Raw genomic sequence first — 57,671 nt, forward strand, 5'->3', positions numbered from 1 at the left:
CGCGAGGCCTGGACGTAACGGGCGTAGAGCACCAGCCACACCAACACGATAAACAGCACACACTCCTGCAACAGCGCGAGTGCCGGGTCGGGCAACTGGAAGTGGTAACCCTCCCACAGCGTGATGGCGCTGAAACTGAAGAACACCAGCAACGCGCAACGCACAAAGGCCCGGCGTGACAGATGGAACAGGCCGAACAGCAGGATCAATATGTAGAAGACCAGGAACGCGCCGCGGGCCTCGTCCAGATGAGAGATCAGCCAGGTTTGCCAGCCCAGGCCCAGCAATACTTGCACTTCGGTCAGGCTCGGGTCGCTAAAGCGCAGGTTACAGCCGCTGTAGAACACCGCGAACAGCGCCGCCTGACTGATGACTACCAACGCACTGCCGACGGCAACGCCGGCCAGGGGCACATCGTAGTGACCGGTGAAAAACGCCAGCCACAGCAGCAGCAATGCCAGGGCATAGGTGCCGGCCGCGAGGGCAAAACGTTTGAGCAACAGGCGCTGGATGGCGTTATGGGTCAATCGTTGACTCACCAAAGGAAAAGAGGCTGAAAGAGTGTCCTACTCTACAGGCCGATTGCCACTTTAGTGGCGCGACCGATAAATGACCATTCAATTTTCGGGGCGGAAAACTGGCGTCAAAAGCATGGCCCGCGTTCACCAAACCTGCCGCCCCCGCAACCCTTGTAGCAGCTGGCGAAGCCTGCGTTCGGCGGCGAAGCCGTCGTGAATCCATGCACATCGGTTTACCTTAAAAACCGCGGTGTCTGATTTTACGACTGCTTCGCAGCCGAACGCAGGCTTCGCCAGCTGCTACAGGGATCGTGTGGTATGCGACCAACGTTTGACTGCTGGCGCGTGTACCCGCCAGCGAGCCGAGTTATACTGCCGCGCCTTTTTAGCGTCGCGCCAGCTGCCCCGGCGTGCCACGACTCTTCGAGTCAGCTTCAAGTTGCAAGCTTAAAGCGGCAAGTTCAAAGCAGTACACACACTGCCCCGCTTGCCGCTTGCAGCTCAACGCTTGAAGCTGGCTCGAAGAGCTATTGAATGTTCCCGTCTTTTAGAGGAGCGCGACTCATGACCGTGATCAAGCAAGACGACCTGATTCAGAGCGTTGCCGACGCCCTGCAGTTCATTTCCTATTACCACCCCGTTGATTTCATCCAGGCGATGCACGAAGCCTACCTGCGCGAAGAATCGCCAGCGGCCCGTGATTCGATGGCGCAAATCCTGATCAACTCGCGCATGTGCGCCACCGGCCACCGCCCGATCTGCCAGGACACCGGCATCGTGACTGTGTTTGTCCGCGTGGGCATGGACGTGCGTTGGGATGGCGCCACCATGAGCCTGGACGACATGATCAACCAAGGCGTGCGCCAGGCTTACAACCTGCCGGAAAACGTCCTGCGTGCCTCGATCCTCGCCGACCCGGCGGGCGCTCGTAGAAACACCAAGGACAACACCCCGGCGGTCATCCACTACTCCATCGTCCCGGGTAATACCGTGGAAGTGGACGTGGCGGCCAAGGGCGGCGGTTCCGAGAACAAATCGAAAATGGCCATGCTCAACCCGTCCGACTCGATCGTCGACTGGGTGCTGAAGACTGTGCCAACCATGGGCGCCGGCTGGTGCCCACCGGGCATGCTCGGCATCGGCATCGGCGGCACTGCCGAGAAAGCCGCGGTGATGGCCAAGGAAGTGTTGATGGAATCCATCGACATCCACGAGCTGAAAAAGCGCGGCCCGTCCAGCCGTATCGAAGAGATGCGCCTGGAGCTGTTCGAGAAGGTCAACCAACTGGGCATCGGCGCCCAGGGCCTGGGTGGCCTGACCACCGTGCTCGACGTGAAGATCATGGATTACCCGACCCACGCCGCTTCGTTGCCGGTGTGCATGATCCCGAACTGCGCCGCCACCCGTCACGCGCACTTCGTGCTCGACGGTTCCGGCCCGGCCTCGCTGGAAGCGCCACCGCTGGACGCCTACCCGGAAATCGTCTGGGAAGCTGGCCCGTCGGCTCGTCGCGTCAACCTCGACACCCTGACCCCGGAAGACGTGCAGAGCTGGAAGCCGGGCGAAACCGTCCTGCTCAACGGCAAGATGCTCACCGGTCGCGACGCCGCGCACAAGCGCATGGTCGAGATGCTGAACAAAGGTGAAACCCTGCCGGTGGACCTGAAAGGTCGCTTCATCTACTACGTCGGCCCGGTTGATCCGGTGCGCGAAGAAGTGGTTGGCCCTGCCGGTCCGACCACCGCGACGCGGATGGACAAGTTCACCCGTCAGATCCTCGAGCAAACCGGCCTGTTGGGCATGATCGGCAAATCCGAGCGCGGCCCGACCGCGATCGAAGCGATCAAGGACCACAAAGCCGTTTACCTGATGGCGGTTGGCGGCGCGGCTTACCTGGTGGCGCAAGCGATCAAGAAATCCCGCGTAGTCGCTTTCGCCGAACTGGGGATGGAAGCCATCTACGAGTTCGACGTGAAAGACATGCCGGTGACCGTTGCGGTTGATAGCAAGGGCGAGTCGGTACACATCACCGGTCCTGCCATCTGGCAGAAAAAGATCAGTGAAAGCCTGGCGGTAGAAGTGCAGTAAGCGCTTCACCCTCCAGACACGGCCGGGTCGTCTCTTCAGACGATCCGGCCGTTTTTTTTGCCCAACGTTTAACCGATCGTTATAAACAGCCGCGGCTGGCAATCCATTCGTTCTAGAAAACTCGCCTCCACCTGTCAGATCTGACAGGTTACGCGCAGCCGCCGTCTTGATAGCGTTGATCCACCACGACACCTGTTGCCCGACACGGAGCAGGCTCGAGACAGGATCAGCAAAAATGGAAGATCAAGCGTCGCTGAACATCACCACGCCCTCCATTTCCCGGAGTGCCTCGATTGCCACCGTGGGTAAAAGCTGGGGGCCGGTCGGCTTTACCGGCAGTGCTTCGTTCGAGCTGCCCCTGCCTCTTTCGGCCGGGCGCGGCTTCGACCCTGGCCTGATGCTGCGCTATGACAGCCACACCGGTAACGGTCCCTTCGGTATCGGCTGGGGGGTGAACAACAGCGCCATCTCCCGCCAGACCAGCAAGGGCGTGCCGCGCTACCTCGATGACGATGTGATGATCGGTCACGATGGCCAGCAGTGGCTGGCTGAGCGTGATGCGCAGGGGGCGATCAAGTCCAGGATCGAAATCCAATACCGTGGCTTGCCCATTGGCCCGCACACCGTGGTGCATTATTACCCGCGCGTCGAAACAGCCTTCTCGCTGATCGAATTCTGGCGCTCTGACGTCAACCCTCAAGGATTCTGGCTGGTACACGGTGCCGACGGCAGCCTGCACCTGTTTGGTAAAGCCGACGCCGCACGTGTGGCCGACCCGCAAGACTCGCAACGCGTGGCCTCCTGGCTGCTGCAGGAAAGCCTGAACGCCCACGGCGAGCACATTGGCTACGAGTACAAAGCGGAGGATTCAGCGCAAGCGCCCGGCCAGCCCCACGACTATCGGGCCCAGCGCTACCTGCGCCGCGTGCTTTACGGCAACGTTGAAGCGAGCAGCCATTTGTATGGCTGGAATGTGCTCAAACTGCCGTCGCCTTTGTGGCACTTCCATCTGCTGTTCGACTACGGTGAACGCACCCTGGATCGGGAACAGAAGCCGATCTATGGCGAACCGTTCGACGCACCGGGCGAAGGTTTGGGTGAGTGGAAGGTTCGCAGCGATCCGCTTCATCACTACGGTGATGGGTTCGAAGTGGGCACCCGGCGGCTGTGTCATCAGGTCTTGATGTTCCATCACTTCCCCGAAGAGCTGGGTCCGAAACCAGCGCTGGTTCGACGGCTGTTGCTGGAGTACCGCCCCACTTCGCTGCTCTACAACCAATTGTTCGCCGCACACTACCAGGCCTACGACGCCAGCGGCGCAGTGGAAAACATGCCACCCGTGGAGTTCGACTATTCGGCGTTCGAACTCAATACGCAACCGGCCGTTTTCTTCCCGTTCGAACGCATGCCCGGCCTTGAGGATGGGCAACGCTATCAATGCGTCGATTTGTTTGGCGAAAGCCTGCCGGGTTTTCTCTGTCGCTACGACCAGGGCTGGTATTACCGCGAGCCGTTGCGCGCCGAGTCCGGTGGCGATGACATCGCCTATGGCCCGTGGACAGAACTGAGCCACATACCGCGCGCCGATCGCAATAAGCCGGTGCAACAGTCCCTGACCGACCTGACCGGTGACGGGCGCCTGGACTGGGTCATCGCCCAACCGGGCATGAGCGGTTTTCATACGTTGAACGCGGATCGCTGTTGGTCCGGGTTTATCCCTTTCAGCGCATTCCCGGTGGAGTACTTCCACACTTTTGCGCAACTGGGCGACTTGACCGGCGACGGCCTCAGTTCCCTGGCACTGATCGGCCCCAAGAGCGTGCGCCTGTACGCCAACCGCCGCGAAGACGGGTTTGCCAAGGGCGAGGACGTGCCCCACACACCTGACGACGACCGCTTGCCGCTGTTCAGCAGCTCGCCCAGCGAATTGGTGTTTCTGGGCAATATGCTGGGCAGCGACATGAGCGAGCTGTGCCGCATTCGCCACAATGAAATCAAATGCTGGCCGAACCTCGGTCACGGGCGCTTCGGCCAGGGTTTTGTGATGAGCGCCCTGCCCTTCACCTACGCCGAGTTTGATGCCGGGCGCGTGCGCATCGCCGATCTGGACGGCTCCGGGGCACCGGCGCTGATTTACCTGAACGCCAAGGGTTTCGACATCTACTTCAACCGTGGCGGCAATGGCCTCGAACAAACGCCGCTGCAAGTGGCATGGCCCGAAGGTGTGCGCTACGACAACCTGTGCCAGGTCACCCTCGCCGACCTGCAAGGCCTGGGTTGCAGCAGCCTGATCTTGAGCGTGCCGCACATGACTCCGCGGCACTGGCGTTATGATTTTGTCGGCAACCGGCCCTACCAACTGACCTCTGACAACAACAACATGGGCTGCAGCACCCAAGTGATGTATCGCAGTTCCGCACAGGAGTGGCTGGATGAAAAGCATCAGTTGCTCAAGCGCAAAATGTTCCCCGTGACGTACTTGCCGTTTCCGGTGCAAGTGGTCAAGGAACAATCCCAGCAGGATGAAATCACCGGCAATCGCCTGCTGCAGTCGTTGAGTTATGCCCAAGGCAACTACGACGGCGTCGAGCGCGAGTTCCGCGGCTTTGGCCTGCTCTGCCAGACCGATAGCGAAACCGGCCAGGAGGGGGACGATAGCGGCTTTACGGAACCTGCACTGGTCTGCACCTGGTTCCATACCGGACGGCGAGTGGACATGCCGCGCGAGGGTTATTTCAATCGTGATCCCGAAGCCCGGCCGCTGGGCGATACGGTGTTTTGCCGCTACCACGCCAGCGATGCACTCGATGAACCTGTCACGCCCCCCGACGACGATACCGTCCATGAAATCGCCCGGGCCCTGGCCGGTTCCGTGCTTCGGACGGAAACCTATGCGCTGACCGACAATCGGCCTTATCAGGTGCAAGAGTACCGCTACAAAGTCCGAGAACTGCGGGCCATCGACGAGCACTCGCCCTACGCGATGCTGCTGCCTTCGCTGTTGGAAAAGATCAACTATCAGTACGAACGCTTCATCGATGACCCGCTGTGCCAGCACGACATCACCTTGGCTCTGGATGCGTTTGGTCTGCCGATCCACTCGCTCACTGTTCACTATGCCCGGCGCAAAACCGCACTCGACGCTCCGCCGTTCGATGAGGTGGATGAGCAAGACTGGTGGCGTGATGCTCATGACCCGGCCCAGCAGTCTTACTACCTGAGCGAAGCCCGCGCCGAGTTCATTCACCTCACGGAACCACAGGGCTGGCGACTGGGACTGCCTTATCGGCAACGCGGCAACGCGTTGAAGTTGCCCAAAGGTTCGTTACCCACGGGGCTCACGCCTGAAAAAATCACCTATGAGTTGATGCTCGAACATCGCAACAGCGCTGAATGGAACGGAGGGCGGGAATTGACGATGCAAGCGGTGCAGCGTTACCTCAAAACCGTCGGTCGCACGGTGCTACCCGATGGCACCGCCGACTTCGAGGCACTGGCCGCGCCCCAGGAAATCGCGCAACTGGATGAAACCGCGCTCAACGCCTACAACGTGCTGCCAGCGCCATTCGATATTCGCGCAGAGCTCGAGAAAATCGGCTATGCGCCCATGCCGCGGTTTCTTGAGCCGGACCCAGGCGAAGACCTGAAGAAAAACCTCTGGTCGGCTCTGTACGGTTTTGCCGAGTACGGCGACCCTGCCGGCTTCTACAAGGTGCGCAACTACCACGAGACTCAAAGCCACGGCGTCACTCAGGCCAACCATGACGCGTACAACCTTGCAATTACTGCCGTGATCCTGCCCGATGGCTGTACCACTCGGGCCGAGTATGACTATCACGCACTGCAACCGCTGCGCCTCATCGATGCCAACGAAAACATAGAAGAGGCGATTTACGAACCTTCCGGCCAACCGCTCGCCATCAGTTTCTACGGCACAGAAAATGGCCAACGAGCCGGGTTCAGGCCTTTGGAGGAATACGATCGTCCCGATAATCTGCTCCCCGACCCGGCAATCGATAATCCCTCGGCGGCACTGCAAAAAACCGCCAGCGTCCTGCGCAAGGACTTGTTCAGCTGGATGGGCCAGCTCCCCGAAACCACCCGACAAACGTCCGCCTGGCTGACGGGTTGGATCGCCGATGGTTACCTCCTGCCGAGCCTGCACATTCGCGCCAGCGCCCGTACGCGCCTGACCAGGCTCAAGTCACGGACAGCAGCCGAACAGGCGCTCAAGGAACTGATCGCGACGACGCCCCGTGAACCGGTGCACAGCGTGGTCCTCACTGCCGACCGCTATCACGATGATCCGTTGCAACAGATCCAGATCATCAAGGCCTGCGTGGATGGTTTCGGCCGCGCGTTGCAAACCCAGCAAAAGGTCGAGCCCGGTCTGGCCTACAGCGTCGATGCAAACCTCGAACTGGAGCTGGTAGACGGCAAACCGCTGGAGAAGCCCGCCGACCCGCGCTGGCGTATCAGCGAACGCGTCGAATACAACAACAAGGGCGCGGTGACGCGAGTATTTCGCCCCTACTTCTGCAATACCCATGGCTACATTCGCGACCAGTCCTTTCGCCTGTTCGGCTATCACGATCGACAGTTCTACGACGCGCTGGGTCGCCCGGTCAAAGTGATCAGCGCCAAGGGCTATGAGTCGTTCGACACCCTGCACCCCTGGTATCGCGCCAGTCACGACTTCAACGACACCTACGAACCGCCAGAGACCGAAACACCCAGGGAGCTTGAGTCATGACCCGCACGGTGCACTGGCGTACGCCTTCACTGGCGGTCAATGACAGTCGCGGCCTGCCCGTTCGCCAGGTCGCTTACCTGCGTAAAGTGGCTGGTGCTACTGCGCAAACGCTAATCACCCGGCAGCTCTACGACACTGCGGGCAGGCTAGTGGAGCAATGGGACCCCAGGCTGTTCGATCGCGCGCCAAAACCCAACCTGGCGACGATTTATCGTCTGTCGGGCGAGCCCGTCAATGTGGACAGCGTCGATGCCGGCTGGCGCCTGAGCCTGGCCGGGATGGCCGGTGAAGGGTTGCAACGCTGGGACCCAATGGGCGGCCACTGGCGAATCACCTATGACGAACAACTGCGCGTCATCGCCGTCGAGGAAAATACCCAGCCAAACATCGAGCGCTTCACCTACGCCGACGCCTCGGCCGACGCAGGGTACAACTTGCGCGGTCAGATGATCGAACAGGTCGACCCGTCGGGCAGCCTGACAGTCGACAGCTACAACTTGGACGGCCAGGCATTGAGCGAGACCCGAACATTTGCAGATAACACGTCTTATCAGAGCCGCCGTGGGTTCAGTGCATTGGGTGCCGTGCTGACCCAGACCGATGCGCGAGATCATGAGCAACTGTTTGGCTACGACATCGCAGGGCAGCTCAAGCAAGTGCTGTTGCGGCTCGTCCCTGCCAGCGCGGCTCAGGACATCCAGATCGATGCGCAGTACAACGCCGCCGGCCAACTTATTGAACAGCACGCAGGCAATGGCGTGGTCAGCCTTCGTGAATATGACCCGGCCAACGGTTGGCTGACGGGGCTGCAAGCCAACCCGCCCAACGGGTCATCGTTGCAAAAACTCACCTACGAGTACGACCGGGTCGGCAATGTGCTGAGCATCAATGATCCCACCTTCACACCGGTGTACTTCGCCAATCAGCGCGTCGACGGCCAGCGTGAGTTCACCTATGACTCCTTGTACCAATTAAGCAGTGCCACAGGTTTCGAGGCCGATATTCCAAACCTGCGCCCAGGCTTGCCAACACCGATCGTGCCCATCGACAGCGGGCGCCTTTTCAACTACGTCCAGCGTTACGAATACGATGAGGGCGGCAACCTGGAGACCTTGCGCCATGTGCGCGAGGGTAATCATCACACGCAGACGATGCACCTTGATCCTCATAACAACCGTGGCGTGCGCTGGACCGAAGGCGAGCCTGTGCCGGTATTCGATGAGCACTTCGACGCCCACGGCAATTTACTGTTGCTGCAAAAAGGCCAACCGCTAACCTGGAACCGTCGTGATCAACTGACTGTGACCCGACTGGTGGAACGCAGCGGCGGGCCTGACGATGAAGAAACTTACGTCTACAGCCAGGGCCAGCGCGTGAGCAAACGGCTGGTGACCCAGGCGCAATCGGTGTCCCACGTTCGGCAGGTACGCTACCTGCCGGGGTTGGAAATCCGCACCTTGGACGACACAGAAGAGTTGCACGTCATCACGCTGGGCAATGTGCGGTGCCTGCATTGGGTCAAGGGTCGGCCTGGCGCAATCGATCAGGACCAACTGCGTTATAGCCTCGACGATCATCTGGGTTCCAGCGCCCTGGAGCTGGATAAGGACGGTGCGCTGATCAGCCAGGAAATCTATTACCCCTTCGGCGGTACGGCCTGGTGGGCGGCGGATTCACAGGTGCAGGCCGATTACAAAACCATCCGTTATTCGGGCAAGGAAATGGACGTCAGCGGGCTTTATTACTATGGCGCGCGTTATTACGCGCCGTGGTTGCAGCGCTGGGTGAGTGCCGATCCAGGAGGGGATGTGGATGGGCTGAATTTGTTTGCGTTTGTTGGGAATAACCCACTGCTCTACGTCGACCGCAACGGTGAAAATAGAGAACAGTATTCCGTCTTTAACTATTCAAAATTTATTTCCGTTCTCGCCGACCATGCCGCAACAACGCTCGCACAGGTGGACGACGTCATTCATGGTGTTAACAGGAAAAACGGGGCCATAGAAGAGGCGTTGCTGCTCAACGTCATCGGTGAAAGCATCCTTGGCCTGGTCGGCTACGAGGGTGGTGCCTTGGGAGCCGGCTATGTCGGCAATCTTCTTCCGGAGGACATTCACTATGCGAGTATTTCTCAACAGACAACGGCGCCTTTTGTGGCAGGGTTGATCGGCGGTAACGCAGGAGGCGATACCGCCGGCATGCTATTCGAGCCAACGGCTCGATTGATCCGGCCCCTTATTCCGCAAACATCCTCGATGACCATCAGCGAAATTGACCGTCAGGCCGGCATCACTGACGGTTCATTCAGTTGGAGCGTGACCGACACCATGTCCTTTGCTCTGAATCGAGTGGTCGGGTCAGTGGTGCCCGGGGTCAGTGCAATCCTCAATATGGGTTCCCGGGTGCAGGAGGCGGAGGACATCCAGAATCGACTGGACCCGGTCAAGATCGACAAGATAGAAACCATGCTCAGTAACTGGAGCACCGCGTTGGATGAACGCTACGCCGCCGCTGAAGCGGCGTTTGAAACCTTGGGAAGGGATGTTGTTTCACCCTCCGAAATCTTCCCCAACATTAATGCCAATTCCGAAGATGTCCTGAAGCAGCCTATTCATCGGGCCTACTTGGGAATTCAAACGGCGGTAACTCGGGACTTGATCGGTCGCGCCCAGAGGGGGATGGCCTTTTATAAAGAGATGGGCACTACCGACAATCAATGGATTCTGAAAAATCCGGTAAAAGCCAAAAGACAAGGGTTAAAACTTCCCTCTCTGCGCTGAACGTTAACGTCAAAGCCTCCTGCTCCGAAGTGGAAGTAAGGCGGGACATGCTATGGTGCGCCCCCGTATTGCTGACTGTTTTCGCCGCCATGCTTGCGACTTCCCGTACCCTGCGCCTGACGCTTTATACCCTGCTGATCGTTGCCGGGGCGGTGCTGGCCGCCGCTCTGGCGATCCGTCACGCCGAACGCCAGGCCCTGGAAGACGACGCCGCCCGCGCCAACCAGCAACTGGCGCTGTACGCCAATTCCCTGCACACCTTGATCGACCGCTATCGCGCGCTGCCCGCCGTGCTCGCTCTCGACCCGGAACTGCGCTCGGCCCTCGATGGCGCGGTGAGCCCTGAACAACAGGACTTGCTGAACCGCAAACTGGAAAAAATCAACGGTGCCGCGCAGTCCTCGACCCTGGAATTGCTCGACCACACCGGCCTCGCCGTGGCCGCCAGCAACTGGCGCTTGCCCAGCAGTTACGTTGGCCACAACTATGGTTTTCGTCCCTACTTTAGTCAGACCCGCACCCAAGGCACCGGGCGCTTTTATGCCGTGGGTGTCACCAGCGGCATTCCCGGTTACTTCCTGTCCAGCGCGGTGACCCGCGACAACGGCGAGTTCCTCGGCGCGATGGTGGTCAAGCTCGAATTCCCCGAACTTGAGCGCGAATGGAGCCAGGGCACTGACACCCTGCTGGTCAGCGATGCCCGTGGGATCATCTTCATCGCCAACCAACCGGGCTGGCGCTATCGCCAGTTGAAACCGCTGAGCGACAGCGATCACGCCGAGCTCAAGGTTACCCGCCAATACGACAAGCAACCGCTGACACCGCTGAAGTATCAATCGGTGCGACGTTTCGATGACAACAGCGATTTGGCCAGGGTCGATGGCCCCGACGGCACGGCGAATTACCTGTGGGAATCCCTGCCGCTGCCGGCCGAAGGCTGGACCTTGCACCTGTTGCGTCGCCCGCAAATCGCCTTCGAAGACAGCCGCAATGCCGGCCTCGCCGCTGCCGGCTCATGGCTGGCGCTGGTGTTTCTGTTGCTGTTCCTCAACCAGCGCTGGCGTCTGGCGAAAATGCGTCAGCGCAGCCGCGAAGAGCTCGAACAGTTGGTGGAAGAACGCACCCGCGACCTGCGCACCGCCCAGGATGGCTTGGTGCAATCGGCCAAACTTGCGGCGCTGGGGCAGATGTCCGCAGCGCTGGCCCATGAAATCAATCAGCCGCTGACCGCCCAGCGCATGCAACTTGCTACTTTGAGGCTGCTGCTCGATCACGGCCGGGTCGACGACGCCTACAAGGCGCTGAAACCGGTGGATGACATGCTGACGCGCATGGCGGCGCTGACCGGTCACCTGAAAACCTTCGCCCGTAAAAGCCCCAGCGGCCTGCGCGAACGGCTGGACCTGGCGGCAGTGGTCGATCAATCCTTGCAGTTGCTCGACGCACGCCTGCGCGACGAAAACGTCAGCACCGTGCTGCACCTGACGCGTCCGGCGTGGGTGCGTGGCGATGCAATTCGTCTGGAACAAGTGCTGATCAACCTGCTGCGCAACGCCCTCGACGCGGTGCAGGACAAACCCTGCAAGCGTTTGGAAATCCGCCTCGAAGCCGATGAGCAACTGTGGCGCCTGACCGTCGCCGACAACGGTGGCGGCATTGCTGAAGAACACTTGCCGAACGTCTTCGATCCGTTCTTCACCACCAAACCGGTAGGCGATGGTTTAGGGCTGGGGCTGGCGGTATCGTTCGCCATCGTTCATGAGTCCGGCGGACGCCTGTCGGCCGACAACCACGACAACGGTGCCGTGTTCACCATGACGCTGCCGATCGATCTGGAGGAGCCTGTCTCATGCTGAATTCGGTGATGGTGGTCGACGACGAAAGCAGCATCCGCAGCGCCGTCGAACAATGGCTGAGCCTGTCGGGGTTCGAGGTGCAGCTGTTCAGCCGCGCCGATGAATGCCTGGCGCAACTGCCGGCGCATTTCCCCGGAGTGATCCTCAGCGACGTGCGCATGCCCGGCATGACTGGCATGGAACTGCTGGCCGAAGTGCAACGACGGGATGCCGATTTGCCGGTGACTTTGCTGACCGGTCACGGCGATGTACCGATGGCGGTCGAAGCGATGCGCGATGGCGCCTACGACTTCCTCGAAAAACCTTTCAGTCCGGAAACCCTGCTCGGCAGTCTGCGTCGCGCTTTAGAGAAGCGTCGGTTGGTCTTGGAGAACCGTGCCTTGCACGTCCAGGCCGACAACCGCGCCAAACTCGACGCCACACTGCTGGGGGTGTCCCGTGGCTTGCAGACCTTGCGTCGGCAAGTGCTGGACCTGGCGACGTTACCAGTCAACGTGTTGATCCGGGGCGAAACCGGCAGCGGCAAAGAGTTGGTCGCCCGCTGTCTGCATGATTTCGGTCCACGCGCGGACAAGCCGTTCGTGGCGCTGAACTGCGCGGCGATTCCCGAGCAGTTGTTTGAGGCCGAGTTGTTCGGTCATGAAAGTGGCGCGTTCACCGGCGCCTCGGGTAAGCGTATCGGCAAACTCGAATACGCCGACGGCGGTACGCTGTTTCTTGATGAAATCGAAAGCATGCCGCTGGCGCAGCAGGTCAAGTTGTTGCGGGTGTTGCAGGAGCAGAAGCTTGAGCGACTGGGGTCGAACCAGAGCATTCGCGTGGATTTGCGGATCATCGCCGCGACCAAACCCGACCTGCTGGACGAAGCCCGGGCCGGGAGGTTTCGCGAGGACTTGGCGTATCGCCTGAACGTCGCCGAGTTGCGTCTGCCGCCGTTGCGCGAGCGACGGGAAGACATTCCGTTGTTGTTCGAAACCTTTGCCCAGCAGGCGGCCGAGCGTCTCGGGCGGACCTTTCCGCCCTTGAGCGGCCCGCAATTGAGCCATCTGCTGAGCCACGACTGGCCGGGCAATGTGCGGGAACTGGCGAACGTGGCCGAGCGTCAGGTGTTGGGGCTGGGTGAGCCGGAGCCGGTGGGCATCGACCCTGGCCAATCATTGGCGGCGCAACAGGAAGCGTTTGAAGCCCATTGCTTGCGCGCGGCGTTGACCCGGCACAAGGGCGATGTGAAGGCGGTGCTTGAAGAGCTGCAACTGCCGCGCCGGACCTTTAATGAAAAGTTGCAACGGCATGGACTGACCCGCGAGATGTTCCTCTAACTGATCGTTCCCACGCTCCGCGTGGGAATGCAGCCGTGACGCTCCGCGTCACTACCGCGAGGGGACGCGGGGCGTCCCTTGATGCATTCCCACGCAGAGCGTGGGAACGATCGGTCGGCGGAAATCCGCTCACTCTCATCCCGCCTTGAGCGATTATCCGCTCAACAAAACCTCTCACCCCCTCTAAACCGGCCCTCCTCCCCTTGGCACACCTCCTGCTATAGCCCTTGCAGGCTGCGTTTACACGCGCTCCACAAAAACAATTAAACGAAGGATCCTTCAATGGATAACTCCAACGCCCTGCCTCTTGGGTCGGCCGTCGCGCCTGCCAAAGAAAGAACCACCGCCAGCCGGATCAAATCGATCTTCAGCGGCTCGGTCGGCAACATGGTCGAGTGGTACGACTGGTACGTCTACGCCGCGTTCTCCCTGTACTTCGCCAAGTCCTTCTTCCCCGCCGGCTCCTCCACCGCACAACTGATGAACACCGCTGCGATCTTCGCCGTGGGCTTCCTGATGCGCCCGATCGGTGGCTGGCTGATGGGCCTCTACGCGGACCGCGCCGGTCGTAAACGTGCGTTGATGGCCTCGGTGTACCTGATGTGCTTCGGCTCGCTGCTGATCGCCCTGAGCCCCAATTACGAAACCATCGGTATCGGTGCGCCGATCCTGCTGATCTTCGCCCGTTTGCTACAGGGCCTGTCGGTCGGCGGCGAGTACGGCACCTCGGCGACGTACCTCAGCGAGATGGCGACCAAGGAACGTCGCGGCTTCTATTCCAGCTTCCAGTACGTGACGCTGATTTCCGGCCAGCTCATCGCCCTGGCGGTATTGATCGTGCTGCAACAGACCCTGACCACCGAGCAGCTGTACGCCTGGGGCTGGCGCATCCCGTTCGCCATCGGCGCGCTGTGTGCGGTCGTGGCGCTCTACCTGCGTCGTGGCATGGAAGAGACCGAGTCGTTCAACAAGGTCAAGAAAGAGAAGAAAGAAAGCGCCATGCGCACCTTGATGCGCCACCCGAAGGAACTAATGACCGTGGTCGGCCTGACCATGGGCGGCACCCTGGCGTTCTACACCTACACCACCTACATGCAGAAATACCTGGTGAACACCGTCGGCATGAGCATCACCGACTCCACCAGCATCTCGGCGGCCACGCTGTTTCTGTTCATGTGCCTGCAACCGATCATCGGCGGGTTGTCAGATAAGGTCGGTCGTCGGCCGATCCTGATCGCCTTCGGTGTGCTCGGCACGCTGTTCACCGTACCGATCCTGACCACCCTGCACACCATCCAGACCTGGTGGGGCGCGTTCTTCCTGATCATGGCGGCGCTGATCATCGTCAGCGGCTACACCTCGATCAACGCGGTGGTCAAAGCCGAACTGTTCCCGACCGAGATTCGTGCCCTGGGCGTTGGCTTGCCGTATGCGCTGACGGTGTCGATCTTCGGCGGCACCGCGGAATACATCGCGCTGTGGTTCAAAAGCATCGGCATGGAAACCGGTTACTACTGGTATGTCACGGCATGCATCGCCGTGTCGTTGCTGGTGTACGTGACTATGAAAGACACCCGCAAGCATTCGCGGATCGAAACCGACTAAATCCACACGCCACACAAACCAAGGGCAGACCTGATCAGGGTCTGCCCTTTTTTATTGGCCAACGGTCTGCATGAAAAAACTGTCACCCAGGCCACCGAATCGATTAATCACCGGTTAATGCCCGAAATGCATCCTGCCCCTGTCTGATCGATTCATTGCGATGTGCTCACTCAAACCTTGAAAGCGAGAACGCCTCACGGCCTTAACATCAATTTAATCGATACTTACTAGCATTAATTTGCGCTTTTTAATCAACTTATCGAGCGTAAGATCAATTCCATACCCAAGGCACACAACGCCAACGAACCCGGAGTAACCGCCATGAAAACCCGACTGATCCTCGCCCTGACCCTTTCCGTATTGGCCGGTGGCGCCTTCGCCGCCGATGGTTATGACCGCACCGGCTCTGCTGTTGCTGCTGACGGTTACGACCGTACTGGCTCGGCCACCGTTGCTGCTGATGGCTACGACAAAACCGGTTCCGCCACTTTCGCTGCTGACGGCTACGATCGCACCGGTTCGGCTTCCATCAGCTAACCCCCAAACGCGGCATCACAGCCCGGCTTCGGCCGGGCTTAGTCGTTTCTGGGAGACTGGAAATAAACCGTTCGCCCCAGCACTATGGCGTTCATCCCGAACACCGCCCGCAGGAATCCCCAGCATGCCCGACGACATCCACTACTACGAACCCGCCAACGGCCACGGCCTGCCCCATGACCCGTTCAACGCCATCGTCGGCCCGCGTCCCATTGGCTGGATTTCCTCGCAGGACGCCAACGGCCACTTGAACCTGGCGCCCTACAGCTTCTTCAACGCGTTCAACTACATTCCGCCGATCATTGGTTTTTCCAGCGTCGGGCGCAAAGACAGCCTGAACAACATCGAACAAACCGGCGAGTTCGCCTGGAACCTGGCGACCCGGCCATTGGCTGAACGGATGAACCAGAGCAGCGCGATGGTCGCGCCTGACATCAACGAATTCGAACTGGCCGGGCTAACGCCCGCCGCGTCGAAAATCATTCAGGTGCCACGGGTCGCCGAAAGCCCGGTGTCCTTCGAGTGCAAGGTCACGCAGATCATTCAGTTGCAGCGCGCGGACGGTGATGTAGTGCCGAGCTGGCTGATCCTCGGCGAAGTGGTCGCCGTGCATATCGCCAAGTGGCTGTTGAAGGACGGGGTGTACGACACCGCCGCGGCAGAACCGATTCTGCGCGGCGGCGGACCGGCGGATTACTTTCAGCTGGGGCCAGAGGCATTGTTCAAGATGTATCGCCCAGGGGCGAAAAAATAACTTACCAGAGCAGGTCAGCGTCTTCTTTAACGTCTTTGAGGCGGGTCAGCTCTTTGGCGGCGGCCAGATCGGCTTCGTTGGCCGTCTTGAAGATCTGCCCTTCCAGCACCTTATGAAAGCGTGGTGCACCGGTGCCACCGATGGCTTTGACGGCGATTGCGGCGTGGTAACCACCCTCGCCCGGTACTACAGCGGAAACAGCTTCGAAATGATCAAAGGCTTTGCGTGCCATGTCGCGCATCCTGGCTAATTGAGAATGGAGCCATTAAACCCTCAACCGACCAGTTTGTGTACCTGCGCCGTGGACTGACCGAGGGCCTGGGCCGCCGAAACATCCTTGAAGGTATGAAAATCCAGGCTGTTGACCACCAGGTCCTGCACCAGCTCGGCAAAAACGTCCATGGCCGGGGTGCTGAAGTAAGCAGTCATCGCCTGTTGATGGGTCCAGAAGCCGGACACCAGCCACAGGTCTGGATCGCATTGCGAGTGTTGCAGGGCAAAGCTCAGGCAACCGCTGGCCGAACGGGACGGCTCGATCAACGCGCTCAGGCGTGCACCGAGTTCCGCCGAACGCCCGGCGCGGGCACGAACGAAGGCCATATGGCTGACGGGAATCTGCGTAGACATGTTCAACCCTCCCAGGGAGTTGCGTGGCAGCCAGGGACGGGCTGCGACAGGATCCAAGGTTAGGCGGCGCGAGGGGATTGCCGTTAGTCGATTCCTGCCGGCTTGTTGCACAATCCTGCGAGGATGCCCGGAGAGCTCTGAAACATCGATTTACATATGTCTCACCGATGACACAGCGATTTCAAGCAAGTTTCAGGGCTGCTGCGCCGGTATAGCAATACCGAGAAGCAAGCCAATGCAGAATCAGGCAAGCATCAGGCAGGATATGTCTACCGCTCTGGCTTGCACAAACTTAAGCTCTGCCCATCAACAACGCCTCACCGAGGATGTCCCGCATGTCGTCGTTCGATCACTTTGAAGCCCCGCTGGATGCCGACATGGAGAAACAGCGCGAGGAACTGGCTGCGATCATCCGCCGCAACACCACGGAAGATGGCAATTACGCCACTGCCGTCGATTCGTTGATCATGTCGCGTCACAGCCAGACCCATCAGTTTGCCCCGGTACTGGCGCAACCGGCGCTGTGCATCATGGCCCAGGGACGCAAGGAAGTGCGGCTGGCCGATGAGGTGTTCAATTACGACCCGCTCAATTACCTGGTGGTCTCGGTCTCGATGCCCGTGAGCGGGCGCGTGGTGACCGTCACCTCCGAGGAGCCGATCCTCTCCGTGCGACTGGACATTGACCCGGCGGAAATCACCGCGCTGATCGCCGACGCCGGCCCCATGGGCGTACCGACCCGGCCGACCGGGCGCGGGTTGTATGTCGAACGGCTGGATGCGGCAATGCTCGATGCCGTGTTGCGCCTGACGCGTTTGATCGATACGCCCAAAGACATCGCGATGCTCGCGCCGCTGATTCGCCGGGAGATTCTCTATCGCCTGTTGCGCAGCCAGCAGGGCCATCGCCTGTATGAAATAGCCATCGCCAATAGCCAGAGCCATCGCATCAGCCAGGCGATCAAATGGCTCAACAGCCACTATGAACAACCGTTGCGCATCGATGATCTGGCGAAGGAAGTGAACCTGAGCGTGTCGACCCTGCATCACCGCTTCAAGGCGATGACGGCGATGAGTCCGTTGCAGTATCAGAAGCAGCTGCGCTTGCAGGAAGCGCGGCGCTTGATGCTGGCCGAAGGGCTGGAAGCGTCGGCGGCGGGGTATCGGGTGGGCTATGAAAGCCCGTCGCAGTTCAGCCGGGAGTACAGCCGATTGTTCGGCGCGCCGCCATTGCGGGATTTGGCGCGGATGCGGTTGACGGTTTGAGGTTTTGGGTTGGTCTCGAAGGCCACCCCTCACGGGGTGGATCGAAAGGCAGAAACCGATATCAGGCGCTGAGTACACGGCAAGCTTCTGCCGGCAACGTCACCGACACCGGATTGCCAATGCTCAACCCAAACCCCTGACACGGCGTGCTCAACGCGGTAAACGACACCCCGGAACACTCGACCGTTGTTTCAATCGTCGCGCCGATGTCCCGCACAAACGTCACCTTGCCCAACAACCGATTCCCCGCCGTCGCCTGCGGCTGCGACAGTTGCAGGTCCTCAGGGCGAATCAGCATCTTGATCTTCTCCCCCACCACAATGCTGCTGCAGATCGGCACTTCCAGCGCATCACCACCCGGCAATCCAACCTTGCCATTGCCCAGCGCGGTCGCCGGAAAGATGTTGCCCGAGCCGATAAAGTCCGCGACAAATTCATTCGCCGGGTGCCGGTAGATTTCAATCGGCGTACCCACTTGCTGCACCTTGTGCTCGCCCAATACGACGACGATATCGGCCATGGTCATCGCTTCACGCTGATCGTGGGTGACCAGGATCGTGGTGATGTTCAACCGCTGTTGCAGTTGACGGATTTCCACTTGCATCGATTCGCGCAACTTCGCATCCAGCGCCGACAGCGGTTCATCCAGCAGCAGGATTTTCGGCCGCGCCGCAATCGCCCGGGCAATCGCCACGCGCTGGCGTTGACCACCGGAGAGTTTCGCTACCGGACGATCAATCATTTCCTTCAGCTGAATCAGTTCCAGTAACTCCACCACCCGCGCCTGCTGATCGGCCTTGCTCACGCCGCGCAGCTTCAACGGGTAAGCGATGTTCTCCCCCACCGTCATGTGCGGAAACAGTGCCAGCGACTGAAACACCATGCCGAAGTTACGCAGGTGCGCCGGGGTATGGCCGATGTCCTCGCCGTCCAGGCGAATCTCGCCGCCGCTCAGGGTTTCGAGCCCGGCGATCATCCGCAGCAACGTGGTTTTGCCGCAGCCCGACGGGCCGAGAAAACACACCAGTTTGCCCTCGGGCAAATGCAGGTTGACATCCTTTACCGCGCAGGCCGAGCCGTAGTGTTTCTCGACGTTTTCCAGAATCAGACCAGACATAAATCACCTCAAGAATCAGAACGAAACGCCACCTTCACCGACCAGCTTCTCCAACGCCCAGATCAGGACGAAGTCGATCAGCACGATCAGCACGGCAAACGAGAAAACGGTAGGGTCGAGGGAGGACACGGTGCGGCTGTACATCCAGATCGGCACGGTCATGACATCGATGGTGTAGAGGAAATAGGTCACGGTGAATTCGTTGAACGAGACGATGAACGCCAGCAGCATCCCCGCCAGAATCCCCGATTTCATCAGCGGCACCACCACATCGATAATCGCCCGGGTCGGTGACGCGCCGAGCATCTGCGCGGCCTCTTCGACTTCGCTGCCAATGGAGAGCATCGCTGCGGTGCAGTTTTTCACCACGAACGGTAACGCGAGGATCACGTGGGCGATCACCAGCCGCGAGGTGGTGATCTGGAACGGCAGGCTGTCGAACACCAGCAGCAACGCCAGGCCCAGCACCACCATCGGGAACACCAACGGCAACGACATCAATTGCAGGGCCACGGCTTTGCCACGGAACTCGCAACGGGTCAGCGCGTAAGCAGCCGGCACCGCGATGATCGTGGCGAAGACCATGGTCAGGCACGCCACCATCAGGCTGGTGGTCATGGCTTTGCCCAGGCTCAGCACATCGCTGGCGTCTGGCGAAACGAAGGTGTGCCAAGCCGCGCGATACCACTGCAGGCTGTAGCTGCTGGGCGGGAAGTCGAGGTTCGACGCGCCGCTGAACGACATCACGATCATCGTCAGGATCGGCAGCACCGCCAGCAGCAGGATGAAGCCAGACAGGATGCCGGCAAACTTGCCGGTTTCGCCCGGCAATAGCCCATAGCGTTTCTTGGTCAGGGTGCTCATTGCGAAGCCTCCAGCATGCGCCGACGACGGCCGGTGATGTATTCGGACAAGGTCATGATCGCCAGGGTGGTGACAATCAGCACCACGCCGGCAGCGGACGCAGCGGGCCAGTTCATCAGTGGGGCGATCTGGTCATGCACCATCACCGCCAACATCGGCACCCGACGGCCACCGAGCAGCAACGGCACGACGAAGCTGCTGGCGTTGTAGGCGAACACCAGCGTCGCGCCGGTGATGATCCCCGGCAAACTCATCGGCAACACCACTTGGCGGAACACCTGGAAGCGACTGGCGCCCAGAGTGGCGGCGGCTTCTTCGTAGGTACGAGCGACTCCGCGCATGGCGCTGGCAATCGGCAGCACGGCCAGCGGGAAGGCGGTTTGCACCAGGCCCATCAACACGCCGTTCTGGTTGTAGAGCAGCATGATCGGGCGCTTGATCAAACCGAGGCCCATCAGTGCTTGGTTAAGCATCCCCGCCGGGCCGAGAATCACCAGCCAGCCGTAGCTTTGCAGCAGCAGGTTGACCAGCAACGGCAGCAACACCGCCGCGAGGAAGATCCGCCGCAGAAACGGCGAAGTCAGCCGCGACATGGTGTAGGCCACCGGGATCGCCAGCAGCACCGCGATTACCGCGCTGAACAAGGCCAGGCGCAGGGTCAGCATCAGGGATTTGAGGTAGTACGGCTCCAGCAACTGCGCGTAGCTGGCCAAGCTGAACCCGGTCCATTCCGCGCCCTTGGTGCCGACGCTCATGCGCAGCACCAAGAGGCTGGCGGCAATCAGCACGCCGAGAAACAGCATCGACGGCGACAGGAAGATCCAGGCGCGAGTGGTTGGCGACACACCCCGGCGCGAAAGCGCTGGCGCGACGGCGACCGGGTGAGTCAGAGGTTGGTGTTCCATAGCAAAGGTCTCGTCAATGGAAGATCAGAAATATCCGCGCACCCGGTCCTGTAGGAGCTGCCGAAGGCTGCGATCTTTTGATCTTTTCAGAGCCGCCGAAGAGCAGGATCAAAAGATCGCAGCCTTCGGCAGCTCCTACGATCAGGAAGAAAAGATTTCCGTGTAACGACGAATCCATTGGTCATGCACGGTGGCCAGGAAGGCGTTGTCGTGCATGATCGCCTTGTCGGCAATCTGCTCTGGCGTGAGGATGTACGGGCTCTTGCGCGCTTCGGCGGAGATGATTGCCTTGGCGTTGACCGGGCCGTTGTAGATGTCTTCGGCCATCTTGCCCTGCACCAACGGGTCCAGAGAGTGGTTGATAAAGGCGTAGGCCAGGTCGGTATCGCCCGGGCGATTCTTTGGCATCACCGAGAGCATCAGGTCGGTGTAGAAACCTTCTTTCATGCCGAACGTGGCGCCGAGGCCGTAGTTCGGATCGCGGATCTGTTTCGGGAAAAACGCCGGGGCATACAGACCGCCCATGTCCAGGGAACCGGTGCGGAACAGCTCGGCGATCTGGTTCGGGTTTTCACCCAGGGTCACCACGCGGTCCTTCAACTCAGCGAGTTTCTTGAAGCCCGGTTCGATGTTGTGTTCGTCACCACCGGCCAGTTTGGCGGCGATGATGATCAGGTCCATCGCTTCGGTCCAGTTCGGCGGCGGCAGGAAGATGTTCGGCGCCAACTCGGCATCCCACAGCGCGGCGTAACTGGTCGGCGCTTCGGTCTGGGTGCGGGTGCTGTAGACCAGGCTGTTGCACCACAGCAGGTAACCGATGCCATGACCATTGGCGCCAGTGCGGTATTTCTCCGGCACGTCCACCAGGTTGGGAATGCGATTGAGGTCTGGTTTTTCCAGCAAATCAGCGGCGGCCAGGCCTTCGGCGCCGACGCCGGCCAGGGTGATGATGTCGTACTGCGGACGATCACCGCCGGCCTTGAGTTTGGCGACCATTTCCGAGGTGCTGCCGGTGCGGTCGGCGATGACCTTGCAGCCATACTTGGCTTCGAAAGTCGCCGCGATGTTGCGCAGTGCCGCCAGCCCGGTGTCATCGGACCAGGTCAGCAGGCGCAGGGTCTTGCCCTGGAAACGGGTATCGCTGGCATTGGCACGGATGAAGGGCATGCTCATGGCCGCCGCTGCAACCGAAGCTACGCCCACGGTTTTGATGAATTGACGCCTGTTCAGATCATGCTGGCCCATGAAGGACTCCCTTTGTTTTTTTAAGTATGAGGTTGGTCGCAATCGTTGCATCCGCGCGCTCAGATCAGCTTGAAGCCCCCGGTTTGAAAGGACTTGCGCTGAGCCGACGGGTTCATCCTGAGGTCGTGCAAAACACCTGACTATCGATAAAAACTCATTGAAGCCATGACGCCAGCGCATGCCTCAGAACGAGGCATGCGTACACCTTTTTCGAGCGTTTAGATGGCCCGGATCACGTGTTTGATTTCCTGGAACGCCTGCAAACCCCACGGCCCCAACTCGCGGCCGATGCTGCTCTGTTTGTAGCCACCCCAAGCGGTCTGCGGGAAGATCACTTGCGGTGCGTTGATCCATACAAGACCCGCCTGCAAGGCGTTGGCGACCCGATCCGCGGCTTGCGCATCGCTGCTGACCACACTGGCCACCAAGCCAAACTGGCTGTCGTTGGCCAGGGCAATCGCCTCGGCTTCAGAGGCGAAACTGCGTACGCAAATCACAGGGCCGAAAATCTCTTCACACCACAGCGCACTGTCGAGGGGCACTTCGGTGAAAATCGTCGGCTGCAAAAAATAACCGCGCGGCAGGTCAGCGGGGCGATTGCCACCGCAAATCAGTCTGGCGCCAGCGCTCAAACCGCGATCGATATGGCCAAGTACACGCTGGTATTGCGCCTGATTGACCAGCGCGCCCATTTCCACGTTCGGGTCGAACGGGTCGGCGACGCGAATCGCTTCGGCACGGGCCTGCAAACGGATCAGGAATTCATCGGCCAGTTCATCGGCGACCAGCACGCGGCTGGTGGCGGAGCACATCTGCCCGGCGTTGAAGAAACCGCCGCCACAGGCCACTTCCACGGCCAGTTCGATGTCGGCGTCTTTCAACACCAGCAGCGAAGATTTGCCACCCAGTTCCAGGCTCACGCCCTTCACGGTTTCAGCGGCGCGTTGCATCACTTGGACGCCCACTGCGTTGCTGCCGGTGAAGGAAATCTTGGCGATGCGCGGGTCGGCCGACAGCGGCGCGCCGACCGCGAGACCGGTGCCGCAGACCAGGTTGAACACACCGTTGGGCAAACCGGCTTCGGCGATAATCGCAGCCAGTTCCAGTTCCGGCAGCGGCGTGACTTCCGACGGTTTGAGCACCACGCAGCACCCGGCGGCCAGGGCCGGGGCGAGCTTCCACGCAGTGGTGACCATCGGGAAATTCCACGGCACGATCAGCCCGACCACGCCACACGGTTCACGACGCAGGCGTGCGCTGAAGTCGTCGCTCGGCAGCTCAACGGTGCTGTCCTGCTTGGCATCGAGCCCTTCGGCCAGACCTGCGTAGTACTCGAACGTGGCGATCACGTCGTCGACGTCGATGGCCGCTTCGAACAGCGGCTTGCCGTTGTTGCTCGACTGCAAATGCATCAGTTGTTCGCGACCAGCCTGCACGCCGGCGGCGATGCGACGCAGGATCGCTCCGCGCTCGCTGCCGGTGGTTTTCGACCAGTCCTTGAAGGCGTTGGTCGCGGCGCGGACCGCTTGATCGACGGACTGCTCATCGCCGCCATTCACGGTGGTCAACAGGGCTTCGGTGGCCGGGTTGATCACGCGCAGGTGTTCGCTGCCCGCCGACCATTGGCCGTCGATGTACAGACCGTCCAGCGTCGTTGGAAAACTCATTTCGACACCGCCTTCATCCACTGGGTCTGATCGATTTCAATCAGGGTCGGCCCCTGACGATCAGTGGCGGCGCGCAGGGCGCTGCGCAGTTGCTCGACACCGTTGACCGCTTCAGCCGCACAGCCCAGCGCCTTGGCGACACCGATAAAGTCCGGGGTATAGATGTCCACGCCCACCGGCTCGATGGCACGGTTGACCATGTACTTTTTGATTTCTTCGTAGCCCTGGTTATTCCACAACAGGACGATCACCGGCGTGCGCGCTTCCACGGCGCTGGCCAGTTCCGGCAGGGTGAACTGCAGGCCGCCGTCGCCGATCAGGCACACCACCGGCGGACGCGAACCGCTTTCAACGCTGCCGCCAAGCCAGGCGCCAATCGCTGCCGGCAACGCATAACCCAGGGTGCCGTAACCGGTGGACGAGTTGAACCAGCGGCGCGGGCGCTCCGGGTTGAACGTCAGGTTGCCGGTGTACACCGGTTGGGTCGAATCGCCGACGAACACCGCGTCCGGCAATTCGTGGAGGACGGTTTCAAGGAAGCGAGTCTGGGCCAGGGTTGGCGCATCCCAAGTGGCGGCCAGTTCTTCACGCAAACGCGCGGCACGCACCTGGCCCCAATCGTTGCGGCGCTCGGCCAGCGACTTGTGGGACAACGCGCTGAGCAAGGCTTGCGCGGCGTTGCGCGAGTCGGACACCAGCGCCACGTACGGCGGGTAGTTGCGCACGGTCTGGTCCGGGTCGATGTCCACGCGCAGCAATTTGCCGGGGATTTCGAAGCCGCCGGCGAAGGTCACGTCGTAATCGGTTTCGGCCAGTTCGGTGCCGATGGCCAGGACCACGTCGGCCTCGGCGACCAGGGCGCGGGTGGCGACCAGGCTTTGGGTCGAGCCGATCAGGAGCGGATGGTTGGATTCGAGCATGCCCTTGGCATTGATAGTCAGCGCGACTGGCGCGTCGAGCAACTCAGCCAGTTCCGTCAGCTCGGCAGCGGCTTCGATGGCGCCGCCTCCCGCGAGGATCAGCGGGCGTTTGGCACCCGCCAGCAATTCGGTCATGCGCGATACGGCGCTCGGCGAGGCACCGGCGCGGTCGATATTGACCGGAACGCTGGCGAGCAAGTCATCAGCCTCTTCCACCAACACATCCAACGGAATTTCGATGTGCACCGGGCGCGGACGACCGGCCTGGAACAGCGCAAACGCACGGGCCAACACGTCCGGCAATTCCGACGCCGACATCAGGGTGTGGGAGAACGCCGCCACGCCGCCGACCAGCGCGCTCTGGTTCGGCAGCTCATGCAGCTTGCCGCGACCACCGCCCAACTGGTTGCGGGTCTGCACGCTGGAGATCACCAGCATCGGGATCGAATCGGCGTAAGCCTGGCCCATCGCGGTGGTGATGTTGGTCATGCCCGGGCCGGTGATGATGAAGCACACACCTGGCTTGCCGCTGGTGCGTGCATAGCCGTCGGCCATGAAACCGGCGCCCTGTTCGTGACGCGGAGTGACGTGGTTGATGCTCGAACGGGCCAGCCCGCGATACAGCTCCACGGTATGCACCCCGGGAATGCCGAACACCTGCTCGACCCCGTAGTCTTCGAGTAACTTGACCAATACTTCGCCGCACGTCGCCATGTCTTTGCCCTTCTTGTTCGTTTGAGACGCCGGGCCGGCACAGTGTTTATGATGCGAAGGCAAGCCCAGGGATGGCCTCATTGGAACGGGCGACACGTAGCCGCAACAATGGATAAAAAGTCATACTAGCCATGTCCTCACGTCATACCTTGGGTCCTCATGAAACGACTGCCTCCCCTGCCCGCCCTGCACACTTTTCTGATCACGGCCCAGTGTTGCAACTTCACCCGGGCCGCCGAGCAGTTGCACATCACCCAGGGCGCGGTGAGCCGGCAGATCGCCGGGCTGGAAGATCATTTGGGTTATGAGCTGTTCATTCGCCAGGCCCGCGGCCTCGACCTGACCGCCGAAGGACGGGAGTGGCTGCCGCGTGTGCAGCAGATTTTCGGCTTGATCGACGAGGCGGTGGAACAGATCGGCGCGAAACGCGAAACCCTGCAACTCAAGGCCCCGACCTGCGTGATGCGCTGGTTGTTGCCGCGCCTGATGCAATGGCAAAAGGAACGCCCGGACGTGCCGGTGGAACTGACCACGACCGTCAGGCACGGCGTGGATTTTCATCGTGAACAGTTCGATGCGGCGGTGATCTACGGCGTACCACCGGATACGTCACTGGCGTCCCATCGACTGTTCGACGAACAACTGACACCGGTGTGTTCCAAGCCCTATCTTGAAGGGCCAGTGCCGTTGCAGGCGCCGGAGGATCTGGAACAACACATGCTGCTGCACCCGACCCGCGATGAACGGGACTGGAAGGCGTGGCTGGCCTCGGCGGATGTTTACTTGAGCAATGTCGGCAAGGGTCAGCATTTTGAAACGCTGGATCTGGCGATGTCGATGGCGTCCCAAGGAACAGGCGTAGCGATTGGCGATTGGTCGTTGATCGGCGATGACCTGAGTGCCGGGCGGCTGGTCATGCCATTTGAATTGAAGGTGAAAACCGGGCTGGCGTATTACCTGGTGCTGCCGCAGAAGCCGGCACCTTCGCCGAAGTTGCAGGAATTGTTGGGGTGGTTGGTGGAGCAGGCACAAGCGCGGCAAACCGAATCCCTGTAGCAGCTGGCGAAGCCTGCGTTCGGCTGCGCAGCAGTCGTAAACCCGGTATCCACGGTTGATCGTTCCCACGCTCTGCGTGGGAATGCCTCTAGGGACGCTTCGCGTCCAGTGACGCGGAGCGTCACGGGCTGCATTCCCACGCAGAGCGTGGGAACGATCGGTGACAGGTTAGCGTCGATCAGCCGATCAGTAACCGACGGCAAACCGCTGCCGCGAATGCTTCGGCGCTTCCACTTCATCCAGCAGCGCAATCGCATAATCGGCGAACGTGATCCAGCTCCGGCCCTCGGCACTCACCAGCAAATCATCCTTGCCGATCCGGAACGTGCCCGTGCGTTCACCTTCAACAAACTCCGCTGATGGCGATACGAAGGTCCAGTCCAGTTCCTTCTCCTGACGCAGGTTTTCCAGGAACAACGCCCCGGCACTCGCCTCAGCCTTGTATTCCTCAGGGAAGCCATCGCTGTCGATGACGCGGCCACCCGTTGGTAGCAACAACGAACCAGCCCCACCCACCACCAGCAGACGTTTGACTCCGGCCTTTTTCACCGGCCCGATCACGGCGCTGGCCGGCAGTGTCAAGAAGTGTGCGGCGCTGATGACCACGTCATGCCCGGCAACAGCGGCCTGCAAGGCGCTGGCATCCAGAGCATCGACGTTCTTGCTGACCACACCGTCGCGCTGGCCGATCTTCGACGTATCCCGGGCGATGGCCGTAACACTGTGACCGCGACGCAGGGCTTCTTCCAACAGTTGGCTACCGGCACGACCGGTGGCACCGATGATTGCGATTTTGCTCATGACGTTCTCCAGTTGGGTTGAATGTATTGATCATTCCCACGCTCCGCGTGGGAATGCAGCTCGGGACGCTCCGCGTCCCATCAACAGCCGAACGCGGAGCGTCCGTTGAGGCATTCCCACGCGGAGCGTGGGAACGATCTGGGTCAGCGGGTTACCACTTCATCTCGCCCTTGGCGACTTTGGCGCTCAACTCCAGCGAGCTTTCTTCGCCCAGGGTCGGGTAGCGTTTTTTCATCGCCGTAATCAGCGCGGCGGAGTCTTTGGCCTTGGCGGTTTCTTCGTCGAAGGCCGTGATGTAATCGGCGGTGAACTGCACGGCGGCCAGGGAACGAGCGCTCTCACCCAGGTAATGTCCCGGCACGATGGTTTTCGGCTTCAGGGTTTCGATCGAATGCAGCGTAGTCAACCAATCAGCGTGGGACTGCGGGGTCTGGGTATCAGCCATCCACACATGGATGTTCTCAGCGACGACCACGCCACCGACCACTGCCTTGATCGACGGAATCCACACGAAGCTGCGATCCGGCTGCTTGCCATCCAGGCCCACCACCTGCAATTTCTGCCCTTCAAGCATCAGGCTGTCGCCCTTGAGCACGCCTGGGACAATGGTTTTGGCCGGCACATCGGCGCCCATTTTCGGGCCCCAGAAGGCCAGTTTGCCGTCGACGGTTTGCTTGATGTGATCGACGGTCGGCTGTGAGGCCAGCACTTTGGCGTTCGGGAAGGCTGCGGTCAGGGTGTCGAGGCCGAAGTAGTAATCCGGGTCACCGTCGCTGATGTAGATGGTGGTCAGTTGCTTGCCGCTGGCGCGGATCTTCTGCACCACTTGCTCGGCTTGGGATTTGCCGAACTGCGCGTCCACCAGGATCGCCTCTTTCTCGCCGCTGACCAGCACCGAAGTCACCGGGAAGATTGCCTTGTCGCCCGGGTTGTAGACATCCAGGGTCAGAGTCGAGGCCGCCGCGTGAGCTGCGAAACCGAGGGCGGCGGTTGCCAGGAGAATGCGCTTGATTGCGGTGAAACCGATCATCTGTTGCTCCGTTGTCGATGGCCAGGGCTGGCTGATGTCTATGTCCCTGTAGGCGCTGTCGAGTGCAACGAGGCTGCGATCTTTCCTCGTTCACTTGAGTCGCAAGCGAAAGATCAAAAGATCGCAGCCTCGTTGCACTCGTCAGCGCCTACAGAGCTCCTAACGGGGACAGAGCTTAGTTGCCAATTTCAGTACAAAAAATGCGATGCTTGAACATAGTTTGTTTCTAAAAGTGGGCAAATCATGGATCGTCTACAAGCAATGCAGGTGTTTGTCTCGGTGGTGGACCTGGGCAGCCAGTCGGCGGCTGCCGATCACCTGGACCTGTCGCGGCCAGTGGTATCGCGCTATCTGGCGGAGCTGGAGGACTGGGTCGGCGCCCGGCTGATGCACCGCACCACGCGCAAGTTGAGCCTGACTGCGGCGGGCAGCGAAATCCTGCCACGCTGCCGGCAGATGCTCGACCTGACCACCGACATGCAAGCCGCCATCAGCGAACCGGACGAGGCGCCCCGTGGCCTGCTGCGCATCAGCGTCAGCACCTCGTTCGGCCAGGCACAACTGGCGGACGCCATGGCCGACTACGTCAAGCGTTACCCCGGTGTCAGCATCGACATGCAAATGATCGACCGCACGGTGAACCTGGTGGACGAACGCATCGACCTGGCGATCCGCACCAGCAACGACCTGGACCCGAACCTGATCGCCCGGCGGCTGACGGTGTGCCGCTCGGTGATCTGCGCCTCCCCGGCGTACCTGGAAGAACACCCGACGCCACAACGGGTAGAGGACCTGAGCCAGCACAATTGCCTGACCCACTCCTACTTCGGCAAAAGCCTCTGGCATTTCGAGCAGGACGGCGAGCAGGTCTCGGTGCCGGTGCAAGGCAATATCAGCGCCAACGAGGCCAGCACCCTGTTGCGTGCCACCATGGCCGGCGCCGGGGTGGCGATGCTGCCGAGTTACCAGGCCGGCGTGCATATTCACAGCGGCGAGTTGATCCGCGTGCTGGCGCATGCCGAGCCGCGGCAAATGAACATGTATGCGGTGTACGCCTCACGCAAGCACATGCCGTCGACGATGCGCAGCATGCTGGACTTCCTGGTGCTCAGGTTTCCCGAAGAGCCGGAATGGGATAGAGGCATCTACTAGTTTTAAGCTGCAAGCCGCAAGTTAAAGGGCGCACGGCTTGCAGCTCAAAACTTGCCGCTTGCGGCTGCCCACGTCTGACCTATGCTGAATGTAAGTACCCAAGGGTATTCGTTCAGAGGTCAACGCCATGAACATCAGAACAAGAAGATACCTCGCCATTTTCATCACCTGCGCGGCGACGCTGGCGCTGTATGGCACCGCCGCCTGGCGGGTCGAGCAGTTGCGCAACCTGCCTCGCGAGTTCGCGAGCTGCAATTACGAGCGCTGCATTCCCCACAACGCGACCCTCAACGCCCTTCGCTAGCGAAGAACGTCAGGCCTCGTTGTCCTGATCGGCCTTCAAACGGTCGCGGAAGGCCTTGGGTGAGATCCCCACGCGACGCCGGAACAGGCGCGTGAAGTTGGTGGGATCGGAAAACCCCAACACGTCGGACATTTCATAAATGGTCATGCTGGTGTAAGTCAGCAGGCGCTTGGCTTCCAGCAGCTGTCGTTCGTGCATGATCTGCAACGCCGGTTGCCCCGCCAGCTCACGGCAGGTGCCGTTGAGATGCGACACGGAAATCCCCAGCCGATGGGCCAGGTCCTCGACCTTGACGTGCTGGCGGTAAGTCTCTTCCACCAGTTGAATAAAGCCGTTGAGGTATTCCCGGGCGCGCTGCGGTCGCTGACTGGCGTTACGCCGCTGAATCACCTGACGGCTGACCCAGACCATGATCACGCTGACCAGCGAATGCATGAGCATTTCCCGGGCCGGTTGATGGCTGGTGTATTCGCTTTGCAACGCTGAAAACAGGCTGTTGAGGTACTCGCTGTCCTTGCCCGCCGGGTAGCTTTCGGCCTGGGCCAGGGTGTTCACCGAGTTCCCCAGTTGTGACTGCAAATGGGCGACCAATGGCGCGGCCAGAGTCACGACGAAACCTTCAACGTCTTCGGAAAAGCGATAACCGTGCACCGACAGCGGCGGCAGGATCAGCATCGCCGGATCGGTCAGTTGCGTGCGTTTACCTTCGATTTCAAGCTCTGCCTGACCTTTGAAGACGAAGAGTAACTGGCACAAATCAGCGTGGCGGTGGGGTTTGATTTCCCATTGATGTTCGCGGCTGCGTTTGGAAATGGTTTCACAGTGCAGCAAGTCGGGGGTCGGCCAGTCCAGGCTTTCACCGTAGAGCTTGAACACCGGAATCGAAGGCAGGTCAGGCTTGTTCATCACTTCAATCCAGGCCTCGTAGTAGTCGGGGCGATAATCGCACCGATTGGCAGAATGTACAGGTATCGGCTCAGTTTTCCCCTTCAATTGACAGACTCGCAAGAGAAAAATGCAAGCACTCGATCCATAAAAATTATTCACCGGCCATGGTCGCGTGAAGCTTGCGAGTCATAAAAACAATGAAAACGCTGAAGACCCAAATCGCCATCATTGGTGCCGGCCCATCCGGTCTATTGCTCGGCCAGTTGCTGCACAACGCCGGCATCGACACCCTCATTCTTGAACGTCAGACACCCGATTATGTACTCGGCCGAATCCGCGCCGGGGTCCTCGAACAAGGCATGGTAGAGCTGTTGCGCCAGGCCGGCGTCGGTCAGCGCATGGACGCCGAAGGGCTGGTCCATGGCGGCTTCGACCTGGCCCTCGATGGCCGCCAGGTACACATCGATCTGCACGCCCTGACCGGTGGCAAAACCGTGATGATCTACGGCCAGACCGAAGTCACCCGCGACCTGATGGCCGCCCGTCGGGACGCCGGGGCGCAGACGATTTATCAAGCGAGCAACGTCGTTCCTCACGGGATGAAAACCGATGAAACCTTTGTCACTTTCGAAAAGGATGGCGAGACGTATCGCCTCGATTGCGACTACATCGCCGGGTGCGATGGTTTTCATGGCGTGGCGCGGCAGGCGATTCCCGCCGACTGCCTGAAGGTCTTCGAACGGGTCTATCCATTCGGCTGGCTGGGGATTCTGGCCGACACCCCGCCGGTCCACGAAGAACTGGTGTACGCCCGCCACGAACGTGGGTTTGCGCTGTGCAGCATGCGTTCGGCGACTCGAACGCGTTATTACCTGCAAGTGCCGACCGAGGAGAACGTCGAGGACTGGTCCGATCAACGCTTCTGGGACGAACTCAAATCCCGTCTGCCTCAGACGTTGGCGGACAAACTGGTCACCGGGCCGTCCATCGAGAAAAGCATCGCGCCGCTGCGCAGTTTCGTCGTGGAGCCGATGCAATACGGGCGGATGTTTTTGGTTGGCGACGCCGCGCACATCGTCCCGCCCACCGGCGCCAAGGGCCTGAACCTGGCGGCCAGCGATGTCAGTACGCTGTTCAATATTCTGCTGAAGGTTTACCGCGACGGGCGCGTGGACTTGCTGGAGAAGTACTCGCAAATCTGCCTGCGCCGGGTCTGGAAAGCCGAACGATTTTCCTGGTGGATGACCTCGATGCTGCACCGCTTCGACGAGCACGATGCCTTCAGCCAACGCATCAGCGCCTCGGAGCTGGACTACTTTGTGCACTCCGAGGCCGGCCGAAAAACCATTGCAGAAAATTACGTCGGACTTCCATACGAGGCTATCGAATAGCTTGCTACCGACTTACACTGGCGAGCACTAACCCGCTCGCCTTGCCTCTTGCGGGAAAATCACTGCCCGCAGGTTTTACCCGTGACCAATCTGAACCAGCCTGAGACGCCCAAACCGGCCATCCGCAGCGTGTTGATCGCCCTGATGCTGGCGATCTTTCTCGGCGCGCTGGACCAGACCATCGTCGCCGTGTCGATGCCGGCCATCTCCGCCCAGTTCAAGGATGTGAGCCTGCTGGCCTGGGTGATTGCCGGCTACATGGTCGCGATGACCGTCGCGGTGCCGATCTACGGCAAGCTTGGCGATCTGTACGGCCGACGCAAATTGATGTTGTTCGGCATGGGCCTGTTCACGGTTGCCTCGTTCTTTTGCGGCATGGCCCAGAGCATGGAGCAACTGGTGCTGGCGCGGATCCTTCAGGGGATTGGCGCCGGCGGGATGATTTCGGTCAGCCAGGCGATCATCGGCGACATCGTCCCGCCCCGGGAACGCGGTCGTTATCAGGGTTATTTCAGCAGCATGTACGCGGTGGCCAGCGTCGCCGGGCCGGTGCTCGGCGGGTACATGACCGAATACCTGTCGTGGCGCTGGGTGTTCCTGATCAACCTGCCGCTGGGCCTCGGCGCGTGGCTGGTGGCCAATCGCACATTGGTCGGGCTGCCGGTGCCGCAGCGCAAACCGATCATCGATTACCTCGGCACAGTGCTGATGATCATCGGGCTGACGGCACTGCTGCTGGGCATCACCCAAGTTGGCCAGGGTCACTCGTGGCGCAGCGCCGAAGTACTCGGGCTGCTGGGTTGCGCGGTGGTGGTGCTGGCGGTGTTCGTCTGGCATGAGCGCCGCGCGCGGGAGCCGCTGTTGCCGATGCATTTATTCGCCAACCGCACCGCGATCTTCTGCTGGTGCACGATTTTCTTCACCAGTTTCCAGGCGATTTCCCTGATCGTGCTGATGCCGCTGCGCTTCCAGAGCGTCACCGGCGCCGGGGCCGACAGCGCCGCGCTGCACCTGTTGCCGTTAGCGATTGGCTTGCCGATCGGCGCTTATTTCGCTGGGCGCCGGACTTCGGTGACCGGTCGCTACAAGCCGATGATCCTGACCGGCGCGCTGCTGATGCCGATCTCGATTCTCGGCATGGCGTTCAGCGCGCCCCAGGCCTTGCTGATGAGCAGTCTGTTCATGTTGCTCAGCGGGATCGCCAGTGGCATGCAATTCCCGACTTCATTGGTGGGTACGCAAAACTCGGTCGAGCAACGGGACATCGGCGTGGCCACCAGCACCACCAACCTGTTCCGTTCGTTGGGTGGTGCGGTGGGCGTGGCGTTGATGTCGGCGCTGTTGCTGGCGCTGTTACAGGATTCCAGTTTCGCCCATTTGGCCGGCTCGGCGATTGGCGAAGGCCGCTCTGGAAATGTCTTGCTCGACGGTTTGAACGCCGCGCCGGGGGAGACACAGAACGCCTTGCGTGCGGAGTTGCTGCTGACATTCCGGCATTTGCTGATGGTCAGTGCGGCAGTGTCGTTGCTGGGGTTGGCGGCGGCGATTGCGATGCCGAACAGGGTGTTGCGGGGGCGGGAAGACAAGGTCCGGTAATACCCACTGATCGTTCCCACGCTCTGCGTGGGAATGCCTCAATGGACGCTCCGCGTCCGCTTTGGGACGCAGAGCGTCCCGGGCTGCATTCCCACGCGGAGCGTGGGAACGATCATCTCTCAAGGGCTGTAATACCCGACAGCCACCAGAAAATGCCCAACCTTCTTCAGATAGGCATGCTTGTCCTCAACCTTCCCGGTCACCGGATTCTTCCAGCGGTATTCGTATTCACCCTGATCCTGCTTGGCGATCAACGCCAGAATCGGCTCGCCCACGGGTTTGCCTTCAGGGTCGTTGACCTTGCTGAAGTCGGTATTGATCAGCCGCAGATTGGTGCCATGGGCGACGTAGCGCTGGTTATCCAGGTCCACCACGAAGACGTATAAATCGTCCTGCAGATACCCGCCCTTGAGCGAGTTGATCGCCGTCAGCGTGCCCTTCTCGTCCTGGGCCAGATCAAGGGACGCTTTGTTCAGCAAGGCCATTGCCTGTTCGGCTGACGCCCGCGGCAGGTAGTAACCGACCGCCAGGATCCGCTGCCCGATGCGCTGATAGAACACGTGCTTGCGCTCAACCTTGCCGTCGGCCCAGTTCTGCCAGCGGTATTCGGCCTGCTGGATGCCGTTGCCTTCCGGCACTTTCAAGGCGTCCTTGAAGGCTTTCTGCAAATCCGGCGGCAGCGTGTCGGACACATCGCGCCCGATCAACGCCGAGGACGGCCCACCGCTGGCGAGCATGACGCCCTTGGTGTCGACCACAAAGACGTAACGGTCCTTGTCGACAAACTCGCCCTGACGGCTGAACGCCGCGAAGGCCTTGTCGCCGTTGTCGTGGTAGTACGCCAGGGCTTTTTCCAGCAAGGCCCGGGCGGCCTGGCTGTCATCCTTGGTTGCCGTGGCCGCCTGAACCTGACCCAGGCTCAGCAACAGCATCCCCATCAGCCAGGCCATCTTGTGCACAAACCCCATAGCGCATCCCTCGTTCTTGTTGATGTTTCAAGAGCGTAGACGGGGTTGGGGATATGGATGGATATTCAGGATCTGTAGCCGCTGGCGAAGCCTGCGTTCGGCGGCGAAGCTGTCGTAAATCCATACAACGCGGTTTGCATGACACACCGCGTCGTCTGATCTCACGACGGCTTCGCCGCCGAACGCAGGCTTCGCCAGCTGCTACACAAGGTGTGCCGGGTTATCGCGCCCGGGCGTTGAGCTGCTGCTGCAAATTCTGGATCTGCGCTTGAAGGGTGTTGAGGTTGCGGGTGGTCTGGGCGCGGAAGGCGTCGAATTCGGCGGTATTGGCGCCACTTGGCGTAGGAGTCGGGCGGTTGTCCTGTTCGCTTTTGAGCACGACAATTTCCTGTTCCAGACGATCGATCGCGGCGCTCGGGTTGCCCTGTTTCTTCAGCGCAGCGATATCGGCATTGAGGCTTTTCAGCTCGGCGTCGACTTTGCTGGTGTCGGCCGGCGTGCTTTTCAGGGTCGCCAGGTCAGTGCTCAGGGTTTTCACCTGGGCCTGCAATTGGGTGTTGGCCGCCGTTTGTGCCGTGGTTTGCGCGGTCATCTGCGCCAGCCGTTTGTCCAGATCGCTGGTCTGGCCGACCACGCCCAGCTGTGCCTGGCTCTGGTCCTGAAGTTTGCTTTCCAGTTGTTTGATCTGCAGCTTCAGCGCTTCGCTGTCGCTGGAGACATTGGACTGACTGGCCACCACCTTGCCAGAAATGTCCTGCAAACGCCCCGCCGCTTCCTCACTGATCCGCGCGAAACTTTCCTGGGTCGCCACCAGTTGCTGCTCCATCAGCGAGATCTGCTGGAAGCTCCACCAGGCCAGACCCGCGAAGGCGAAAAACAAGGCGCCGACCAGTGCCCACAACGGGCCGGTGCTGGCGCTTTTGACCTTGGTCACCGGCACTGGACGCGAGTGCACACTGGTGCGTTCACGGGCAGCCGGGGTGGTCGGAAAATCATCGTCATCAGGGATGTCGGCACGCAGGCTCGGTACATCGTCGAAGTCGTCGTTGGCATCGTTACGCATGGACATTGAGTCAACCTTTGTGGAACGCGGTGATGGCTTGATGCGGCGAAGTATAACCCCCACTGCCGCATGGGTTGACCCTCAACCCTGCACTCGGTTCAGTGTCGAGAAAGGTGCTACAGGGTTCAGCGAATATCCTGAGCCTTCCACCAGACGCAGAACTCATCGAGGGCGGCCCAGAGACTGACTTTCGGATCGTAGTCCAGATAATGCCGGGCGCGGCTGATGTCCAGGGTGAAATTTTTGTTCATCACCTGCATGCCCAGGCGCGACAGGGTCGGCTCGGGGCGTCCCGGCCAGAGTTTGCACACGCCTTCGTTGAGCGCCGCGACGCTGTAGGCCAGGCCGTAGGACCGATAGCGAGTGACCTGTGGGACGTCCATTTTGCGCATGACGTAATTGACCACATCCCACAACGGCACGGGCGTACCGTTGCTAATGTTGTAGGCCTTGCCCAACGCCGAACCGCCGGCCAGCAAACTGCTGAGCAACGCTTCGTTGAGGTTTTGCATGCTGGTGAAATCGACCTTGTTCAGGCCGTTGCCGACAATCGCCAGACGCCCCTTGCGCTGCATCTTCAGCAGGCGCGGGAAGATGCTCATATCACCGGCGCCGGTGACGAAACGCGGGCGCAGGGCGATGGTTTCGAGGCCGAACTCCTGGGCGCCGAAGACCTTTTGCTCGGCGAGGAACTTGGTCGCCGCATAGTGATGCTTGAATCGCTTGGGCACCTGCTCTTCGGTCAGGCCCAGATGATCGCGGCCATCGAAGTAGATCGACGGCGACGACAAGTGCACCAGGCGCCGAACCCGTTGCTTGAGGCAGGCCTCAACCACGTTTTCGGTGACCTGGACGTTGCCCTGGTGAAAGTCCTGATAACGGCCCCACAAACCGACGGCACCGGCGCAATGCACCACGGCTTCGACGTCCGAGCACAGGTCGCGCACCAGTTCAGGATCGCTCAAGTCACCCTGAACAAATTCAGCGCCACGGCGCACCAGGTGCTCGACGCCTTCCGCCCGGCGACCGTTGACCCGCACGTCCAGGCCCTGCTCCAGGGCGAAACGCGCAAAGCGTCCGCCAATGAAGCCGCTTGCGCCGGTGACCAAAATTTTCATGTAGAGATCCTAAAAGCAGCTGCGAGCTTCAAGCCGCAAGTTTAAAAAACACACCGCAAGCTCTTCACTTGCAGCTTGCAGCTTGACGCTTACAACTGTGCCGAAGGCACCAGCCATTGCTTCGACGAACATACCAATTGATCGGTGAGTAAACCCAGCAGTTGACCGCCATTGCGCCAATGATGCCAGTACAGCGGCACATCGATGGGCTTATCTGGCAAAAGCTCTACTAAAACACCACGTTGCAGCTGCTCGCGCACCTGCAATTCCGGCACCAGGCCCCAGCCCAACCCGGCTTCCGTGAGGCGGATAAAGCCTTCGGACGATGGGCATAAATGGTGTTCGAAACCGCCATCCACGCCCAGGGACGCGAGGTAGCGATGTTGTAGGAAATCGTCCGGGCCAAACACCAGCGCCGGGGTGCGCGGCAGCAACTCGGCGCGCACCCCTTCGGGAAAATGCCGGGCAATAAATGCCGGGCTGGCCAGCGCCCGGTAGCGCATAGCACCCAATAACACACTGCGGGCCCCGGCCACCGGGCGTTCGCTGGCACAAACACAGGCCGCCACTTCGCCGGCGCGCATGCGTTTGAGGCCCACGGTCTGGTCTTCTACTACCAGGTCGAGCAGCAAATGTTGCTCGGCGCAAAACTCCCCGACCGCTTCGGCCCACCAAGTGGCGAGGCTGTCGGCGTTGAGGGCGATGCGCAGGCGTTCCGGCAGCCCTTCTTCGTCGAGCGCCGGCACCAACGTCTGCAAATCCCGCTCGAGCAAGCGCACCTGCTGCACATGGTTGAGCAAACGCCGACCGATCTCGGTAGGCGCTGGCGGTGTGACTCGAACCAATACCGGTTGGCCGACCCGCGCCTCCAGCAATTTAATGCGCTGGGAGATCGCCGATTGCGACAAACCCAGCACCTGCGCGGCGCGTTCGAATCCGGCCTGCTCGACCACGGCGGCCAAGGCAGAAAGCAATTTATAGTCGAACATCAGTTTTCCTAATGAGCGATCAGCACTATTGGTTTTTCTTATACAGCGTTGCGCCGGAGAATGGCCAGCAAGAACTTTTGAACAAGGAATACCGACATGGCTGGCGAAACTTCATTGGCAACCCTGCTGCGCAGCATGAGCCCGCAACTCAACGTCGGCGACTACGTGTTCTGCACTTTGCGTGACGGCACGCTGCCGGCCGGACTTGAAATCATCGGCAGCTTTCGCGAGCAGGAAGGTCTGACGGTGATTCTGGAACGTTCCCACGCCGAAAAAGCCGGTTTCAGCTTCGACTACGTTGCCGCGTGGATCACCTTGAATGTGCATTCGGCCCTGGAAGCGGTCGGCCTCACCGCCGCGTTCGCCACGGCGTTGGGCAAGGCCGGGATCAGCTGCAACGTGATTGCCGGCTATTACCACGACCATTTATTCGTCGGCCAAGCCGATGCCGAACGCGCCATGCAAGTCCTGCGGGATCTGGCAGCCAACGGGGAGTAAAACTTTATGTGGCAAAGCTATGTAAACGGCCTGTTGGTCGCGGCGGGGCTGATCATGGCGATCGGCACGCAGAACGCGTTTGTGCTGGCCCAGAGTCTGCGCCGCGAGCATCACTTGCCGGTAGCGGCGTTGTGCGTCGTCTGCGATGCGTTGCTGGTGGCCGCTGGTGTGTTTGGTCTGGCGACCGTGCTGGCGCATAACCCGACGCTGCTGGCGGTGGCCCGTTGGGGTGGCGCGGTGTTTCTGATTTGGTACGGCAGCCAGGCATTGCGCCGGGCCTGCTCGAAACAGAGCCTGGAGCAAGGTGAAAACCAGACCGTGCGCTCGCTGCGGGCGGTGTTGCTCAGCGCTTTGGCCGTCACGCTGCTTAATCCGCATGTTTATCTGGATACGGTGCTGCTGATCGGCTCCCTCGGCGCACAACAGACCGAGCCCGGCGCTTATGTGGTTGGTGCGGCGAGTGCTTCTTTATTGTGGTTCTTTACGCTGGCGCTGGGCGCGGCATGGCTGGCGCCGTGGCTGGCACGGCCAAGTACCTGGCGGGTTCTCGACCTGTTGGTGGCCGTCATGATGTTTACTGTCGCCATTCAACTAATCACCTCGGCCTGAATATTCCAAAAGGCTCTGGAACCTCTATCCCACACAGTTGTTGCGTGGTTATGCCGCACCCCCGGTGCTATGATCCGGTTCGATGCGCCGCAAAGAGTACAAACTCCCCGGCGCTTGTCTGGCCGCCCGTGATCGGCCTTGCGCTCACCGCAACTGACCTGATTAGGAGAATCATCATGGCTTTCGAATTGCCGCCGCTGCCCTACGCACACGATGCCCTGCAGCCGCACATTTCCAAGGAAACTCTGGAATATCACCACGACAAGCACCACAACACCTACGTCGTGAACCTGAACAACCTGGTGCCAGGCACCGAGTTCGAAGGCAAGACCCTGGAAGAAATCGTTAAATCTTCTTCGGGCGGTATCTTCAACAACGCCGCTCAGGTCTGGAACCACACCTTCTACTGGAACTGCCTGGCGCCAAACGCCGGCGGTCAACCTACCGGCGCACTGGCTGAAGCCATCAACGCTTCTTTCGGTTCGTTCGACAAGTTCAAAGAAGAATTCAGCAAAACCTCCATCGGCACCTTCGGTTCCGGCTGGGGCTGGCTGGTGAAAAAGGCTGACGGTTCCCTGGCCCTGGCCAGCACCATCGGCGCCGGCAACCCGCTGACCAGCGGCGACACCCCGCTGCTGACCTGCGACGTCTGGGAACACGCTTACTACATCGACTACCGCAACGTTCGTCCGAAGTACGTCGAAGCGTTCTGGAACCTGGTCAACTGGAAATTCGTGGCCGAGCAGTTCGAAGGCAAAACCTTCACCGCTTAAGATCGAAACCAGTCAAAAAAACCCGGCTTAGGTCGGGTTTTTTTATGGGCGCTGGAAAGGTGTTGCCTTTTTTGTCGCCTTCGCGGGCATCGCATCCCCAAACCCCTGTAGGAGCAAGGCTTGCCCGCGAAGAACGATAACGCGGTCAACCTGGCGGAATGCCTAGTCCTGCGGATCGACGATATCCAATGCCCTGTTCACGGCAAGATCCGCCAGCATGACGACCTGCGCAATCGCTAGCGCGGTGCTGCGTTGGGAACCGCTCAGGTAGGTGGCGAAATCGCTGGCCAGGACACTTGCCGAAGCCAATGACTCACAGGCGTGGGCCAGGAGGGTTTCGATGTTCATGTCCTGGGAAACCTGGAACATGGGGTTGGATTTGTAGGGTGGGTCTGGGATTAATTTATCCATAAAAATTCCTCACGCGTTGAAGGCCACCAATTACCGTTCTCACGCGGTCGAGAGGTGGCAGCTATGTGCGGGGTGAGAAAACCGGTCATGGACACCCGGGCCAGACAAAAGTCTGCCCGCACACAGCCGCCATAACGCATTTGCGACAGGATAAACTGGCGGCAATTATGCGTGTACGAGCTCTGTATGACCATAAGTTGCCGGGTTCTCACACCCGATCGCTGAGGTTTCAGCGACACCCAAAAGGTTATTGAACCCGCTTCCTACGGGCAACCTGAAAACCTCGTGGGAAACGTCTGGCATTTTCGCAACCCATTAAACAAAAGCAGAACGCGGAGCGTCCCTGGCGGCATTCCCACGCGGAGCGTGGGAACGATCAAAAAGCAAAAACGACGCACGCCGACCGCTTCTCACCACTCATTAGGCCGAGCGTTAGCTCGCCTGCCCTTGATCTTGATCTTGCTCTACCCGCCCCTTCGGGAGGCTGAGTGGAGGTGTTCATCCGGGGACTGGCGCGCAGCGCCGTTCGACGCAGTCGAACACATTGCATGTAGGTCGTAGCGAAGCAGACCGGAGGGCAATGCCCCCGGATGGATGCCGGAACGAAGGAACGCCGAGCCTAAGCGAGGGGCCGGACGCTCGGGGCGAGCCTTTTTTTGCTTACTTTTTTGAGGCGTTTGTCAAAAAAGTGAGTCGCCGTAAGGGCGAAACCCTAAGCCGCCGTTACCGCAGCAACGGATATGTACACCATCACCAAGAACATGGTCGGCCCGAAGGCCGCCAAGACCCACAAGCCCAATCGCAAATTCCTACGATGAAACAAGCCAAGAGCCCCTTGCCCCCAAGCCACAGCGGACTAACATCAACCCAAAGGAAAAATAGTCCCGATCCCCCTCAAGTTGAAGGCCAAAACTACCGACACAGTACAAATAGGACAAATACTCAAAACAACAACATATTGGCCAAGCTACAGGCAAAATCCCCTGAGCTTAATTGTCCCTTTGACTGCCATCACGGGATTGCCAATACTCATGGCAACTTGATGCTACCCGCACGGAACAAGGAATAACCCTTTGAAGCTGGAACTCAAGAACAGCTTGTCGGTGAAGTTGCTCCGGGTCGTGCTCCTGTCGGCATTGATCGTCGGCGTGGTCTTGAGCTGCGCGCAGATCGTTTTCGATGCCTATAAAACACGCCAGGCCGTGGCCGGCGATGCCCAGCGCATCCTCGACATGTTCCGCGACCCCTCGACCCAGGCCGTCTACAGCCTGGACCGGGAGATGGGCATGCAGGTCATCGAAGGCCTGTTCCAGGACGACGCCGTGCGCCAGGCCTCCATCGGCCATCCCAACGAAGCCATGCTCGCGCAAAAATCCCGCGAACTGCAGCATTCCAACAGCCGCTGGCTGACCGACCTGATCCTCGGCCAGGAACGCACGTTTACCACCCAACTGGTGGGTCGTGGGCCCTACAGCGAATATTACGGCGACCTGAGCATCACCCTCGACACCGCCACCTATGGCCAGGGTTTCATCGTCAGCTCGGTGATCATCTTCATCTCCGGCGTATTACGCGCCCTCGCCATGGGCCTGGTGCTGTACCTGGTTTATCACTGGCTGCTGACCAAGCCGCTGTCGCGGATCATCGAGCACCTGACCGAGATCAACCCCGACCGCCCCAGCGAACACAAGATTCCGCAGATCAAGGGTCACGAAAAGAACGAATTGGGCATCTGGATCAACACCGCCAACCAGTTGCTCGAATCCATCGAACGCAACACCCATCTGCGCCACGAAGCCGAAAACAGCCTGCTGCGCATGGCCCAGTACGATTTCCTCACCGGCCTGCCCAACCGCCAGCAATTGCAGCAACAACTGGACAAAATCCTCGTCGACGCCGGCAAATTGCAACGTCGGGTCGCGGTGCTGGTCGTTGGCCTGGATGACTTCAAGGGCATCAACGAACAATTCAGCTACCAGACCGGTGACCAATTGCTGCTGGCCTTGGCCGATCGCCTGCGCGCCCACAGCGGCCGCCTCGGTGCCCTCGCCCGTCTCGGCGGCGATCAGTTTGCGCTGGTTCAGGCCGACATCGAACAACCTTACGAAGCCGCCGAACTGGCGCAAAGTATTCTCGATGATCTGGAAGCGGCGTTTGCCCTCGATCATCAGGAAATCCGCCTGCGCGCCACCATCGGCATCACCCTGTTCCCCGAGGACGGTGACAGCACCGAGAAGTTGCTGCAAAAAGCCGAGCAGACCATGACCCTGGCCAAGACTCGCTCGCGCAACCGCTATCAGTTCTATATCGCCAGCGTCGACAGCGAGATGCGCCGCCGCCGCGAACTGGAAAAAGACCTGCGCGACGCCCTGACCCGCGATCAGTTCTACCTCGTCTACCAACCGCAAATCAGCTACCGCGATCACCGGGTGGTGGGCGTCGAAGCGTTGATTCGCTGGCAGCACCCCGAACACGGGTTGGTGCCACCGGACCTGTTCATCCCGCTGGCCGAGCAGAACGGCACCATCATCGCCATCGGTGAGTGGGTGCTGGATCAGGCCTGCAAGCAATTGCGCGACTGGCATGACCAGGGTTTCGCCGACCTGCGCATGGCGGTGAACCTGTCCACCGTGCAACTGCACCACGCCGAGTTGCCACGGGTGGTCAACAACCTGCTGCAGATCTACCGCTTGCCGCCGCGCAGCCTGGAATTGGAAGTCACCGAAACCGGCCTGATGGAAGACATCAGCACCGCTGCCCAGCATTTGCTGAGCCTGCGTCGCTCCGGCGCGTTGATCGCCATCGACGACTTCGGCACCGGCTACTCGTCCCTGAGCTATCTGAAAAGCCTGCCCCTGGACAAGATCAAGATCGACAAGAGCTTCGTCCAGGACCTGCTCGATGACGACGACGATGCCACCATCGTTCGGGCCATCATCCAGTTGGGCAAGAGCCTGGGCATGCAGGTGATTGCCGAAGGCGTGGAAACCGCCGAGCAAGAGGCCTACATCATTTCTGAAGGCTGCCACGAAGGTCAGGGTTATCACTACAGCAAACCGCTGCCCGCGCGGGAGTTGAGTGCCTACTTGAAGCAGGCCCAGCGCAGTAACGCGGCCATCCTCTGATACGGGAGCTATGTAGCAGCTGGCGAAGCCTGCGTTCGGCGGCGAAGCCGTCGTAAATCTAGACGCCGCGGTCTGCCTGATACACCGAGGAGCCTGATTTCACGACGGCTTCGCCGCCGAACGCAGGCTTCGCCAGCTGCTACAGGGCTGCGATCTTTTGATCTGCGGCACCACAACCCCTGAATAAGAAATATTTCCAACCACAACCCTTTACACATAATGCGAAAGATTTGCATTATGTCGCAGCTTTGCGCGCCCCCAGCGCCATTCCACCCCCAATCGAAGCAGGATGTTCGCCATGATTCGTATGCCTCTGGCTACCGCCAGTCTGTTGGCCATCGCTATTTCCCTCGCCGGTTGCGGCGAAGGCAAAGACAAGGCTGCCGCTCCACAAGCGCCTACTCCGGCCGCCAGCACCGCGACGCCAGCAGCTCCAGCTGCTGCGCCAGCCGCCGCCGGTAAAGTCGACGAAGCCGCCGCCAAAGCCGTGGTCGCGCATTACGCCGACATGGTCTTCGCCGTTTACAGCGATGCCGAATCTACCGCGAAAACCCTGCAAACCGCCGTCGACGCCTTCCTTGCCAAACCGAACGCCGACACCCTGAAAGCCGCCAAGGCTGCCTGGGTCGCTGCTCGCGTTCCTTACCTGCAGAGCGAAGTATTCCGCTTCGGCAACACCATCATCGACGACTGGGAAGGTCAGGTGAACGCCTGGCCACTGGACGAAGGCCTGATCGACTACGTCGACAAATCCTACGAGCACGCACTGGGTAACCCGGGCGCCACTGCCAACATCATCGCCAACACCGAAGTCCAGGTCGGCGAAGACAAGGTCGACGTCAAAGACATCACCCCGGAAAAACTCGCCAGCCTGAACGAGCTGGGCGGTTCCGAAGCCAACGTTGCCACCGGTTACCACGCCATCGAATTCCTGCTGTGGGGCCAGGATCTGAACGGCACCGGCCCTGGCGCCGGCAACCGTCCTGCTTCCGACTACCTGGAAGGCAAAGGCGCCACTGGCGGTCACAACGATCGTCGTCGCGCTTACCTGAAGTCCGTGACCCAACTGCTGGTCAGCGACCTGGAAGAAATGGTCGGTAACTGGAAGCCGAACGTGGCCGACAACTACCGCGCCACCCTGGAAGCCGAGCCTGGCGAAACCGGCCTGCGCAAAATGCTGTTCGGCATGGGCAGCCTGTCCCTGGGCGAACTGGCGGGCGAGCGCATGAAGGTTTCCCTGGAAGCCAACTCCCCGGAAGACGAACAGGATTGCTTCAGCGACAACACCCACAACTCGCACTTCTACGATGCCAAAGGCGTGCGTAACGTGTACCTGGGCGAATACACCCGCGTCGACGGCACCAAAATGACCGGCGCCAGCCTGTCGTCCCTGGTGGCCAAGGCCGACCCGGCTGCCGACACCGCGCTGAAAGCCGACCTGGCTGCTACCGAAGCCAAGATCCAGGTCATGGTCGATCATGCCGCCAAGGGTGAGCACTACGACCAGTTGATCGCTGCCGGCAACACCGCCGGCAACCAGATCGTGCGCGACGCCATCGCATCGCTGGTCAAGCAGACCGGTTCGATCGAACAAGCCGCTGGCAAACTGGGCATCAGCGACCTGAACCCGGACAACGCTGATCACGAATTCTGATCAACGCTGGCTGAGTGACTAAAGAGGCGACCTTCGGGTCGCCTTTTTCATGCCCGCCTGACGCGCCTCGCTGTCGCCGATCGTTCCCACGCGCAGCAAAGGAATGCCTCAACGGACGCTCCGCGTTCGGCGGTTGATGTGACGCGGAGCGTCACGGGCTGCATTCCCACGCAGAGCGTGGGAACGATCCGCTGACGCACATCAACCAAACGATAATTCCTCTTATTCAATTTCCCCTGCCCTGTTAGACTTTGCGCCCTTGTTTTGCTCGTCTTCAGGAAGTCTGATGCCGTCGTTGCCTCTTCGCTGGTGCACCCTAATCATGGCCCTGGGCCTGAGTGCCTGCGATGACGCCCCGCGTTTTACCAAGGCCGAACCCGGTGAAGCCCGGTCCGGTGGCAGCGCAACGGTACGCAAGACCGATCAGAACGCGTTTTCCCTGCCGTCTGCCAACCTGCCGCCGTCACGACGGGTGGATTTCAGTGTCGGCAACAGTTTCTTCCGCAGCCCCTGGGTGATCGCGCCGTCGACCACCACCGCCCGGGATGGCCTCGGCCCACTGTTCAACACCAACGCCTGCCAGAACTGCCACATCAAGGACGGTCGCGGTCACCCGCCGACGCCAGACGCCAGTAACGCGGTGTCGATGCTGGTGCGCCTGTCGATTCCCGATTCCCCGGCCTACGCCAAGGTCATCGAGCAAATTGGCGTGGTCCCGGAGCCGGTCTACGGCGGCCAGTTCCAGGACATGTCGGTGCCCGGCGTCGCTCCCGAAGGCAAGGTGCGGGTCGATTACACGCCAGTGCCGATTCGCTTCAAGGACGGCACCGAAGTCGAACTGCGCAAACCGGTGTTGCAGATCACCCAACTGGGCTACGGCCCGATGCACCCCGACACGCGGTTCTCGGCGCGCGTCGCACCGCCGATGATCGGCCTGGGCCTGCTCGAAGCGATCCCCGACGAGGCGATTCTGGCCAATGCCGAGGCCCAGGCCAAAGACAAAAACAGCATTGCCGGGCGCCCGAACCAAGTCTGGGATGACGCCCAGCAAAAAACCGTTCTCGGCCGATTCGGCTGGAAGGCCGGGCAGCCGAATCTCAATCAACAGAATGTTCACGCGTTCTCTGGTGACATGGGCTTAACGACCAGCCTGCGACCCTTCGATGACTGCACCGACGCACAAACCGCCTGCAAACAAGCGCCGAACGGCAACGGCCCGAACGGCGAGCCAGAAGTCAGCGACAACATCCTGCGCCTGGTGTTGTTCTACAGCCGTAACCTCGCCGTGCCCGCTCGCCGCGACATCAATGCGCCGCAAGTGCTGGCCGGCAAGAACCTGTTTTTCCAGGCCGGATGCCAGTCCTGCCACACACCGAAATACACCACCGCCGCCAATGCCGCAGAACCTGAACTGGCCAATCAAGTGATTCGCCCCTACAGCGATCTGCTGCTGCATGACATGGGTGACGGCCTGGCCGACAACCGCACCGAATTTAAAGCCAGTGGCCGCGACTGGCGCACCCCGCCGTTGTGGGGCATCGGCCTGACCCAAGCGGTCAGTGGCCACACCCAGTTTCTGCACGACGGCCGCGCCCGCAATCTGCTCGAAGCCGTGCTCTGGCATGGCGGTGAAGCGACCGCGGCGCAGCAACAGGTTTTGTCTTTCAATGCCGAGCAGCGCGCTGCGTTGCTGGCGTTTTTGAATTCTCTCTAAGCACTTTATAAAAGAATCGGGAGCCCGACATGTTCCGTCCCAAATTGTTGTTCACCAGCCTTGCAGCGCTCGCCCTCGGCGCCTGTTCGCCGCAGGATCCGCAAGCCGTTACCTCGGCGGCCATCGCCAAGCAAGTGATCCTGCCGACCTACAGCCGTTGGGTTGACGCCGACCGTCAACTGGCCGTCAGCGCCCTCGCCTACTGCGAAGGCAAGGCAGACCTTGAAACCGCTCGCAAAGACTTCCTGCACGCGCAGAAGGCCTGGGCCGAGCTGCAACCGTTGCTGATCGGGCCGCTGGCCGAGGGCAACCGTTCGTGGCAGGTACAGTTCTGGCCGGACAAGAAAAACCTCGTTGGCCGTCAGGTCGAGCAACTGGTCACCGCCCAGCCGCAGATCGATGCCGCTGCGCTGGCCAAATCCAGCGTGGTGGTTCAGGGCCTGTCGGCCTACGAATACATCCTGTTCGACAGCAAACCAGACGTGGCCAACGACGCGCAGAAAGCCAAGTACTGCCCGTTGCTGAAAGCCATTGGCGAACGCCAGAAGCTGCTGGCCGAAGAGATTCTGCAAAGCTGGAACAACACCGACGGCATGCTCGCGCAGATGAGCAAATTCCCGAATCAGCGCTACGCCGATTCCCATGAAGCAATCGCCGATCTGCTGCGTGTGCAAGTCACTGCCCTCGACACCTTGAAGAAAAAACTCGGCACGCCGATGGGTCGCCAGAGCAAAGGTGTGCCGCAACCGTTCCAGGCCGATGCGTGGCGCAGCCAGTCTTCCCTGACCGGTCTGGAAGCCAGTCTTGCCGCCGCCAAAACAGTCTGGGAAGGCGTCGACAACAAAGGCCTGCGCGGCCTGTTGCCGAGCGAGCAGAAACCGTTGGCCGACAAGATCGACGCCGCCTATGCCGCCTCGCTCAAACTGTTCGCCAGCAACCAGCGCTCGCTGACCGAAATGCTCAACGACGATGCCGGTCGCCAGCAACTCAACGAAATCTACGACAGCCTCAACGTCGTCCATCGCCTGCACGAAGGCGAACTGGCCAAGGCGCTGGGCATCCAACTGGGCTTCAACGCCAACGACGGTGACTGATGAGGGCGAGTGCCATGCTGCGACGTCAGGCTCTGACTTTAGGTAGTTTGCTGCTGGGAGCAGTGACGCTGGGCGGCTGGACGCTGTTCAAACACAAGGACAAGAGCCCGCTGCTGCTGTCGGCGCGGGACGATACCGACGGCAAGCATTACGCCGTCGGTTATCGGCTGGACGGCACGCGGGTGTTCGCCACCGAGGTCGGCCAGCGCTGCCACGACATCATCAATCACCCGACCTTGGCGATTGCGCTGTTCGTTGCCCGTCGTCCCGGCACCGAAAGTTATCTGATCGACCTGCGCGACGGCACGCTGCTGCAAACCGTGACGTCGCAGCCGAACCGGCATTTCTACGGGCACGCGGTGATTCACAAGGATGGCGAGTTCTTGTACGCCACCGAGAACGACACGTTCGATCCGGGTCGTGGCTTGCTGGGTGTGTATAAGTTCGAAGGCGAGCGACTTATCCACAGCGGCGAAATTCCCACCCACGGCGTCGGCCCGCATCAGGTGTCGTGGATGCCCGACGGCGAAACCCTGGTGGTGGCCAACGGCGGGATTCGCACCGAGGCCGAGAGCCGGGTCGAGATGAACCTCAACGCCATGGAGCCAAGCCTGGTGCTGATGCAGCGTGACGGCACACTGTTGAGCAAGGAAACCCTCGCCCAGCAGATGAACAGCGTGCGGCACCTGGGGATTGCCAGCGACGGCACCATTCTCGCCAGCCAGCAATTCATGGGGCCGTCCCACGAGTCCTCGGAGTTGCTGGCGATCAAGCGTCCAGGCCAGCCGTTCGTGGCGTTCCCGGTGCCGGAACATCAGTTGCAGGCCATGGGGCATTACACCGCCAGCGTCGCGGTGCACAGCGAACTGCGCCTGGTCGCGCTGACTGCGCCCCGGGGCAACCGCTTTTTCATCTGGGACCTGGACAGCGGCGAAGTGCGCCTGGATGCGCCGTTGCCTGATTGCGCCGGGGTCGGTGCCGTGGCGGACGGGTTTGTCGTGACGTCCGGTCAGGGGCGTTGCCGGTACTACGATTGCCGCCAGACAGATTTGGTTGCAAAACCGTTGGAGCTGCCGGCGGGGCTCTGGGATAACCACCTGCACCTCATCTGAACACGATCTCTGTAGCAGCTGGCGCAGCCTGCGTTCGGCGGCGAAGCCGTCGTAAAACCACACAACGCGGGGCGCCTGACACACCGCGTAGTCGGACCTCACGACGGCTTCGCCGCCGAACGCAGGCTACGCCAGCTGCTACAGTTGGATTCCCCTTACCACTCGGAGTAATGTTCCCGCCTGTCTCACCTGATTTTCTCCAAGGAAGTGGAAATATGCTGCGTCGCCGCATGCTGATCATGTTGGGGGTTGTCCTGCTTATTGTGCTCGCCCTGGGCGGGTACAAAGCCTTTTCGATTTACACGATGATCCAGGGTTTCGCCAAGCCGAAACCGCCCATCAGTGTCGCTGTGGCCACGGCCGCCGAGCAGCCGTGGCAGATGCGCTTGCCCACCGTTGGCACGCTCAAGGCGTTGCAAGGGGTGAACCTGAGCCTGGAGATCGCCGGCACCGTCAAGGAGCTGATGTTCGAGTCGGGGCAGAAGGTCAAGGCCGGGCAACCGCTGCTGCAACTGGACAGCGCCGTGGAGAGCGCCTTGCTGGAAACAGCCCAGGCCGACCTCGGGCTGGCGCAGCTGGATTTCGGTCGCGGCAGTCAGTTGGTCGACAGCCGAGCCATCTCCAAAGGCGAGTACGACCGGCTCTCGGCGCAACTGCAAAAGAACAAGGCCACGGTCAATCAGCTCAAGGCATCGCTGGCGAAAAAACGCATCCTCGCGCCATTCAGCGGGACCATCGGCATTCGGCAGGTCGACGTCGGCGATTACCTCGCCAGCGGCACCATGGTCGCCACCCTGCAGGACCTCAGCAGCCTCTACGTCGACTTCTTCCTGCCCGAGCAATCGGTGCCAAAGATCGCCCTCGGCCAACCGGTCCAGGTCGTCGTCTCGGCCTACCCGGCGCAGAGCTTCCCCGGCACCATCAGTGCGATCAACCCGAAGGTCGAGAACAGCACCCGCAACATCCTGGTCCGTGCCACGCTGGCCAACCCGGATGGCAAGTTGCTGCCGGGGATGTTTGCCAGCCTGCAGGTGATGCTGCCGAATCCGCAGTCGCACATCGTCGTGCCGGAAAGCGCGATCACCTACACCCTGTACGGCAACTCGCTGTACGTGGTCGGACAGAAGAAAGCCGAAGACGGCACAGTGGAAAAAGACGACAAGGGCCAACCGATCCTGATTGCCGAACGACGCTTCATCGAAACCGGCGAACGCCGCGATGGCCTGGTGATGATCAACAAAGGTGTGCAGAGCGGCGAACAAGTGGTCACGGCCGGTCAGATCAAACTGGACAACGGCGCACACATTGCCATCAGCGACGACAAGACCCTGACCGATAAGAACAGTCAGCCACGCACTGACTGATCAAGGAATCCTCATGGCTTTTACCGATCCGTTCATCCGCCGCCCGGTGCTCGCCACCGTGGTCAGCCTGCTGATTGTGCTGCTCGGCTTCCAGGCCTGGAGCAAGCTGCCGCTGCGCCAATACCCGCAGATGGAAAACGCCCTGATCACGGTGACCACCGCCTACCCCGGGGCCAACGCCGAAACCATCCAGGGCTACATCACCCAACCTATGCAACAAAGCCTGGCGAGCGCCGAGGGCATCGACTACATGACCTCGGTCAGTCGTCAGAACTTCTCGGTGATTTCGATCTACGCGCGCATCGGTTCCAACAGCGACCGTTTGTTCACCGAGTTGTTGGCCAAGGCCAACGAGGTGAAGAACAAGCTGCCCCAGGACGCCGAAGACCCAGTGCTGAGCAAGGAAGCGGCGGACGCCTCGGCGCTGATGTACATCAGCTATTTCAGCAAGGAACTGAGCAACCCGCAGATCACCGATTACCTGTCCCGGGTCATCCAGCCCAAACTGGCGACGCTGCCGGGCATGGCCGAAGCCGAGATTCTCGGTAACCAGGTGTTCGCCATGCGCCTGTGGCTGGACCCGGTGAAACTCGCCGGTTTCGGCCTGAGTGCCAGCGACGTGACCAACGCGGTGCGCCAGTACAACTTCCTCTCCGCCGCCGGTGAAGTGAAAGGCGAGTACGTGGTCACCAGCATCAATGCCAACACCGAACTGAAATCCGCCGAGGCCTTCGCCGCGATTCCGCTCAAGGTCGACGGTGACAGCCGGGTGCTGCTCAGCGATGTGGCCCGCGTAGAAATGGGCGCCGAGAACTACAACGCCATCAGCTCGTTCGGTGGCACACCCTCGGTGTACATCGGCATCAAGGCGACACCCGGTGCCAACCCGCTGGACGTGATCAAGGAAGTGCGCAAGATCATGCCGGAGCTGGAAGCCCAGTTGCCGCCCAACCTGAAAAGCGAAATTGCCTACGACGCCACGCTGTTTATCCAGGCCTCTATCAACGAGGTGATCAAGACCCTGTTTGAAGCGGTGCTGATCGTGATCGTCGTGGTGTTCCTGTTCCTCGGCGCCCTGCGCTCGGTGGTGATCCCGGTGGTGACCATCCCGCTGTCGATGATCGGCGTGATGTTCTTCATGCAGATGATGGGCTACTCGATCAACCTGTTGACCCTGCTGGCGATGGTGTTGGCCATCGGCCTGGTGGTGGACGATGCGATTGTGGTGGTGGAGAACATTCACCGGCACATCGAGGAAGGCAAGACACCGCTGGACGCGGCCATTGAAGGCGCCCGTGAAATCGCCATGCCGGTGGTATCCATGACGATCACCCTGGCCGCGGTCTATGCGCCAATCGGCTTCCTGACGGGCCTCACGGGGGCGCTGTTCAAGGAGTTTGCCCTGACGCTGGCCGGGGCGGTGGTGATTTCCGGCATCGTCGCCCTGACCCTGTCGCCGATGATGTGCGCCCTGCTACTGCGCCACGACGAAAACCCCACTGGCCTGGCCCATCGCCTGGACCGGATTTTCGAAGGCCTCAAGCGCCGCTATCAGAGCATGCTGCACGGCACACTCAACACCCGGCCGGTGGTGCTGGTGTTCGCGGTGATCGTCCTTTGCCTGATCCCGGTATTTCTCAAGTTCGCCAAATCGGAACTGGCGCCGGACGAGGACCAAGGCATCATTTTCATGATGGCCAACGCCCCGCAGCCGACCAACCTGGATTACCTGAACACCTACACCGACGAATTCATCACGATCTTCAAGGAGTTTCCCGAGTACTACTCCTCGTTCCAGATCAATGGTTTCAACGGCGTGCAATCGGGTATCGGCGGCTTCCTGCTCAAGCCGTGGAACGAGCGCGGCCGTACGCAAATGCAGATCCTGCCCGAGGTCCAGGCCAAGCTGGGGAGCATTCCCGGCTTGCAGATTTTCGGCTTCAACCTGCCGTCCCTGCCGGGCACCGGTGAAGGCTTGCCGTTTCAGTTCATCATCAACACCGCCAACGATTACGCGTCGCTGTTGGACGTGGCCGATAGGGTGAAAAAACGCGCGCTGGAGTCCGGCAAGTTTGCCTTCGTCGACATCGACCTGGCGTTCGACAAGCCGGAAGTGGTGGTGGATATCGACCGCGCCAAAGCGGCGCAGATGGGCGTGTCGATGCAGGACCTCGGTGGCACCCTGGCGACGTTGCTGGGCGAGGCGGAGATCAACCGGTTCACCATTGAAGGGCGCAGCTACAAGGTTATCGCCCAGGTCGAACGGGCCTACCGGGATAACCCCGACTGGCTGAACAATTACTACGTCAAGAACACCAAGGGCGAACTGCTGCCGCTGTCGACCCTGATCAGCGTGACCGACCGGGCGCGGCCACGGCAGTTGAACCAGTTCCAGCAACTCAACGCGGCGGCCGTGACCGGGTTCCCGCTGGTCAGCATGGGCGAGGCCATTGATACCGTGCGCCAGATCGCCCAGGAGGAAGCGCCGGTGGGTTTCGCCTTTGACTATGGCGGCACGTCGCGGCAATTCGTTCAGGAAGGCAGTGCGCTATGGGTCACGTTCGCCCTGGCGCTGGCGATCATTTTCCTGGTGCTGGCGGCGCAGTTCGAAAGCTTCCGCGATCCCCTGGTGATTCTGGTGACCGTGCCGCTGTCGATTTGCGGGGCGTTGATCCCGCTGTTCCTCGGCTGGTCGAGCATGAACATCTACACCCAGGTCGGGCTGGTGACGTTGATCGGCTTGATCAGTAAGCACGGGATTCTGATCGTCGAATTCGCCAACAAGCTGCGTCGGGACAAGGGCCTGACCCCGCGCGAAGCGGTGGAAGAAGCGGCGGCCATTCGTCTGCGGCCGGTGTTGATGACCACGGCAGCGATGGTCTTCGGCATGGTGCCGTTGATTCTGGCCACCGGTGCGGGCGCCGTCAGCCGGTTCGATATCGGCACGGTGATCGCCACGGGGATGTCGATCGGGACGTTGTTTACCTTGTTCGTATTGCCGTGTGTGTACACGTTGCTGGCTAAGCCTGATAAACCCTCCGCCGCATGATCATTCCCACGCTCCGCGTGGGAATGCCTCTTGTGACGCTCTGCGTCACGCTTTGGGACGCGGAGCGTCCCGGGCTGCATTCCCACGCGGAGCATGGGAACGATCAGCAAAAAAAAGGCCTCGCATCTGCGAGGCCTTTTATTTTGGCTTCAATCTGTTCAACTCTGCGGCCTCAATCCCTGTGAAAGTCCGAACATGAACAGTAACAAGTCATGATCAGGTTGTGTCGCCACGGCTGCCTTGGCAACCCGTGGCAACGGGCAGTGAGCGCCATCGTTCACTGCACTGAGGACTTGCGTGCGGGGCTGCTCCCAAGCCGCCACCGCCAATGAAGCAACTGCCAAGGCTCCTAGAAGAAACACACCTCGTGCAATTTCGAGTTTCATCGCTATAAACCCTTGATAGCGCTGCCAAACGCCGTCTCATAAAAGTAGACCAGATTCTTCCAGTCTGTATCGCTGAACGACGAGTGGCGACGCAATTGCTTCATGTCATGGGCAGCGGCGCGCTGGGCGGTCAAACGCTGGCGGCACTTCTCCAGATCGATCAACGCAATTTCAACAGTGGCCGCTTCGCCTTCGCCGGTCACCCGCACGAACACATGCTTGATGTAGATGCAGCTGTGCTGCCAGCGGCCCTTGTGCATACGGGCCAGGTTCTCGGCCAGTTCCTTGAGGACGCGCTCGTGTACGGCTTCGCCATGACGCTCACGACCGCCACCGGCGTACCAGTGTTCGATTTCCTCAAAGCCGTCCAGCGACTTGGTGACCAGCAAGGCACGCCATTTGTGCACGGGGTCGCGCTGGGCGCCGCAGAACACCATTTCCGGCACACGAACGCCGAGCGCAGTCAAACCAATCAACGCATCTTGCTCGCGCAGCACCGTCGGCCGCCCAAACGGGTGCAGCCAGCTACGATAGATATGCCCGGTCTGACGCTTGGCATACAGCAGTTGCCCGTCGCTGCTCCTGACGCGCTGCACGCCACTTTCCCCGCCGCGACGAACGTTGGGTTCTTCTACCCATTCACCGCGCTGGTTCCAGAAATAGTCGAAGCGGTCTTGGGAAGCGACTTCCGTTTCTGCTGCACATTGCACTGCCATCCTGTTACCTCTTGCGTAATACGTAAACTCGCCACATGGCATAGAGCGGTAAAAAGTCCAGTTGTTCCTGGATACGGAAACCCGCCTGTTCGAACTCCTTTTCAACCGTGGCGGCCGGTAACACAAAGCGATTTTGGTAACCTTCCTGCCCGCGCGCTTTCTCGGCGCGCTTGCGTTTCCAGGCCTTGAAATTGCCATCCACCCACAACGAAATGATCACGCTGTCACGGGTGACACGCTCGAATTCGCGCAAGATAGCCAGTCGGTGCTCGGCTTCCCCGATGTGATGGAGCAATCGCATGCAGAAAATGCTGTCGACGGCGTTATCGGGCAAGGCAATGTCGAATGCAGAAGTGTGCAAGGGTTGTACCCGTTTTACCACTTCGGCCGGCTGCGACTGGGTCGCAATTTTCAACATTGACTCGGAGTTGTCGGCTCCGATGATCACACGGTTGGGTTTTTCCGCCAGTAACGGCCAGAAACGCCCTGCACCACTGGGTAAATCGAGGACCAACCCAGGCTCACCGGCCAGGGTCAGCGCCTTGCGTGCCAATTGCTCGTCACGCCAATGGGACAATCGACGACCGAGACCATCCTTATGCTTGCGCAAGTATTTTTGCGCGTGCTGATCGTCGTATTTTTCCGAAAAATCCAGTTTGATTGGGTCTGCCATCTCAACATCTCCTGAATTGCTGATGACACCCACCTTAGGGAGCGCCGTGTCAGCGTCAGGTCATGACTTTGTGAAAACTTCGTTGGGTACAGCCTGGAAGTATTTCAGGGTTTTACAAGAATTAGACAGTAGCTCGGGGCCACCACCCAATGATCGCTGCCTTCGGTGGGAGGCGGCGAAAGCTGCGATCTTTTTGGCTCAATCAGATTCGCAGCTTACCCAACTCCACCTCAAACCGGCAGCCGTTCGGTTCCATGGTGGTCAGGCTGACGGTCCAGCCCTGGTTCTCACAGATCCGCTGTACCAGCGACAAGCCCAGCCCCAGGCCTTCGCCACGCTTTTCGCTGCCGCGCACGAAGGGCTCGAACATCGCCTCGCGTTTTTCCTCGGGAATACCGACGCCGCTGTCCTCGACCATAAATCCGTTGTTTGTCAGGGAGAGACGAATAAAGCCCGTTTCGGTGTAGTGCAGCGCGTTGCGCAACAGGTTGCCCATCACCGCATGCAACAACGTCGCGTTGTAGCGATTGCTCTGCGGATTGCCTCGCTCGAAGTGCAGCGTCAGCCCCTTGTACTCGATCGGCTCACGCCAAAGGTTGAGCAGCCCGTCGGCGATCTGACTGACCGTCTGCTGCGGGGACATGCTGGCGTCTTCATGCTGGGCGCGGGCCAGCATCAGGAAGGTTTGCACCAGCTCGCGCATTTCCTCACAGGCCCGAGCGATGCGCTCGACCTGAGCGCGACCACGCTGGTCGATACCAGGGTTTTCCAGCAGCAGCTCACAGGAACTGGCCAGGACCATCAGCGGGGTGCGCAGCTCATGGCTGACGTCACTGGTGAACAGGCGCTCACGGGTCAAGGCCTGGCGCAGACGCCCGAGCGTGGCGTCGAAAGCCACCGCCAGTTCGCCCACTTCATCCGCGGCGTAGTCTGGCGCCAGTGGCGGCGCCAAACCCAATAACTGATCGCGGTGGCGTACTTGCCGAGCCAGCCGCACCACGGGCGCCATGACTTTGCGCGCCAGGATCCAACCGAGGAAAACCGCCAGCGCCAGGCTCAAGACGAAGCCCACCAGGACCACGGCAAACAGCACTCGCTCACGCTCTTCGAAATCACTCTGATCCTGCAACAACACATAACGCCGGCCGTCGACGATTTCGACCATCGCGTGATACGACAGCTGTTCGCGAAAGACTTCGTGAAAACCGGGCTCCAGGTGACGCAGGTCCTTGGGCAACTCGAAGTCCCCTGGCCCGCCGCTGAAATAGAACAGTTGGTCAGGCTCCGGGCGGTGGCTCCAGTCCGAAACACTGTCCATTAGCAACAGCCGTTGCAGGTCGCCGCCCAGGCCTGCCGAAATCAGTTTCTCTTCCACCAGGTGCACCGTCGCCACGATGCCCATGGCGAAGGCCCCGGCCACCAATGCGCTCATCAGCGCAAAGGCGATGATGATCCGTTGAGCGAGGCTCTGCTTAAACTCCATCTCGGCCCTCGGCCAAGCGATAACCCACACCGTGCACGGTTTGCAGCAGCGGCTTGGCAAAAGGCTTGTCGATCACCTGGCGCAGTTGATGAACGTGGCTGCGCAGGCTGTCACTGTCCGGGCAATCATCGCCCCACAGGGCTTCTTCGAGGATTTCGCGACGCAGCACGTGGGGGCTTTTCTGCATCAGCACCGCCAGCAACTTGAGGCCGACCGGGTTGAGTTTCAGCAGTCGGCCTTCGCGGGTCACTTCCAGGGTGTCGAGGTCGTAGCTCAGGTCACCGACCTGCAAGGCACGCCGCCCGCCGCCTTGGGCACGGCGCATGACCGCTTCGATGCGCGCCGCCAGCTCGGACAAGGCGAACGGCTTGATCAGGTAGTCGTCGGCGCCGGATTTGAAGCCCTGCAAGCGGTCATCCAACTGATCCCGGGCGGTAAGCATAATCACCGGCGTGTCGCGGCGAGCGTCTTCACGCAGGCGCTTGCACAGGGTGTAGCCGTCGATGCCGGGCAACATGATGTCGAGCACGATCAAGTCGTAATGCTCGGTCGCCGCCAGGTGCAGCCCTGACAAGCCGTCCTGCGCGCAATCCACGGTGTAACCCTTGAGCCCCAGGTAATCGGCCAGATTGGCGAGGATATCGCGGTTGTCTTCAACCAATAAAATTCGCATGGGCACTCCTCCGTACACAGTAACAGCCGTCTTGGCCCGCGCAGCTTACGACCAAGCAGAGCGCAGGGCTAGGGCCGAAGAGCGGATCAATCCATTCCTTCAACCAAATGAATGAGTTAACAAGTTTTTCACTATCGGTTCACAACCTGACTACAGTGTCCCGGTGAAACTCCCGCGCCATTGATATAAGGAATGTAGCCAATGGACATCTTCAAGACGGCGCCTATGCGCTTTCTGCTGCTTGTCACCAGCGCCTGGCTGGTGATTTTCTTTTTGACCCGGACAGTTCTGCTGCTCACTCACCTGGATGAGGCCGGTAGCGGTTTTGTGTCGGTTTTCAGTATTGGACTGCTCTACGATCTGGGTTTCATTGCCTATGCGGCTTTGCCGATGGGTCTCTACCTGCTGCTCTGCCCGCCCGCCCTGTGGCGTCGTCGTGGCCATCGC

Annotated in this window: 46 protein-coding genes and 1 pseudogene (2 of these 47 running past the window's edge); 25 read left to right on the top strand and 22 right to left on the bottom strand. The window is 60.4% G+C overall.

Annotated elements, in window-relative coordinates:
- A protein-coding gene (locus tag ACA071_RS24685; protein WP_497641512.1) for a GGDEF domain-containing protein crosses the window boundary here: on the bottom strand, positions 1 to 527 show its 5' portion. 580 nt of this gene lie to the left of the window's left edge; 527 of the gene's 1,107 nt are visible here — the first part of the coding sequence; it begins with the start codon at positions 525 to 527; its stop codon lies off the left edge, out of view.
- A 555-nt stretch (positions 528 to 1,082) separates the two neighbouring features.
- Between ACA071_RS24685 and ACA071_RS24690 the strand changes: the two genes are divergently transcribed.
- The 8 genes from ACA071_RS24690 to ACA071_RS24725 all read left to right on the top strand — a co-directional run bounded on the left by ACA071_RS24690 (position 1,083) and on the right by ACA071_RS24725 (position 16,210).
- Positions 1,083 to 2,606 (top strand): fumarate hydratase, encoded by a 1,524-nt coding sequence (locus ACA071_RS24690; RefSeq protein WP_424485861.1) that lies wholly within the window; start codon positions 1,083 to 1,085, stop codon positions 2,604 to 2,606.
- Positions 2,607 to 2,841: 235 nt separating this feature from the next.
- Positions 2,842 to 7,359 carry a SpvB/TcaC N-terminal domain-containing protein gene (locus ACA071_RS24695; RefSeq protein WP_497641513.1) on the top strand — a complete coding sequence of 1,506 codons (4,518 nt, stop codon included), beginning with the start codon at positions 2,842 to 2,844 and terminating at the stop codon, positions 7,357 to 7,359.
- Positions 7,356 to 10,139 carry an RHS repeat-associated core domain-containing protein gene (locus ACA071_RS24700; protein ID WP_497641514.1) on the top strand — a complete coding sequence of 928 codons (2,784 nt, stop codon included), beginning with the start codon at positions 7,356 to 7,358 and terminating at the stop codon, positions 10,137 to 10,139. Before ACA071_RS24695 ends, ACA071_RS24700 begins: the two co-directional genes overlap by 4 nt.
- A gap of 89 nt (positions 10,140 to 10,228) precedes the next feature.
- The gene (locus ACA071_RS24705) at positions 10,229 to 11,995 is read left to right on the top strand and encodes a sensor histidine kinase (RefSeq protein ID WP_497641515.1); all 1,767 of its coding nucleotides are present in this window, start codon (positions 10,229 to 10,231) and stop codon (positions 11,993 to 11,995) included.
- Positions 11,989 to 13,314, top strand: coding sequence for a sigma-54-dependent transcriptional regulator (locus ACA071_RS24710; RefSeq protein ID WP_497641516.1), 1,326 nt, complete (start codon positions 11,989 to 11,991; stop codon positions 13,312 to 13,314). The genes ACA071_RS24705 and ACA071_RS24710 overlap by 7 nt, the downstream gene beginning before the upstream one ends.
- A gap of 282 nt (positions 13,315 to 13,596) precedes the next feature.
- A complete protein-coding gene (locus ACA071_RS24715; RefSeq protein ID WP_497641517.1) occupies positions 13,597 to 14,919 on the top strand; it encodes an MFS transporter in 1,323 nt (440 codons plus the stop codon).
- Positions 14,920 to 15,240: 321 nt separating this feature from the next.
- Complete coding sequence (locus tag ACA071_RS24720) at positions 15,241 to 15,456, top strand: hypothetical protein (RefSeq protein WP_497641518.1); 216 nt, start codon at positions 15,241 to 15,243, stop codon at positions 15,454 to 15,456.
- Between the two features lie 124 nt (positions 15,457 to 15,580).
- Complete coding sequence (locus ACA071_RS24725; protein WP_497641519.1) at positions 15,581 to 16,210, top strand: flavin reductase family protein; 630 nt, start codon at positions 15,581 to 15,583, stop codon at positions 16,208 to 16,210.
- Position 16,211: 1 nt separating this feature from the next.
- Here the strand turns inward: ACA071_RS24725 and ACA071_RS24730 are convergent, their stop codons facing one another.
- Entirely contained in the window at positions 16,212 to 16,442 is a 231-nt protein-coding gene (locus tag ACA071_RS24730) for a hypothetical protein (RefSeq protein ID WP_083375873.1), read from the bottom strand.
- 41 nt (positions 16,443 to 16,483) lie between these two features.
- Positions 16,484 to 16,837, bottom strand: coding sequence for a putative quinol monooxygenase (locus ACA071_RS24735; protein ID WP_497641520.1), 354 nt, complete (start codon positions 16,835 to 16,837; stop codon positions 16,484 to 16,486).
- A gap of 335 nt (positions 16,838 to 17,172) precedes the next feature.
- On the opposite strand from ACA071_RS24735, the gene ACA071_RS24740 reads away from it, so the two are divergent.
- Positions 17,173 to 18,102 carry an AraC family transcriptional regulator gene (locus ACA071_RS24740; protein WP_497641521.1) on the top strand — a complete coding sequence of 310 codons (930 nt, stop codon included), beginning with the start codon at positions 17,173 to 17,175 and terminating at the stop codon, positions 18,100 to 18,102.
- 61 nt (positions 18,103 to 18,163) lie between these two features.
- Here the strand turns inward: ACA071_RS24740 and ACA071_RS24745 are convergent, their stop codons facing one another.
- From ACA071_RS24745 to ACA071_RS24770, 6 genes are all read right to left on the bottom strand, one after another.
- Positions 18,164 to 19,219 carry an ABC transporter ATP-binding protein gene (locus ACA071_RS24745; RefSeq protein ID WP_497641522.1) on the bottom strand — a complete coding sequence of 352 codons (1,056 nt, stop codon included), beginning with the start codon at positions 19,217 to 19,219 and terminating at the stop codon, positions 18,164 to 18,166.
- A gap of 15 nt (positions 19,220 to 19,234) precedes the next feature.
- Complete coding sequence (locus tag ACA071_RS24750; RefSeq protein ID WP_123514997.1) at positions 19,235 to 20,083, bottom strand: ABC transporter permease; 849 nt, start codon at positions 20,081 to 20,083, stop codon at positions 19,235 to 19,237.
- Entirely contained in the window at positions 20,080 to 20,988 is a 909-nt protein-coding gene (locus ACA071_RS24755; RefSeq protein ID WP_497641523.1) for an ABC transporter permease, read from the bottom strand. The genes ACA071_RS24750 and ACA071_RS24755 overlap by 4 nt, the downstream gene beginning before the upstream one ends.
- Positions 20,989 to 21,129: 141 nt before the next feature.
- Positions 21,130 to 22,233 (bottom strand): ABC transporter substrate-binding protein, encoded by a 1,104-nt coding sequence (locus ACA071_RS24760; RefSeq protein ID WP_475267659.1) that lies wholly within the window; start codon positions 22,231 to 22,233, stop codon positions 21,130 to 21,132.
- Between the two features lie 218 nt (positions 22,234 to 22,451).
- The gene (locus ACA071_RS24765; RefSeq protein ID WP_497641524.1) at positions 22,452 to 23,900 is read right to left on the bottom strand and encodes an aldehyde dehydrogenase family protein; all 1,449 of its coding nucleotides are present in this window, start codon (positions 23,898 to 23,900) and stop codon (positions 22,452 to 22,454) included.
- A complete protein-coding gene (locus ACA071_RS24770; RefSeq protein WP_497641525.1) occupies positions 23,897 to 25,534 on the bottom strand; it encodes a 5-guanidino-2-oxopentanoate decarboxylase in 1,638 nt (545 codons plus the stop codon). Before ACA071_RS24770 ends, ACA071_RS24765 begins: the two co-directional genes overlap by 4 nt.
- 159 nt (positions 25,535 to 25,693) lie before the next feature.
- On the opposite strand from ACA071_RS24770, the gene ACA071_RS24775 reads away from it, so the two are divergent.
- Positions 25,694 to 26,590: a LysR substrate-binding domain-containing protein gene (locus ACA071_RS24775; protein WP_497641526.1), complete on the top strand. Its 897-nt coding sequence runs from the start codon at positions 25,694 to 25,696 to the stop codon at positions 26,588 to 26,590.
- Between the two features lie 186 nt (positions 26,591 to 26,776).
- Here ACA071_RS24775 and ACA071_RS24780 read toward each other — a convergent pair whose 3' ends face one another.
- Positions 26,777 to 27,391: an NAD(P)-dependent oxidoreductase gene (locus ACA071_RS24780; RefSeq protein WP_497641527.1), complete on the bottom strand. Its 615-nt coding sequence runs from the start codon at positions 27,389 to 27,391 to the stop codon at positions 26,777 to 26,779.
- Between the two features lie 151 nt (positions 27,392 to 27,542).
- Complete coding sequence (locus ACA071_RS24785; protein WP_497641528.1) at positions 27,543 to 28,421, bottom strand: MBL fold metallo-hydrolase; 879 nt, start codon at positions 28,419 to 28,421, stop codon at positions 27,543 to 27,545.
- Positions 28,422 to 28,664: 243 nt separating this feature from the next.
- Between ACA071_RS24785 and ACA071_RS24790 the strand changes: the two genes are divergently transcribed.
- Together ACA071_RS24790 and ACA071_RS24795 are read left to right on the top strand one after the other, a co-directional pair.
- A complete protein-coding gene (locus ACA071_RS24790) occupies positions 28,665 to 29,573 on the top strand; it encodes a LysR family transcriptional regulator (protein WP_497641529.1) in 909 nt (302 codons plus the stop codon).
- Between the two features lie 127 nt (positions 29,574 to 29,700).
- Positions 29,701 to 29,877, top strand: a complete 177-nt coding sequence (locus tag ACA071_RS24795) for a hypothetical protein (protein WP_166656028.1) — start codon at positions 29,701 to 29,703, stop codon at positions 29,875 to 29,877.
- Positions 29,878 to 29,886: 9 nt separating this feature from the next.
- Here the strand turns inward: ACA071_RS24795 and ACA071_RS24800 are convergent, their stop codons facing one another.
- Positions 29,887 to 30,783: a helix-turn-helix domain-containing protein gene (locus tag ACA071_RS24800; protein ID WP_497641530.1), complete on the bottom strand. Its 897-nt coding sequence runs from the start codon at positions 30,781 to 30,783 to the stop codon at positions 29,887 to 29,889.
- Positions 30,784 to 30,962: 179 nt separating this feature from the next.
- Between ACA071_RS24800 and pobA the strand changes: the two genes are divergently transcribed.
- Both pobA and ACA071_RS24810 read left to right on the top strand, forming a co-directional pair.
- Positions 30,963 to 32,156 carry a 4-hydroxybenzoate 3-monooxygenase gene (gene pobA, locus ACA071_RS24805; RefSeq protein WP_497641531.1) on the top strand — a complete coding sequence of 398 codons (1,194 nt, stop codon included), beginning with the start codon at positions 30,963 to 30,965 and terminating at the stop codon, positions 32,154 to 32,156.
- An 81-nt stretch (positions 32,157 to 32,237) separates the two neighbouring features.
- Complete coding sequence (locus ACA071_RS24810; protein WP_497641532.1) at positions 32,238 to 33,752, top strand: MDR family MFS transporter; 1,515 nt, start codon at positions 32,238 to 32,240, stop codon at positions 33,750 to 33,752.
- A 119-nt stretch (positions 33,753 to 33,871) separates the two neighbouring features.
- Here ACA071_RS24810 and ACA071_RS24815 read toward each other — a convergent pair whose 3' ends face one another.
- The 4 genes from ACA071_RS24815 to ACA071_RS24830 form a co-directional block, all read right to left on the bottom strand.
- On the bottom strand, positions 33,872 to 34,720 hold the full coding sequence (locus ACA071_RS24815) for a cache domain-containing protein (RefSeq protein ID WP_497641533.1): 849 nt from the start codon (positions 34,718 to 34,720) through the stop codon (positions 33,872 to 33,874).
- A gap of 220 nt (positions 34,721 to 34,940) precedes the next feature.
- Positions 34,941 to 35,789, bottom strand: coding sequence for an ATPase (locus tag ACA071_RS24820; RefSeq protein WP_497641534.1), 849 nt, complete (start codon positions 35,787 to 35,789; stop codon positions 34,941 to 34,943).
- A 119-nt stretch (positions 35,790 to 35,908) separates the two neighbouring features.
- Complete coding sequence (locus tag ACA071_RS24825; RefSeq protein WP_497641535.1) at positions 35,909 to 36,901, bottom strand: NAD-dependent epimerase/dehydratase family protein; 993 nt, start codon at positions 36,899 to 36,901, stop codon at positions 35,909 to 35,911.
- An 89-nt stretch (positions 36,902 to 36,990) separates the two neighbouring features.
- Positions 36,991 to 37,890, bottom strand: coding sequence for a LysR family transcriptional regulator ArgP (locus tag ACA071_RS24830; RefSeq protein ID WP_497641536.1), 900 nt, complete (start codon positions 37,888 to 37,890; stop codon positions 36,991 to 36,993).
- A 96-nt stretch (positions 37,891 to 37,986) separates the two neighbouring features.
- Between ACA071_RS24830 and ACA071_RS24835 the strand changes: the two genes are divergently transcribed.
- From ACA071_RS24835 to ACA071_RS24845, 3 genes are all read left to right on the top strand, one after another.
- Complete coding sequence (locus ACA071_RS24835) at positions 37,987 to 38,388, top strand: ACT domain-containing protein (protein WP_497641537.1); 402 nt, start codon at positions 37,987 to 37,989, stop codon at positions 38,386 to 38,388.
- Between the two features lie 6 nt (positions 38,389 to 38,394).
- On the top strand, positions 38,395 to 38,997 hold the full coding sequence (locus ACA071_RS24840; RefSeq protein WP_497641538.1) for a LysE/ArgO family amino acid transporter: 603 nt from the start codon (positions 38,395 to 38,397) through the stop codon (positions 38,995 to 38,997).
- Between the two features lie 176 nt (positions 38,998 to 39,173).
- Positions 39,174 to 39,770: a superoxide dismutase gene (locus tag ACA071_RS24845; protein ID WP_092278687.1), complete on the top strand. Its 597-nt coding sequence runs from the start codon at positions 39,174 to 39,176 to the stop codon at positions 39,768 to 39,770.
- Between the two features lie 162 nt (positions 39,771 to 39,932).
- On the opposite strand, the gene ACA071_RS24850 is transcribed toward ACA071_RS24845, so the two are convergent.
- The gene (locus ACA071_RS24850) at positions 39,933 to 40,181 is read right to left on the bottom strand and encodes a DUF6124 family protein (protein WP_169373340.1); all 249 of its coding nucleotides are present in this window, start codon (positions 40,179 to 40,181) and stop codon (positions 39,933 to 39,935) included.
- Between the two features lie 1,073 nt (positions 40,182 to 41,254).
- On the opposite strand from ACA071_RS24850, the gene ACA071_RS24855 reads away from it, so the two are divergent.
- The 7 genes from ACA071_RS24855 to ACA071_RS24885 all read left to right on the top strand — a co-directional run bounded on the left by ACA071_RS24855 (position 41,255) and on the right by ACA071_RS24885 (position 53,293).
- Positions 41,255 to 43,306 carry a putative bifunctional diguanylate cyclase/phosphodiesterase gene (locus tag ACA071_RS24855; RefSeq protein WP_497641539.1) on the top strand — a complete coding sequence of 684 codons (2,052 nt, stop codon included), beginning with the start codon at positions 41,255 to 41,257 and terminating at the stop codon, positions 43,304 to 43,306.
- A 298-nt stretch (positions 43,307 to 43,604) separates the two neighbouring features.
- A complete protein-coding gene (locus ACA071_RS24860) occupies positions 43,605 to 44,960 on the top strand; it encodes an imelysin family protein (RefSeq protein WP_497641540.1) in 1,356 nt (451 codons plus the stop codon).
- Between the two features lie 286 nt (positions 44,961 to 45,246).
- Entirely contained in the window at positions 45,247 to 46,674 is a 1,428-nt protein-coding gene (locus ACA071_RS24865) for a di-heme oxidoreductase family protein (protein WP_497641541.1), read from the top strand.
- A gap of 29 nt (positions 46,675 to 46,703) precedes the next feature.
- Entirely contained in the window at positions 46,704 to 47,768 is a 1,065-nt protein-coding gene (locus tag ACA071_RS24870; RefSeq protein ID WP_497641542.1) for an imelysin family protein, read from the top strand.
- A gap of 14 nt (positions 47,769 to 47,782) precedes the next feature.
- Positions 47,783 to 48,880: a DUF1513 domain-containing protein gene (locus ACA071_RS24875; RefSeq protein WP_497641543.1), complete on the top strand. Its 1,098-nt coding sequence runs from the start codon at positions 47,783 to 47,785 to the stop codon at positions 48,878 to 48,880.
- Positions 48,881 to 49,095: 215 nt separating this feature from the next.
- A complete protein-coding gene (locus ACA071_RS24880; protein ID WP_497641544.1) occupies positions 49,096 to 50,244 on the top strand; it encodes an efflux RND transporter periplasmic adaptor subunit in 1,149 nt (382 codons plus the stop codon).
- A 13-nt stretch (positions 50,245 to 50,257) separates the two neighbouring features.
- Positions 50,258 to 53,293, top strand: coding sequence for a multidrug efflux RND transporter permease subunit (locus ACA071_RS24885; RefSeq protein ID WP_497641545.1), 3,036 nt, complete (start codon positions 50,258 to 50,260; stop codon positions 53,291 to 53,293).
- Positions 53,294 to 53,451: 158 nt separating this feature from the next.
- Here ACA071_RS24885 and ACA071_RS24890 read toward each other — a convergent pair whose 3' ends face one another.
- The 5 genes from ACA071_RS24890 to colR form a co-directional block, all read right to left on the bottom strand.
- Positions 53,452 to 53,679 carry a hypothetical protein gene (locus tag ACA071_RS24890; protein ID WP_133838174.1) on the bottom strand — a complete coding sequence of 76 codons (228 nt, stop codon included), beginning with the start codon at positions 53,677 to 53,679 and terminating at the stop codon, positions 53,452 to 53,454.
- 2 nt (positions 53,680 to 53,681) lie between these two features.
- Entirely contained in the window at positions 53,682 to 54,395 is a 714-nt protein-coding gene (locus ACA071_RS24895) for a lipopolysaccharide kinase InaA family protein (RefSeq protein WP_497641546.1), read from the bottom strand.
- Positions 54,396 to 54,399: 4 nt separating this feature from the next.
- Positions 54,400 to 55,068 carry a class I SAM-dependent methyltransferase gene (locus ACA071_RS24900; protein ID WP_497645380.1) on the bottom strand — a complete coding sequence of 223 codons (669 nt, stop codon included), beginning with the start codon at positions 55,066 to 55,068 and terminating at the stop codon, positions 54,400 to 54,402.
- A gap of 202 nt (positions 55,069 to 55,270) precedes the next feature.
- A complete protein-coding gene (locus ACA071_RS24905) occupies positions 55,271 to 56,551 on the bottom strand; it encodes a sensor histidine kinase (protein WP_497641547.1) in 1,281 nt (426 codons plus the stop codon).
- Positions 56,541 to 57,224 carry a two-component system response regulator ColR gene (gene colR, locus ACA071_RS24910; protein WP_054045155.1) on the bottom strand — a complete coding sequence of 228 codons (684 nt, stop codon included), beginning with the start codon at positions 57,222 to 57,224 and terminating at the stop codon, positions 56,541 to 56,543. The genes ACA071_RS24905 and colR overlap by 11 nt, the downstream gene beginning before the upstream one ends.
- A 201-nt stretch (positions 57,225 to 57,425) precedes the next feature.
- Between colR and ACA071_RS24915 the strand changes: the two are divergent.
- A pseudogene (locus ACA071_RS24915) lies at positions 57,426 to 57,671 on the top strand (LTA synthase family protein); it runs 1,702 nt beyond the window's last position.

Source organism: Pseudomonas sp. LBUM1646 (assembly GCF_059716165.1).

What these genes read in the sequence shown, in the direction of transcription:
- ACA071_RS24690 (WP_424485861.1), top strand. Translation starts at nt 1,083, where the DNA reads ATGACCGTGATCAAGCAAGACGACCTGATTCAGAGCGTTGCCGACGCC.
- ACA071_RS24695 (WP_497641513.1), top strand. Translation starts at nt 2,842, where the DNA reads ATGGAAGATCAAGCGTCGCTGAACATCACCACGCCCTCCATTTCCCGG.
- ACA071_RS24700 (WP_497641514.1), top strand. Translation starts at nt 7,356, where the DNA reads ATGACCCGCACGGTGCACTGGCGTACGCCTTCACTGGCGGTCAATGAC.
- ACA071_RS24705 (WP_497641515.1), top strand. Translation starts at nt 10,229, where the DNA reads ATGCTTGCGACTTCCCGTACCCTGCGCCTGACGCTTTATACCCTGCTG.
- ACA071_RS24710 (WP_497641516.1), top strand. Translation starts at nt 11,989, where the DNA reads ATGCTGAATTCGGTGATGGTGGTCGACGACGAAAGCAGCATCCGCAGC.
- ACA071_RS24715 (WP_497641517.1), top strand. Translation starts at nt 13,597, where the DNA reads ATGGATAACTCCAACGCCCTGCCTCTTGGGTCGGCCGTCGCGCCTGCC.
- ACA071_RS24720 (WP_497641518.1), top strand. Translation starts at nt 15,241, where the DNA reads ATGAAAACCCGACTGATCCTCGCCCTGACCCTTTCCGTATTGGCCGGT.
- ACA071_RS24725 (WP_497641519.1), top strand. Translation starts at nt 15,581, where the DNA reads ATGCCCGACGACATCCACTACTACGAACCCGCCAACGGCCACGGCCTG.
- ACA071_RS24730 (WP_083375873.1), bottom strand. Translation starts at nt 16,442, where the DNA reads ATGGCACGCAAAGCCTTTGATCATTTCGAAGCTGTTTCCGCTGTAGTA.
- ACA071_RS24735 (WP_497641520.1), bottom strand. Translation starts at nt 16,837, where the DNA reads ATGTCTACGCAGATTCCCGTCAGCCATATGGCCTTCGTTCGTGCCCGC.
- ACA071_RS24740 (WP_497641521.1), top strand. Translation starts at nt 17,173, where the DNA reads ATGTCGTCGTTCGATCACTTTGAAGCCCCGCTGGATGCCGACATGGAG.
- ACA071_RS24745 (WP_497641522.1), bottom strand. Translation starts at nt 19,219, where the DNA reads ATGTCTGGTCTGATTCTGGAAAACGTCGAGAAACACTACGGCTCGGCC.
- ACA071_RS24750 (WP_123514997.1), bottom strand. Translation starts at nt 20,083, where the DNA reads ATGAGCACCCTGACCAAGAAACGCTATGGGCTATTGCCGGGCGAAACC.
- ACA071_RS24755 (WP_497641523.1), bottom strand. Translation starts at nt 20,988, where the DNA reads ATGGAACACCAACCTCTGACTCACCCGGTCGCCGTCGCGCCAGCGCTT.
- ACA071_RS24760 (WP_475267659.1), bottom strand. Translation starts at nt 22,233, where the DNA reads ATGGGCCAGCATGATCTGAACAGGCGTCAATTCATCAAAACCGTGGGC.
- ACA071_RS24765 (WP_497641524.1), bottom strand. Translation starts at nt 23,900, where the DNA reads ATGAGTTTTCCAACGACGCTGGACGGTCTGTACATCGACGGCCAATGG.
- ACA071_RS24770 (WP_497641525.1), bottom strand. Translation starts at nt 25,534, where the DNA reads ATGGCGACGTGCGGCGAAGTATTGGTCAAGTTACTCGAAGACTACGGG.
- ACA071_RS24775 (WP_497641526.1), top strand. Translation starts at nt 25,694, where the DNA reads ATGAAACGACTGCCTCCCCTGCCCGCCCTGCACACTTTTCTGATCACG.
- ACA071_RS24780 (WP_497641527.1), bottom strand. Translation starts at nt 27,391, where the DNA reads ATGAGCAAAATCGCAATCATCGGTGCCACCGGTCGTGCCGGTAGCCAA.
- ACA071_RS24785 (WP_497641528.1), bottom strand. Translation starts at nt 28,421, where the DNA reads ATGATCGGTTTCACCGCAATCAAGCGCATTCTCCTGGCAACCGCCGCC.
- ACA071_RS24790 (WP_497641529.1), top strand. Translation starts at nt 28,665, where the DNA reads ATGGATCGTCTACAAGCAATGCAGGTGTTTGTCTCGGTGGTGGACCTG.
- ACA071_RS24795 (WP_166656028.1), top strand. Translation starts at nt 29,701, where the DNA reads ATGAACATCAGAACAAGAAGATACCTCGCCATTTTCATCACCTGCGCG.
- ACA071_RS24800 (WP_497641530.1), bottom strand. Translation starts at nt 30,783, where the DNA reads ATGAACAAGCCTGACCTGCCTTCGATTCCGGTGTTCAAGCTCTACGGT.
- pobA (WP_497641531.1), top strand. Translation starts at nt 30,963, where the DNA reads ATGAAAACGCTGAAGACCCAAATCGCCATCATTGGTGCCGGCCCATCC.
- ACA071_RS24815 (WP_497641533.1), bottom strand. Translation starts at nt 34,720, where the DNA reads ATGGGGTTTGTGCACAAGATGGCCTGGCTGATGGGGATGCTGTTGCTG.
- ACA071_RS24820 (WP_497641534.1), bottom strand. Translation starts at nt 35,789, where the DNA reads ATGTCCATGCGTAACGATGCCAACGACGACTTCGACGATGTACCGAGC.
- ACA071_RS24825 (WP_497641535.1), bottom strand. Translation starts at nt 36,901, where the DNA reads ATGAAAATTTTGGTCACCGGCGCAAGCGGCTTCATTGGCGGACGCTTT.
- ACA071_RS24830 (WP_497641536.1), bottom strand. Translation starts at nt 37,890, where the DNA reads ATGTTCGACTATAAATTGCTTTCTGCCTTGGCCGCCGTGGTCGAGCAG.
- ACA071_RS24835 (WP_497641537.1), top strand. Translation starts at nt 37,987, where the DNA reads ATGGCTGGCGAAACTTCATTGGCAACCCTGCTGCGCAGCATGAGCCCG.
- ACA071_RS24840 (WP_497641538.1), top strand. Translation starts at nt 38,395, where the DNA reads ATGTGGCAAAGCTATGTAAACGGCCTGTTGGTCGCGGCGGGGCTGATC.
- ACA071_RS24845 (WP_092278687.1), top strand. Translation starts at nt 39,174, where the DNA reads ATGGCTTTCGAATTGCCGCCGCTGCCCTACGCACACGATGCCCTGCAG.
- ACA071_RS24850 (WP_169373340.1), bottom strand. Translation starts at nt 40,181, where the DNA reads ATGGATAAATTAATCCCAGACCCACCCTACAAATCCAACCCCATGTTC.
- ACA071_RS24860 (WP_497641540.1), top strand. Translation starts at nt 43,605, where the DNA reads ATGATTCGTATGCCTCTGGCTACCGCCAGTCTGTTGGCCATCGCTATT.
- ACA071_RS24865 (WP_497641541.1), top strand. Translation starts at nt 45,247, where the DNA reads ATGCCGTCGTTGCCTCTTCGCTGGTGCACCCTAATCATGGCCCTGGGC.
- ACA071_RS24870 (WP_497641542.1), top strand. Translation starts at nt 46,704, where the DNA reads ATGTTCCGTCCCAAATTGTTGTTCACCAGCCTTGCAGCGCTCGCCCTC.
- ACA071_RS24875 (WP_497641543.1), top strand. Translation starts at nt 47,783, where the DNA reads ATGCTGCGACGTCAGGCTCTGACTTTAGGTAGTTTGCTGCTGGGAGCA.
- ACA071_RS24880 (WP_497641544.1), top strand. Translation starts at nt 49,096, where the DNA reads ATGCTGCGTCGCCGCATGCTGATCATGTTGGGGGTTGTCCTGCTTATT.
- ACA071_RS24885 (WP_497641545.1), top strand. Translation starts at nt 50,258, where the DNA reads ATGGCTTTTACCGATCCGTTCATCCGCCGCCCGGTGCTCGCCACCGTG.
- ACA071_RS24890 (WP_133838174.1), bottom strand. Translation starts at nt 53,679, where the DNA reads ATGAAACTCGAAATTGCACGAGGTGTGTTTCTTCTAGGAGCCTTGGCA.
- ACA071_RS24895 (WP_497641546.1), bottom strand. Translation starts at nt 54,395, where the DNA reads ATGGCAGTGCAATGTGCAGCAGAAACGGAAGTCGCTTCCCAAGACCGC.
- ACA071_RS24900 (WP_497645380.1), bottom strand. Translation starts at nt 55,068, where the DNA reads ATGGCAGACCCAATCAAACTGGATTTTTCGGAAAAATACGACGATCAG.
- ACA071_RS24905 (WP_497641547.1), bottom strand. Translation starts at nt 56,551, where the DNA reads ATGGAGTTTAAGCAGAGCCTCGCTCAACGGATCATCATCGCCTTTGCG.
- colR (WP_054045155.1), bottom strand. Translation starts at nt 57,224, where the DNA reads ATGCGAATTTTATTGGTTGAAGACAACCGCGATATCCTCGCCAATCTG.